Source organism: Micromonospora alfalfae, from assembly GCF_022230925.1.
GTDB lineage: Bacteria > Actinomycetota > Actinomycetes > Mycobacteriales > Micromonosporaceae > Micromonospora > Micromonospora alfalfae.
Genome location: NZ_JAKKFH010000026.1, coordinates 112,255 through 169,925 on the forward strand (window position 1 = coordinate 112,255; position 57,671 = coordinate 169,925).

The 57,671-nt window shown below is 70.9% G+C and carries 50 protein-coding genes and 1 tRNA gene (2 of these 51 only partly in view); 13 read left to right on the forward strand and 38 right to left on the reverse strand.

Going from position 1 to position 57,671, the window contains the following annotated elements; genetic code table 11:
* On the reverse strand, positions 1 to 11 hold the 5' portion of the coding sequence (gene nucS / locus MED01_RS22380; protein ID WP_124773555.1) for an endonuclease NucS. 649 nt of this gene lie to the left of the window's left edge; only the first 11 of its 660 coding nucleotides appear in the window; it begins with the start codon at positions 9 to 11; its stop codon lies off the left edge, out of view.
* A 71-nt stretch (positions 12 to 82) separates the two neighbouring features.
* Here nucS and MED01_RS22385 point away from each other — a divergent pair, with 71 nt between their 5' ends.
* Together MED01_RS22385 and MED01_RS22390 are read left to right on the forward strand one after the other, a co-directional pair.
* The gene (locus MED01_RS22385) at positions 83 to 700 is read left to right on the forward strand and encodes a DUF4126 domain-containing protein (protein WP_238670525.1); all 618 of its coding nucleotides are present in this window, start codon (positions 83 to 85) and stop codon (positions 698 to 700) included.
* Between the two features lie 85 nt (positions 701 to 785).
* On the forward strand, positions 786 to 1,082 hold the full coding sequence (locus MED01_RS22390; RefSeq protein WP_203120485.1) for a DUF1540 domain-containing protein: 297 nt from the start codon (positions 786 to 788) through the stop codon (positions 1,080 to 1,082).
* Between the two features lie 37 nt (positions 1,083 to 1,119).
* Here MED01_RS22390 and MED01_RS22395 read toward each other — a convergent pair whose 3' ends face one another.
* Complete coding sequence (locus MED01_RS22395; RefSeq protein WP_238670526.1) at positions 1,120 to 3,126, reverse strand: ethylmalonyl-CoA mutase; 2,007 nt, start codon at positions 3,124 to 3,126, stop codon at positions 1,120 to 1,122.
* A gap of 151 nt (positions 3,127 to 3,277) precedes the next feature.
* Between MED01_RS22395 and MED01_RS22400 the strand changes: the two genes are divergently transcribed.
* Positions 3,278 to 4,129 carry an ABC transporter ATP-binding protein gene (locus MED01_RS22400; protein ID WP_238670527.1) on the forward strand — a complete coding sequence of 284 codons (852 nt, stop codon included), beginning with the start codon at positions 3,278 to 3,280 and terminating at the stop codon, positions 4,127 to 4,129.
* Positions 4,126 to 4,971: an ABC transporter permease gene (locus MED01_RS22405; protein WP_238670528.1), complete on the forward strand. Its 846-nt coding sequence runs from the start codon at positions 4,126 to 4,128 to the stop codon at positions 4,969 to 4,971. Before MED01_RS22400 ends, MED01_RS22405 begins: the two co-directional genes overlap by 4 nt.
* A gap of 40 nt (positions 4,972 to 5,011) precedes the next feature.
* On the opposite strand, the gene MED01_RS22410 is transcribed toward MED01_RS22405, so the two are convergent.
* Positions 5,012 to 5,860 (reverse strand): 3-hydroxyacyl-CoA dehydrogenase family protein, encoded by an 849-nt coding sequence (locus MED01_RS22410; RefSeq protein WP_124773549.1) that lies wholly within the window; start codon positions 5,858 to 5,860, stop codon positions 5,012 to 5,014.
* 79 nt (positions 5,861 to 5,939) lie between these two features.
* The gene (murA, locus tag MED01_RS22415) at positions 5,940 to 7,382 is read right to left on the reverse strand and encodes a UDP-N-acetylglucosamine 1-carboxyvinyltransferase (protein WP_238670529.1); all 1,443 of its coding nucleotides are present in this window, start codon (positions 7,380 to 7,382) and stop codon (positions 5,940 to 5,942) included.
* Here murA and MED01_RS22420 point away from each other — a divergent pair.
* Positions 7,381 to 7,953, forward strand: coding sequence for a cob(I)yrinic acid a,c-diamide adenosyltransferase (locus tag MED01_RS22420; protein WP_238670530.1), 573 nt, complete (start codon positions 7,381 to 7,383; stop codon positions 7,951 to 7,953). The genes murA and MED01_RS22420 overlap by 2 nt on opposite strands.
* Before the next feature lie 419 nt (positions 7,954 to 8,372).
* On the opposite strand, the gene MED01_RS22425 is transcribed toward MED01_RS22420, so the two are convergent.
* From MED01_RS22425 to glyA, 13 genes are all read right to left on the reverse strand, one after another.
* Entirely contained in the window at positions 8,373 to 8,828 is a 456-nt protein-coding gene (locus MED01_RS22425) for a DUF2550 domain-containing protein (RefSeq protein WP_124857610.1), read from the reverse strand.
* A 12-nt stretch (positions 8,829 to 8,840) separates the two neighbouring features.
* The gene (locus MED01_RS22430; RefSeq protein ID WP_030333186.1) at positions 8,841 to 9,122 is read right to left on the reverse strand and encodes a F0F1 ATP synthase subunit epsilon; all 282 of its coding nucleotides are present in this window, start codon (positions 9,120 to 9,122) and stop codon (positions 8,841 to 8,843) included.
* 88 nt (positions 9,123 to 9,210) lie between these two features.
* Positions 9,211 to 10,353: an LCP family protein gene (locus MED01_RS22435; RefSeq protein WP_238670531.1), complete on the reverse strand. Its 1,143-nt coding sequence runs from the start codon at positions 10,351 to 10,353 to the stop codon at positions 9,211 to 9,213.
* A 223-nt stretch (positions 10,354 to 10,576) separates the two neighbouring features.
* Positions 10,577 to 12,013, reverse strand: coding sequence for a F0F1 ATP synthase subunit beta (atpD, locus tag MED01_RS22440; RefSeq protein WP_238670532.1), 1,437 nt, complete (start codon positions 12,011 to 12,013; stop codon positions 10,577 to 10,579).
* A complete protein-coding gene (locus tag MED01_RS22445; protein ID WP_238670533.1) occupies positions 12,013 to 12,942 on the reverse strand; it encodes a F0F1 ATP synthase subunit gamma in 930 nt (309 codons plus the stop codon). Before MED01_RS22445 ends, atpD begins: the two co-directional genes overlap by 1 nt.
* 4 nt (positions 12,943 to 12,946) lie before the next feature.
* Positions 12,947 to 14,599 carry a F0F1 ATP synthase subunit alpha gene (gene atpA / locus MED01_RS22450; RefSeq protein ID WP_238670534.1) on the reverse strand — a complete coding sequence of 551 codons (1,653 nt, stop codon included), beginning with the start codon at positions 14,597 to 14,599 and terminating at the stop codon, positions 12,947 to 12,949.
* 140 nt (positions 14,600 to 14,739) lie between these two features.
* Positions 14,740 to 15,561 carry a F0F1 ATP synthase subunit delta gene (locus tag MED01_RS22455; protein ID WP_238670535.1) on the reverse strand — a complete coding sequence of 274 codons (822 nt, stop codon included), beginning with the start codon at positions 15,559 to 15,561 and terminating at the stop codon, positions 14,740 to 14,742.
* Entirely contained in the window at positions 15,561 to 16,100 is a 540-nt protein-coding gene (locus tag MED01_RS22460; protein ID WP_091406472.1) for a F0F1 ATP synthase subunit B, read from the reverse strand. Before MED01_RS22460 ends, MED01_RS22455 begins: the two co-directional genes overlap by 1 nt.
* 32 nt (positions 16,101 to 16,132) lie before the next feature.
* Positions 16,133 to 16,360 carry an ATP synthase F0 subunit C gene (locus MED01_RS22465; RefSeq protein WP_074314047.1) on the reverse strand — a complete coding sequence of 76 codons (228 nt, stop codon included), beginning with the start codon at positions 16,358 to 16,360 and terminating at the stop codon, positions 16,133 to 16,135.
* A 63-nt stretch (positions 16,361 to 16,423) separates the two neighbouring features.
* Complete coding sequence (gene atpB, locus MED01_RS22470) at positions 16,424 to 17,221, reverse strand: F0F1 ATP synthase subunit A (protein WP_091405892.1); 798 nt, start codon at positions 17,219 to 17,221, stop codon at positions 16,424 to 16,426.
* An 11-nt stretch (positions 17,222 to 17,232) separates the two neighbouring features.
* Positions 17,233 to 17,469: an AtpZ/AtpI family protein gene (locus MED01_RS22475; RefSeq protein WP_091405894.1), complete on the reverse strand. Its 237-nt coding sequence runs from the start codon at positions 17,467 to 17,469 to the stop codon at positions 17,233 to 17,235.
* Between the two features lie 181 nt (positions 17,470 to 17,650).
* Positions 17,651 to 18,076: a hypothetical protein gene (locus MED01_RS22480; protein WP_238670536.1), complete on the reverse strand. Its 426-nt coding sequence runs from the start codon at positions 18,074 to 18,076 to the stop codon at positions 17,651 to 17,653.
* Positions 18,069 to 19,358 (reverse strand): serine hydroxymethyltransferase, encoded by a 1,290-nt coding sequence (gene glyA, locus MED01_RS22485; RefSeq protein WP_308193537.1) that lies wholly within the window; start codon positions 19,356 to 19,358, stop codon positions 18,069 to 18,071. The genes MED01_RS22480 and glyA overlap by 8 nt, the downstream gene beginning before the upstream one ends.
* 35 nt (positions 19,359 to 19,393) lie before the next feature.
* Here glyA and MED01_RS22490 point away from each other — a divergent pair, with 35 nt between their 5' ends.
* Positions 19,394 to 20,857, forward strand: a complete 1,464-nt coding sequence (locus MED01_RS22490) for an SDR family oxidoreductase (protein ID WP_238670537.1) — start codon at positions 19,394 to 19,396, stop codon at positions 20,855 to 20,857.
* Between the two features lie 138 nt (positions 20,858 to 20,995).
* Here the strand turns inward: MED01_RS22490 and MED01_RS22495 are convergent, their stop codons facing one another.
* From MED01_RS22495 to prmC, 4 genes are all read right to left on the reverse strand, one after another.
* Positions 20,996 to 23,107, reverse strand: a complete 2,112-nt coding sequence (locus MED01_RS22495) for a transglycosylase domain-containing protein (protein ID WP_238670538.1) — start codon at positions 23,105 to 23,107, stop codon at positions 20,996 to 20,998.
* A 106-nt stretch (positions 23,108 to 23,213) separates the two neighbouring features.
* Positions 23,214 to 23,825 (reverse strand): arsenate reductase/protein-tyrosine-phosphatase family protein, encoded by a 612-nt coding sequence (locus MED01_RS22500; RefSeq protein ID WP_238670539.1) that lies wholly within the window; start codon positions 23,823 to 23,825, stop codon positions 23,214 to 23,216.
* A complete protein-coding gene (locus MED01_RS22505) occupies positions 23,826 to 24,473 on the reverse strand; it encodes an L-threonylcarbamoyladenylate synthase (protein WP_091406475.1) in 648 nt (215 codons plus the stop codon).
* Positions 24,473 to 25,420, reverse strand: a complete 948-nt coding sequence (prmC, locus tag MED01_RS22510; protein WP_238670540.1) for a peptide chain release factor N(5)-glutamine methyltransferase — start codon at positions 25,418 to 25,420, stop codon at positions 24,473 to 24,475. The genes MED01_RS22505 and prmC overlap by 1 nt, the downstream gene beginning before the upstream one ends.
* A 73-nt stretch (positions 25,421 to 25,493) precedes the next feature.
* On the opposite strand from prmC, the gene MED01_RS22515 reads away from it, so the two are divergent.
* Positions 25,494 to 27,038 carry a GGDEF domain-containing protein gene (locus MED01_RS22515; RefSeq protein ID WP_238670541.1) on the forward strand — a complete coding sequence of 515 codons (1,545 nt, stop codon included), beginning with the start codon at positions 25,494 to 25,496 and terminating at the stop codon, positions 27,036 to 27,038.
* Between the two features lie 125 nt (positions 27,039 to 27,163).
* Here MED01_RS22515 and prfA read toward each other — a convergent pair whose 3' ends face one another.
* Positions 27,164 to 28,252, reverse strand: a complete 1,089-nt coding sequence (prfA, locus tag MED01_RS22520) for a peptide chain release factor 1 (protein WP_238670542.1) — start codon at positions 28,250 to 28,252, stop codon at positions 27,164 to 27,166.
* Positions 28,253 to 28,385: 133 nt separating this feature from the next.
* Positions 28,386 to 28,610 (reverse strand): 50S ribosomal protein L31, encoded by a 225-nt coding sequence (gene rpmE / locus MED01_RS22525; RefSeq protein WP_030333150.1) that lies wholly within the window; start codon positions 28,608 to 28,610, stop codon positions 28,386 to 28,388.
* Between the two features lie 275 nt (positions 28,611 to 28,885).
* Between rpmE and MED01_RS22530 the strand changes: the two genes are divergently transcribed.
* Positions 28,886 to 29,782, forward strand: coding sequence for a phosphatase domain-containing protein (locus tag MED01_RS22530; RefSeq protein ID WP_238670543.1), 897 nt, complete (start codon positions 28,886 to 28,888; stop codon positions 29,780 to 29,782).
* 43 nt (positions 29,783 to 29,825) lie between these two features.
* On the opposite strand, the gene MED01_RS22535 is transcribed toward MED01_RS22530, so the two are convergent.
* The 10 genes from MED01_RS22535 to argS all read right to left on the reverse strand — a co-directional run bounded on the left by MED01_RS22535 (position 29,826) and on the right by argS (position 48,248).
* Positions 29,826 to 33,320, reverse strand: coding sequence for a phosphodiester glycosidase family protein (locus tag MED01_RS22535; protein ID WP_238670544.1), 3,495 nt, complete (start codon positions 33,318 to 33,320; stop codon positions 29,826 to 29,828).
* A 180-nt stretch (positions 33,321 to 33,500) separates the two neighbouring features.
* Entirely contained in the window at positions 33,501 to 35,729 is a 2,229-nt protein-coding gene (gene rho, locus MED01_RS22540) for a transcription termination factor Rho (protein ID WP_238670545.1), read from the reverse strand.
* A gap of 297 nt (positions 35,730 to 36,026) precedes the next feature.
* Positions 36,027 to 36,971: a homoserine kinase gene (gene thrB / locus MED01_RS22545; RefSeq protein ID WP_238670546.1), complete on the reverse strand. Its 945-nt coding sequence runs from the start codon at positions 36,969 to 36,971 to the stop codon at positions 36,027 to 36,029.
* A 64-nt stretch (positions 36,972 to 37,035) separates the two neighbouring features.
* The gene (locus MED01_RS22550) at positions 37,036 to 38,280 is read right to left on the reverse strand and encodes an MFS transporter (RefSeq protein ID WP_238670547.1); all 1,245 of its coding nucleotides are present in this window, start codon (positions 38,278 to 38,280) and stop codon (positions 37,036 to 37,038) included.
* Positions 38,281 to 38,291: 11 nt separating this feature from the next.
* Entirely contained in the window at positions 38,292 to 39,128 is an 837-nt protein-coding gene (locus MED01_RS22555) for a polysaccharide deacetylase family protein (protein WP_238670548.1), read from the reverse strand.
* A 139-nt stretch (positions 39,129 to 39,267) separates the two neighbouring features.
* Positions 39,268 to 42,546: an efflux RND transporter permease subunit gene (locus MED01_RS22560; RefSeq protein WP_238670549.1), complete on the reverse strand. Its 3,279-nt coding sequence runs from the start codon at positions 42,544 to 42,546 to the stop codon at positions 39,268 to 39,270.
* 140 nt (positions 42,547 to 42,686) lie between these two features.
* The gene (gene thrC / locus MED01_RS22565) at positions 42,687 to 43,736 is read right to left on the reverse strand and encodes a threonine synthase (protein WP_238670550.1); all 1,050 of its coding nucleotides are present in this window, start codon (positions 43,734 to 43,736) and stop codon (positions 42,687 to 42,689) included.
* A gap of 138 nt (positions 43,737 to 43,874) precedes the next feature.
* Complete coding sequence (locus MED01_RS22570; RefSeq protein WP_238670587.1) at positions 43,875 to 45,185, reverse strand: homoserine dehydrogenase; 1,311 nt, start codon at positions 45,183 to 45,185, stop codon at positions 43,875 to 43,877.
* 8 nt (positions 45,186 to 45,193) lie between these two features.
* The gene (gene lysA, locus MED01_RS22575; protein WP_238670551.1) at positions 45,194 to 46,579 is read right to left on the reverse strand and encodes a diaminopimelate decarboxylase; all 1,386 of its coding nucleotides are present in this window, start codon (positions 46,577 to 46,579) and stop codon (positions 45,194 to 45,196) included.
* 1 nt (position 46,580) lies between these two features.
* Positions 46,581 to 48,248 (reverse strand): arginine--tRNA ligase, encoded by a 1,668-nt coding sequence (gene argS / locus MED01_RS22580; RefSeq protein ID WP_238670552.1) that lies wholly within the window; start codon positions 48,246 to 48,248, stop codon positions 46,581 to 46,583.
* 97 nt (positions 48,249 to 48,345) lie between these two features.
* On the opposite strand from argS, the gene MED01_RS22585 reads away from it, so the two are divergent.
* From MED01_RS22585 to MED01_RS22610, 5 genes are all read left to right on the forward strand, one after another.
* Positions 48,346 to 49,149, forward strand: coding sequence for a thioredoxin-like domain-containing protein (locus MED01_RS22585; RefSeq protein ID WP_238670553.1), 804 nt, complete (start codon positions 48,346 to 48,348; stop codon positions 49,147 to 49,149).
* Positions 49,150 to 49,157: 8 nt separating this feature from the next.
* Positions 49,158 to 49,826, forward strand: coding sequence for a DUF305 domain-containing protein (locus tag MED01_RS22590; RefSeq protein WP_238670554.1), 669 nt, complete (start codon positions 49,158 to 49,160; stop codon positions 49,824 to 49,826).
* 845 nt (positions 49,827 to 50,671) lie between these two features.
* Complete coding sequence (locus MED01_RS22600) at positions 50,672 to 51,364, forward strand: winged helix-turn-helix domain-containing protein (RefSeq protein WP_238670588.1); 693 nt, start codon at positions 50,672 to 50,674, stop codon at positions 51,362 to 51,364.
* 90 nt (positions 51,365 to 51,454) lie between these two features.
* A tRNA-Arg gene (locus MED01_RS22605) sits at positions 51,455 to 51,529 on the forward strand.
* Positions 51,530 to 51,616: 87 nt separating this feature from the next.
* Positions 51,617 to 52,075, forward strand: coding sequence for a hypothetical protein (locus MED01_RS22610; protein ID WP_238670555.1), 459 nt, complete (start codon positions 51,617 to 51,619; stop codon positions 52,073 to 52,075).
* 10 nt (positions 52,076 to 52,085) lie between these two features.
* Here the strand turns inward: MED01_RS22610 and MED01_RS22615 are convergent, their stop codons facing one another.
* From MED01_RS22615 to MED01_RS22635, 5 genes are all read right to left on the reverse strand, one after another.
* A complete protein-coding gene (locus MED01_RS22615) occupies positions 52,086 to 54,467 on the reverse strand; it encodes an ATP-binding cassette domain-containing protein (protein ID WP_238670556.1) in 2,382 nt (793 codons plus the stop codon).
* 29 nt (positions 54,468 to 54,496) lie between these two features.
* The gene (locus tag MED01_RS22620; RefSeq protein ID WP_238657381.1) at positions 54,497 to 54,907 is read right to left on the reverse strand and encodes a VOC family protein; all 411 of its coding nucleotides are present in this window, start codon (positions 54,905 to 54,907) and stop codon (positions 54,497 to 54,499) included.
* Positions 54,908 to 54,912: 5 nt separating this feature from the next.
* Positions 54,913 to 55,362 (reverse strand): helix-turn-helix transcriptional regulator, encoded by a 450-nt coding sequence (locus MED01_RS22625; RefSeq protein ID WP_238670557.1) that lies wholly within the window; start codon positions 55,360 to 55,362, stop codon positions 54,913 to 54,915.
* 71 nt (positions 55,363 to 55,433) lie between these two features.
* Positions 55,434 to 56,393 (reverse strand): DNA polymerase domain-containing protein, encoded by a 960-nt coding sequence (locus MED01_RS22630; protein ID WP_238670558.1) that lies wholly within the window; start codon positions 56,391 to 56,393, stop codon positions 55,434 to 55,436.
* A gap of 31 nt (positions 56,394 to 56,424) precedes the next feature.
* A protein-coding gene (locus MED01_RS22635) for an MFS transporter (RefSeq protein ID WP_238670559.1) crosses the window boundary here: on the reverse strand, positions 56,425 to 57,671 show its 3' portion. Its footprint extends 238 nt past the window's final position; 1,247 of the gene's 1,485 nt are visible here — the last part of the coding sequence; its start codon lies beyond the right edge, outside the window; it ends in the stop codon at positions 56,425 to 56,427.

Consider the following 57,671-nt stretch of genomic DNA (forward strand, 5'->3'; position numbering starts at 1 on the left):
ACCAACCGCACCCGACGAGGGTAGCCGAGCACCCACCGGTCGCCAGCGAGCGGCACTGGCGCGTCGATGCGATGCTGAGACCGTGTTCGAAGTCCTCACCGGCACCGGTCTCGCCGCCTCGGCGGGGCTGAACGCCTACATACCCCTGCTCATCCTCGGTCTACTCGGCCGTTACACCGACCTGATCGACCTGCCCAGCGGCTGGACCTGGCTCGGCAACGGCTGGGTCATCGCCATCATGGCCGTGCTGCTCGCCGTGGAGATGGTGGCGGACAAGGTGCCAGTGGTCGACCACATCAACGACGTGGTGCAGACAGTGGTCCGACCCACCGCCGGTGGCCTTGCCTTCGGCGCCGGCTCCTCGTCGGAGACGGTGACGGTCAGCGACCCGGGGAGCTTCTTCTCATCCCACCAGTGGGTGCCGGTCGTCACCGGCGTACTGCTGGCGTTGGGCGTGCACCTGCTCAAATCCGCGGCCCGCCCGGTGATCAACGCGACCACCGCCGGGATCGGCGCGCCGGTCGCCAGCACCGCCGAGGACGCCACCAGCGTGGTGGTCTCCCTGGTGGCGATCATCCTGCCGGTGCTGGTGCTCGTCGTCCTGGTCGGCCTGGCGTTCTTCGTCTTCTGGTTCTTCCGTCGTCGATCCGAACGACGCCGCGAACGGGAGGCCGCCCGCGCCGCCGGCTTCCGCGTCTGACACGGCGGATCGGCGGCCCGGCATACCGGGCTTCCCCAGGCTGACAAAAGCCTAGTATCGGGGCAAGAGCCTAGAGGAGGTCGGCATGACCGCAGCGTTGGAGATGCCCCGAGTCCAGGAATGTGTGGTCGCCGCGTGCGCGTACAACCAGTCGGGTGACTGCCACGCCTTCGCGATCACCATCGGCAGCATGGATCACGCCCACTGCCACACCTTCGTCGAGTCGCCCGTCCGGGGCGGCGTGGAGAGCCTGATCGCGCAGGTGGGCGCCTGCCAACGCGCCGACTGCCGGCACAACGAGCAGTTGGAGTGCCACGCGGCGTCGATCAGGGTCGGCCCGGACAACGACATGGCCGACTGCATGACCTACGCCGGCCGCTGACCCACACCCGCCGCCGACCTGCCGGAACAGCCTTCGATCACGGCAGGTCGTTGGCGTGACGGATGACAGTCACCAGGTCGTCGATGATGCCGGTGAGGGCGAAGTCCTTCGGGGTGAAGACCCGGGCGACCCCGGCCGCCCGGAGGGTGTCCGCGTCACTGGCCGGGATGATGCCGCCCACCACCACCGGCAGGTCCGCCCGGCCGGCGGCGCGCAGCCCGTCGAGCACCGCGGGCACGGCGGCCAGGTGCGACCCGGAGAGCACTGAGAGCCCGACCAGGTCGACGTCCTCCTCCACGGCGGCGGCGACGATCTGCCCCGCGGTCAACCGGATGCCCTGGTAGACGACCTCGAAGCCGGCGTCGCGGGCCCGTACCGCGATCTGCTCCGCGCCGTTGGAGTGCCCGTCCAGGCCGGGTTTGCCGACCAGCAGCCGCAGCCGGCCGCTGCCCAACTCCCGCGCGGTGGCGGTGACCCGCTCGCGGACCGCCGCGAGTCCCGGCTCCCCGCCGCCGCCGGTGGCACCGGCCAGGCCGGTCGGCGCCCGGTACTCGCCGAAGACCTGGCGCAGCGCGCCGGCCCACTCGCCGGTGGTCACCCCGGCCCGCACGCACTCCACTGTGGCCGGCATCAGGTTGGTGCTGGTCGCGGCGTCCGCGCGCAGCCGGGCCAGCGCCGCGTCGACGACGGCCGCGTCCCGGTCGGCCCGCCACCGGCGTACGCCGTCCACGGCGGCCGCCTCGACGGCGGGATCGACCTGCTCGACGGCGTCCGCGCCGGCGGCGGTCAGCGGGGAGGGTTCGGTCTCGGTGTACCGGTTGACCCCGACCACCACGTCGGCACCGGACTCCATCCGCCGACGGCGCTCGGCCAGCGACGCGACCAGCGCGCTCTTGAGGTAGCCGGTTTCCACCGCGGCGACGACGCCGCCCAGCTCCAGCACCTTGTCCAGCTCGACCCGCGCCCCGGTGACGACCTCGTCCACCAGCGCGGTCATCACGTGCGAGCCCGCGAACAGGTCGGGGTATTCGAGCAGGTCCGACTCGTACGCCAGGACCTGCTGCATCCGCAGCGACCACTGCTGGTCCCAGGGGCGGGGCAGGCCGAGCGCCTCGTTCCAGGCGGGCAGTTGGACCGCGCGGGCCCGGGCGTCGCGGGACATCGTCACGCCGAGCATCTCCAGCACGATGCGCTGGATGTTGTTCTCCGGCTGCGCCTCGGTGAGGCCGAGAGAGTTGACCTGTACGCCGTAGCGGAACCGCCGTTGTCTGGCGTCGGTCACCCCGTACCGGTCCCGGGTGATGTCGTCCCAGAGCACGCCGAACGCGCGCATCTTGGCGATCTCCTCGACGAAGCGCACCCCGGCGTTGACGAAGAACGAGATCCGCTGGACCACGTCGCCCATCCGTTCGGCGGGCACCTGACCGGAGTCACGGACCGCGTCGAGCACGGCGACCGCGGTGGCCAGGGCGAAGCCGACCTCCTGCACTGGCGTGGCGCCGGCCTCCTGGAGGTGGTACGAGCAGATGTTCACGGGGTTCCACCGGGGCATCTCACGCAACGTGTACGCCACCACGTCGGCGGTGAGCCGCAGCGAGGCGGCCGGCGGAAAGATGTAGGTGCCCCGGGACAGGTACTCCTTGATGATGTCGTTCTGGGTGGTGCCGGCGCAGCGGGTCAGGTCGGCGCCCTGCTCCAGCCCGACGGTGCCGTACAGGGCGAGCAGCCACATCGCCGGGGCGTTGATGGTCATCGAGGTGTTCGTGTCGGCGAGGGGGAGACCGTCGAAGAGCGCCCGCATGTCGCCGAGGTGGGTCACCGGCACGCCGACCCGTCCGACCTCACCGGCGGCGAGTTCGTGGTCCGGGTCGTACCCGGTCTGGGTGGGCAGGTCGAAGGCGACCGACAGGCCGGTCTGCCCCTTCGCCAGGTTGCGGCGGAAGAGGGCGTTGGTCGCCGCGGCCGACGAGTGGCCGGCGTAGGTGCGCATCACCCACGGGCGGTCCCGCTCGGGCAGCCGCCCCGGGAATGCCGTCTCATCCATGGCCGGAGTCTAAGTTACCGTTCAGTAAAAGGAGCTGTGGAAAACCACACAGGTCCATGTCGGGGACGTCCGGGTGTCAAGTTCCCGCAGTGGCGCGGAACGCCACACCCCGGGCACCACGCAGGGCGGGTCAGGACGCACACTGGACGGCATGGATGACGAGCTGGCCATCTCCGTCCGAGGGCTGCGCAAGGCGTACGGCGACAACGCAGCGGTGGCGGGCGTGGATCTCGACGTGCGCCGTGGCGAGGTGTTCGCGTTGCTCGGCCCGAACGGCGCCGGCAAGACCACCACGGTGGAGATCCTTGAGGGGTACCGACACCGGGATGCCGGCGAGGTCTCAGTGCTCGGCACGGACCCGGCCCACACGGACGCCGAGTGGCGTTCCCGGGTCGGCATCGTGCTCCAGGGCACCGGCGAGTTCGACGAGCTGACGGTGGCCGAGGTGGTTCGGCACTTCTCTGGCTTCTACCTCGACGCCGACGACCCGGCGAAGGTGATCGAGCGGGTCGGGCTGGCCGGCAAGGCGAAGGCCCGCACACACACCCTCTCCGGCGGGCAGAAGCGCCGCCTGGACGTGGCACTGGGCATCGTCGGCCGGCCGGAGCTGCTCTTCCTCGACGAGCCGACCACCGGCTTCGACCCGGAGGCGCGTCGCGAGTTCTGGGAGCTGATCCGCGACCTGGCCGCCGCCGGCACCACAATCGTGCTCACCACCCACTACCTGGACGAGGCGGAAGCGCTCGCCGACCGGGTCGGCGTGATCGCCGGCGGCCGGCTGGTCGAGGTGGCCGCCCCGAACCGGCTGGGCAATCGGCAGGACGCCCTCGCGACGGTCTCCTGGCGTACCCCCGAAGGGACGCTGGAAAGTGCGCAGAGCGCGACGCCAACGGCCTTCGTGGCCGACCTGGCGGCGCGCCACGGCGGCGAGGTCCCCGGGCTCACGGTGACCCGGCCGACCCTGGAGGACGTCTACCTCACCATGATCGGACACGCGCGATGACGACTACGACGAAGCCGGCGACGCCGGTCACCGCGACTCGCGGGCGGAGGCCGGGGGCCGGCGCGCTCGCCCTGCGCCAGGGCCGGCTGGAGATCACCCAGTTCCTGCGCAGCCGGGAGTCGGTGGTCTTCACCATGGGCTTCCCGATCATCATGATCCTGATCTTCGCGTCGATCTTCCATGGGACGATCGGCGGTGGGGTGAAGTTCACGCAGTACTTCATCACCGGCATGATCGCGACCGGCCTGATGACTGTGAGCTTCCAGAACCTCGGCATCTGGATCCCGGTCGAGCGGGACCGGGGCGTGCTCAAGCGCTACCGGGGCACGCCGATGCCGAAGTGGGTCTGGTTCGCCGGCAAGGTGATCATGGTGGTGGTGATCGGCATCGCCGAGACGGCGCTGCTGCTGGCCTTCGCGGTGGCGCTGTTCGACCTCGACCTGCCGGGCACCGCCGGGAAGTGGCTCACCTTCGGCTGGGTCGCCGTGCTCGGGGTGATCGCGTGCACCCTGTGCGGCATCGCCATCTCGTCGGTGGCCAGCACCGCCCGCAGCGGCTCGGCGGTGGTCACCCCGGTGTCCCTGATCCTTCAGTTCATCTCCGGGGTGTTCTTCGTCTTCACCGACCTGCCCACCTGGATGCAGCAGGTGGCGGCGCTGTTCCCGCTCAAGTGGATGTGCCAGGGGCTCCGGTCGGTCTTCCTGCCGGAGAGCTTCGGAGCCCAGGAACCGGGCGGCTCGTTCGAGCTGGGCCGGGTGGCGGTGGTGCTGGCTCTCTGGTGCGTGATCGGTGCGGTGGTCTGCCTGACCACCTTCCGCTGGACCACCAAGCGCGACGGCTGAGCGGCCGGCCGGGGCGGGTGCCCGCCCCGGCCGCCACCACTCAGTACGTGTAGAAGCCCTTGCCGGTCTTGCGGCCCAGGTCACCGGCGGTGACCATCCGCTGGAGCAGCTCCGGCGGGAAGAACTTCTCGTCGGCGGTGTCGGTGTAGATGTTCTTCGAGGCGTGCAGCAGCACGTCCACCCCGGTCAGGTCGGTGGTGGCCAGCGGGCCCATCGCGTGCCCGAAGCCCAGCCGGCAGGCGGTGTCCAGGTCCTCCGCGGACACCACGCCGGACTCGACCAGCTTGACCGCCTCCATCACCAGGGCGGAGATCAGCCGGGTGGTGACGAAGCCGGCGATGTCCCGGTTCACCACCACGACCGTCTTGCCGATCTCCTCGGCGAAGACCCGCGCGGTGTCCAGCGTGGCGTCGCTGGTCTTGTAACCGCGTACCAGCTCGCAGAGCTGCATCATCGGCACCGGGGAGAAGAAGTGCGTGCCGACGACAGCCTCGGGCCGCTCGGTCACCGCGGCGATCTGGGTGACCGGGATCGCCGACGTGTTGGTGGCGAGCACCGCGTCCGACTTGCAGATCTTGTCCAGGGCGCGGAACACCTCGTGCTTGATCTCCAGGCGCTCGAATACCGCCTCGACCACGATGTCCGCGTCCGCCGCCGCCTCCAGGTCGGTGGTCGGGGTGATCCGAGCCAGCGTCGCCTCGACCTCGGACGCCTCGATCTTGCCCTTCTCGGCGAACTTCTCCAGTGACTTCCGAATACCGCCCAGACCCCGGGTGGTGGCCGCGTCGTCCAGGTCGCGCAGCGTCACCTGCCAGCCCGCCTGCGCCGCCACCTGGGCGATGCCGGAACCCATCAACCCGGCCCCGACGACCGCGAGTCGACCCGCCATCTGCTTCTCCCTCGCTGCGATTGAGTGCCTGCCTGCACCCTAGTCGGCGAGACTGAACGATGACTAAGTGGCGGGGGCGTCAGATCTCCAGTGCCGGCTCCTCCGGCGTGGTGCCCCGCTCGACAGCCACCCCGAGCGCACGTAGGTCGGCAACGAAGTCCGGGTAGCCCCGGTCGACGTGGTGCACGTGGGAGACCTCGGTGACCCCCTGCGCGCAGAGCCCGGCAATGATCAGCCCCGCGCCGGCCCGGATGTCGGTGGCCCGCACCGGGGCACCGGAGAGCCGGCCTCGTCCCCGGACCACCGCGTGATGCCCGTCGGTCTTGATGTCCGCGCCGAGCCGCATCATCTCGTTGGCGAACATGAACCGGCCGTCGAAGATGTTCTCGGTGATCAGGGAGGCACCGTCGCTGACGGCCGCCAGCCCGATCGCCATCGGCAGCAGGTCGGTGGCGAAGCCGGGGTACGGCAGCGTCACCACGTCCACCGCCCGTGGTCGCTCGTCCATCCGTACACGGAAGCCGTCTCCCCGGGTCTCCACCAGCCCGCCTGCGGCCACCACCTTGTCCAGGGCGACCTCCAGGAAGGCCGGGTCCAGCCCGGTCACCGTCACGTCGCCCCGGGTCATCGCGGCGCCGAACGCCCAGGTGCCGGCGACGATCCGGTCCCCCACCGTCGCGTGGCGCACCGGACGCAGACCAGGCACACCGGTGATCCGCAACGTGGACGTGCCCGCGCCGACGATGCGCGCGCCCATCTGCTTGAGCATCGTGCAGATGTCGACGATCTCCGGCTCCCGGGCCGCGTTGTCGATCATCGTGGTGCCCTGGGCCAGTACCGCCGCCATCACCAGGTTCTCGGTCGCGCCGACGCTGGGGAAATCCAGCACGATGTCAGCGCCACGCAGACCGTGCGGGGCGGAGGCGATGACGAACCCGTGCTCACCGGAGATCTCCGCGCCCATCCGGGTCAGCCCGGAGATGTGCATGTCCAACCCCCGCGACCCGATCGCGTCGCCGCCGGGATGGGCCACCCGCACGTACCCTCGGCGGGCCAGCAAAGGGCCGAGCACGCAGATCGACGCGCGCAACCGTCGGACCAGGTCGTAGTCGGCCTCCGCGCCCGGCTGCTCGGGCACGTCGATCGTCACCGACCGGGACCGGGCCACGCCGCCCCTGGCGACCATCGGGTCGACCGGGTCGTCGGCGTCGAACTGGACGTCGCAGCCCAGCCGACGCAGCACCTCCCCCATGATCGCGATGTCGGTGATCCGGGGGACGTTGGTGATCACGCTGCGGCCCGGCGCGAGCAGCGCGGCGGCCATCAACTTCAACGCCGAGTTCTTGGCACCGACAACGTGCACGGTGCCGGACAGTCGGGCGTCACCGCGTACCCGGATGACGTCGACATCGTTGACCGCCGAATCGCCGGCGTCGCCGGGGCCCACCACCACCGGCCAGCCGGCGGTGCTGTCCGGCCGCGCCGGGATCGTCAGGTCGGGAATCCGTAGGCTGTGCGTCATGGCCGTCCACCTCACGCGCATCTACACAAAGGCCGGCGACGCCGGCATGACCAGGCTGAGCAACAACGAGCAGGTGCCGAAGACCGATCCACGGATCGCCGCGTACGCGGATGTCGACGAGTGCAACGCGGCGATCGGCGTCGCGCTCGCGCTGGGAGACCTCGACGAGGAGCTTCGCGGCGTGCTGGGGTCGGTGCAGAACGACCTGTTCGACGTCGGCGCCGACCTGGCCACCCCGGTCGAGCCGGAGCCGAAGTACCCGCCGCTGCGGGTGACCGAGGAGTACGTCGAGCGCCTGGAGGGCTGGTGCGACGAGTACAACGCACGCCTGAGCAAGCTCGACTCCTTCATCCTCCCCGGCGGCACCGCAGGTGCGGCGCTGCTGCACGTGGCGCGGACCGTCGCCCGGCGTGCCGAACGGGCAGCGTGGGCGCTGGTGAGCCACGATCCGGAACGAACCAGCACGCTCCCGGCAAAGTATCTCAACCGGCTCTCCGATCTGCTGTTTATCCTGTCAAGAACGGCAAATCCGGCAGGGGACGTGCTATGGGTGCCGGGCGGCAAGCGCTGAACGTCGGGCGCTCCGCACCACGTCAAGGTCTGGGTTCCCACTCTGCCGGCCACCACGCGTAGCCAGGGCCGACTCGTCGGCGAGCCACGCCGACCAGCGCCTAGATCGACTCCGGTTTCTTGATGTCGGGGCATCCCAGCCACCAGAACACCCCGACATCAAGAAAGCCGAGTCGATCAGCCCACCCGACGCGCTCGCCGAGCAGGCCGGCTCGCGGCGCGCACTGCGGAGGCGGGACTCAGCCGCACCGGTACGGCAGGTGATCAAGGCCGCGTCGGACCGACGCACAGCGACAACGAGGGGTTTCCGGGGAAGCCCGCCCGGCGCAGGGATCAAGCCTGACCGCCCGGAGCCGGGCGGGCTCCCCCGGAAACCACAAGAGCGACCACGAACGCCACCAGCAACCACCGAAGAGCCGATCAGGCAGCAGGCCAGTCCTGGGAGGCCATACGCGGCGAGACCGCCCCCGGAGGGGCGGCCTCGAGCCAGGAGAGAAAACCGGTGACCGTCGATCGCGCCATGGCGATCTCCACCGGTGCGTGGTGACTGGTACAGCGGAGAATCACCCAGTCGGCCGGCATGGAGAACCGCTCCTGACCTTCGGGCAACCGGCGGCGCTCCACTGCCAACCCCTTGCGGGAGAGCACCCGCTTGGGCCGGATCGCGAAGCTGAACATCCGGTACCAGCGCAGCTCGTCACCGGCGAACCGGCCGAAGCCGGGCGACCAGCCGCGGCCGTCGAGCATGGTGGAGACCCGGACGCTGAGCCGGATGATGCCACCGCTGCGGGTGACCAGAGCTCGCCGGACGAAGAGGATCAGTAGCGCGCCGAGGATGACGACAACGCCGATTCCGAATCCTTCGACGATCTCCATCCCCGGTGTGGCTCAGCGGCTCTGCGCGGAGACCGGGGTTGCGCTCTCGGCCAGCACTGTGACACCGTCGGCGCTCACCGAGAGGAAGCCGCCGGCCACCTCGTAGGCGACCTGCTCACCGCCGGCGAGCTTGATGCGTACCTGGCCGGGCTCGGCGAGCTGGCCGAGTAGCGGCGCGTGCCCCGGCAGGACACCGAGCTCGCCTTCGGTCGTCCGGGCGACGACCATCTCGGCGTCACCGGACCAGACCTTCTCCTCGACGGCGACGAGCTCGACGTGAAGCTGCTGTGCCACGCTGTCTCCTTGCTGCGGCTACGGATTGCCGAAAGTCTAGCCTGACGACGCGGCGCGCCCAACGCGGGTGGGGACAACGCCGCCCTGACTACTTGGCCTTGTTCACGAATTCCGGGTGCTCCAGCAGGAACGGGTCCAGTTGTTCGTTGTGCAGGGCGGTGAAAAAGTCCGGGACCCCCTCCTGGAACTGTTCGCCCAGGTATTTCTTGCCGTCGAAGACCCCACCACCGGGCAGCTTGATCATCTCGATGGTGTTCGGACGGATGTCCTTCAGGGCGAGCCCGAAGTCGACAACACTGTTGCCCCGACCGCTGAAGATCAGCGACTGACCGGCGGCGCGGAGCACCTTGTCCAGCTTGATCGGGTTGGACACCACATCGGCGCTGAAGGCCTGGCCGACCATGGCCTTGACGAACTGCTGCTGGTGGCGTTGCCGGCCGTAGTCGGAATCCGGAACGCCGTTCTTCGGGTAGCGCTGCCGGACGTAGTCCAACGCCTGCCACCCACTCAGGTGCTGGTTGCCCTTCTTGTAGAGCGCCTGCGGGCCGACGTAGCCCTCACCGCGGGTGTTGCCCGGCCGCGGCTTGCCGTCCGGCTGCTTGTGCTCTGACTTCACGTCGCGCTCGATGTACATGTCGACTCCACCCATGGCGTCGACGATCTTCTGGAAGCCGGTGAAGTTGATGATCGCGCCCGCGTCGAAGCGCTTGATGCCGGTCACCTTCTGCACGGTGGTGGCCAGCAGCTCGAACCCGCTTGCCGCGTCGGGGTTGGCCCCCGGCACCCTGCTGCCGAACGACATGGCGGCGTTGATCTTCGTGGTCTCGCCCGGGAAGTTGGCCCTCTTGAACTCCGGAATGTGCACGTAGAGGTCACGTGGCAGCGAGAACAGGTAGGCCCGGTCCATCGAGGCGGGCACGTGCAGCACCATGATCGAGTCGGCCAGCGGCGCGGCCGTCGGCGTACGCGGGTCGATGCCGACGAGCAGGATGTTGAGCGGGCCCTTGATGTCGCTCTTCTTCGCCTGGGCGCCCGCGGCCTGGTCGCCGAAGAGGTCTGCCTTGCCGACGGACCCCTCGTAGCGGGCCATCAGCACCTCGGTGCCGACCAGCACGGCGCCGCTGAGCACGGCCAGCACGGTGCCGAACACAGTGCAGATCCTGGCCCACCGCGGCACACCTCGCCAGATGGACCGCTTGCGGCCACGCTTGCCGGCCTCACCCACGAGCATCTCCGTTCGTTACGCCCACGACGAGGAAGACGGGCGCACGTCGCCGAAAGGTTGCAAAGATCAACGCTCGTTCAGGTGAGCGCGGAACGAACCGTAGCTCGGGAGCCTCCAAAGTGACGACCACGAGTAACGGACCGCGACGATGGTAGGACGCGAACATGAACAAAAGACTGCCCCGGCATTGCCGGGGCAGTCTTTTTGCTACAGATCGGACGAGGGCTGGTCAGCCCTTCATCAGCTCCTCAGCCTTCTTCTCAAGGTCCTCGAGGCCGCCGCACATGAAGAACGCCTGCTCGGGGAAGTGATCGTACTCACCCTCGCTGATCTTCCGGAACGCCTCGATGGTCTCCTTGATCGGGACCGTCGAGCCCGGTACGCCGGTGAACTGCTCCGCCGCGTAGGTGTTCTGCGACAGGAAGCGCTCGATCCGCCGGGCGCGAGCCACGGTGATCTTGTCTTCCTCGGAGAGCTCCTCGATACCGAGGATGGCGATGATGTCCTGCAGGTCCTTGTAGCGCTGCAGGATCCGCTTCACCTCGGTGGCCACCTGGAAGTGCTCGGCGCCGACGAACTCCGGGGCGAGGATCCGGGACGAGGACGCCAGCGGGTCCACGGCCGGGTAGATGCCCTTGTCGGAGATCGACCGCTCCAGGTTGGTGGTCGCGTCCAGGTGGGCGAACGTGGTGGCCGGGGCGGGGTCGGTGTAGTCGTCCGCCGGCACGTAGATCGCCTGCATGGAGGTGATGGCCTGGCCCCGGACGGAGGTGATCCGCTCCTGGAGCTCGCCCATCTCGTCGGCCAGGGTCGGCTGGTAACCCACGGCGCTCGGCATACGGCCGAGCAGGGTGGAGACCTCCGAGCCGGCCTGCGTGAAGCGGAAGATGTTGTCGATGAAGAGCAGCACCTCCTGCTTCTTCACGTCCCGGAAGTACTCCGCCATGGTCAGCGCGGAGAGCGCCACCCGCAGCCGGGTGCCCGGCGGCTCGTCCATCTGGCCGTAGACCAGCGCGGTCTTGTCGATGACGCCGGACTCGGTCATCTCGGCGATGAGGTCGTTGCCCTCACGGGTGCGCTCACCCACGCCGGCGAAGACCGAGGTACCACCGAAGTTGCGGGCAACCCGGGTGATCATCTCCTGGATGAGCACCGTCTTGCCCACACCCGCGCCGCCGAACAGGCCGATCTTGCCGCCCTTGACGTACGGGGCGAGCAGGTCGATGACCTTGATGCCGGTCTCCAGCATCTCGGTCTTCGGCTCCAGGTCCGCGAAGGCCGGGGCCTTGCGGTGGATACCCCAGTGGTCGTCCGGGGTCAGGGTCTCGCCCTCTTTGAGGTTGAGCACCTCGCCGATCGCGTTGAACACGTGGCCCTTGACGGCGTCGCCCACCGGAACGGTGATCGGCTTACCGCGGTCGCGCACCTCCGCGCCGCGGACCAGGCCGTCCGTCGGCTGCATCGAGATGGCACGGACCAGGTTGTCACCCAGGTGCTGGGCAACCTCCAGGGTCAGCGTCTTCTCACCGCCGGACAGGTTCACCGTCACGTTCAGGGCGTTGAACAGGGCCGGCATGGCGTCGCGCGGGAACTCGGCGTCGACGACCGGGCCGATGACCCGGACCACGCGACCCGTGGCCGTCTTGGTCTCTACTGGTGCAGTCATCACACTTCACTTCCCGACGCGGCCAGCGCGTTGGCGCCGCCGACGATCTCGCTGATCTCCTGGGTGATCCCGGCCTGGCGAGCCGAGTTCATCTCACGCGTGTACTTCTCGATCATGTCTTCGGCGTTGTCGGTGGCGCTCTTCATCGCCCGCCGCCGTGCCGCCGACTCACTCGCCGCCGACTCGATCAACGCCGCGTAGATCCGCGTGTTGATGTACCTCGGCAGGAGCGCGTCGAGCAGCGCCTCCGCCTCCGGCTCGAACTCGTACGCCGGCAGCAGCCCCTCGGAGCGCGGCCGGTCCTCCACCTGCATCGGACCAATGATCTTGGTGACCGGGTTCTGCGTCATCAGCGAGTGGAACTCGGTGTAGACGATGTGCAACTCGTCGACGCCGAGCACCCCGTCCGCGCCTGCACCGCCGTCGACATCGTCCGCGCCGGCCGTGAACGCCTTGATCAGCGTCTCACCCACAGTGCGGGCGTCCTCGAACGAGGGCTGCTCGCTGAAGCCCGTCCAGTTGGCCTCGATCGGCCGGTTGCGGAACCGGTAGAACCCGACGCCCTTACGCCCGATGACGTAGAGCACCGGCTCCTTGCCGTCCGCCTTGAGCCGCGCGATCAGCGACTCCGCCATCTTGATCGCGTTGGCGCTGTAGCCGCCGGCCAGGCCACGGTCGCTGGTGACCAACAGGACGCCCGCCCGGCGCACCCGCTCGCGCGGGGTGAGCAGCGGGTGGTCGATCCGCGCGTTGGACGCCAGCGCCGTGAGCACGCCGGTGATGGCCTGGGCGTACGGCAGGGACGCCTGCACCCGGGCCTGGGCCTTGGCGATCCGGCTCGTCGCCACGAGCTCCATCGCCTTGGTGATCTTCTTCATCGACTTCGCCGAGCGGATCCGTTGACGAAGAACGCGTACCTGGGCCGCCATGGGATCAGCTCTCGGCCGGGCGGTCGGTCGCGCCGTCGCGGAAGCGGGTCACCGTCTCGCGGTTCTCCTCGCCCTCCAGCGGCGCGGCCGGCGCGTCGTTGACCTTGCGCTCGTCGTCCTTGCCGAGGAAGACCTGCTTGAACTCGCTGATCGCGTTGTCCAGCGAGCCGACGATGTCGTCGCCCCACTGGTTGTCGGCGATCCCGGCCAGCACACCCGCGTGCTTGTGCCGCAGGTACTGGAGGAACTCCGACTCGAAGCGCCGGACCTCACCCACCGGGATGTCGTCCAGCTTGCCCTCGGTGCCGGCCCAGACCGAGACGACCTCTTCCTGCACCGGGTACGGCGAGTAGTTCGGCTGCTTGAGCAGCTCGACCAGCCGGACACCGCGGTCCAGCTGTGCCCGGGAGGCCTTGTCCAGGTCGGAGGCGAAGGCGGCGAACGCCTCCAGCTCGCGGTACTGGGCCAGGTTGAGACGCAGCGAACCGGCGACCTTACGCATCGGCTTCACCTGCGCGGCGCCACCGACCCGGGAGACCGAGGTACCGACGTTGATCGCCGGACGGACGCCCTGGTTGAACAGGTCGGTCTCCAGGAAGATCTGGCCGTCGGTGATCGAGATGACGTTGGTCGGGATGAAGGCCGAGATGTCGTTGGCCTTCGTCTCGATGATCGGCAGACCGGTCATCGAGCCGCCACCCAGCTCGTCGGAGAGCTTCGCGCAACGCTCCAGCAGACGCGAGTGCAGGTAGAAGACGTCGCCCGGGTACGCCTCACGGCCCGGCGGGCGACGCAGCAGCAGCGACACGGCCCGGTACGCCTCGGCCTGCTTGCTCAGGTCGTCGAAGACGATCAGGACGTGCTTGCCGCCGTACATCCAGTGCTGCCCGATGGACGAGCCGGTGTACGGGGCGATGTACTTGAAGCCGGCCGGGTCGGACGCCGGGGAGGCCACGATGGTGGTGTACTCCATCGCGCCCGCCTCCTCCAACTGCCCCTTGATGGAGGCGATGGTGGAGGCCTTCTGGCCGATGGCGACGTAGATGCAGCGAACCTGCTTCTTCGGGTCGCCGGTGCGCCAGTTGTCCCGCTGGTTGAGGATGGCGTCCAGGGCGACAGTGGTCTTGCCGGTCTTCCGGTCGCCGATGATCAGCTGCCGCTGGCCCCGACCGATCGGGGTCATCGCGTCGATCGCCTTGATGCCGGTCTGCAGCGGCTCGAACACCGACTGCCGGGACATCACGTTCGGAGCCTGCAGCTCCAGCTCGCGGTAGCCCTCGTCGGCGATGTCGCCGAGGCCGTCGATCGGTTGGCCGAGCGCGTTGACCACGCGGCCGAGGAAGGCATCGCCGACGGGCACGGAGAGCACCCGGTCGGTGCGCTTGACCCGCTGCCCCTCCTCCAGCTTGGCGGAGTCACCGAGGACGACGACGCCGATCTCCCGGACGTCGAGGTTCAACGCCACGCCGAGCGTGCCGTCCTCGAACTCCAGGAGCTCGTTGGTCTTGGTCGAGGGCAGGCCCTCGACGTGGGCGATACCGTCGCCGGTGTCGGCGACGGTGCCGACCTCCTCGCGGGAGACGTCGGACGAGTAAGAGGAGACGTAGCGCTCCAGGGCGCCGCGAATCTCCTCCGTCGAGATGGTCAGCTCGGCCATCCTCTGCTTCCTTAAAATTCAGGGGCCCGGGATACCTAGTACCAACCGGTCCGAATGGCGTCTGTCAATCCGGGCGCTGGGCGGCGGATCCGCCCCGATGCTGGGCGACACACCGCCCCAACACGGGGCGGTGCAGCCGATCAGCGCTTCGCGAGCGCGTTGCGGGTCTCGTTGAGGCGGCGCAGGATGGTGCCGTCGTACAGGTCGGAACCGACCCGGACGCTCACGCCACCGAGGACGGCGGGGTCGACCGTCTGCTTGACGGAGACCTCCCGACCGTATATCGCGGTGAGGCTCGCACCCAGCCGACGCTCGTCCTCGTCACTCAACGGGGCCGCGACGGTCACGTACGCCACCTGCCGGTCACGCCGTTCGGCGGCGAGCTCGACCAGCCGGGTGAGCGCCCCGGTGAAGGAACGTCCCCCGAACCCGCCGAGCGCGACCTCGACGAGGCGGACGGTGACCGGAAGGGCCTTGTCGGCGAGCAGCTCGCGGGCCAGGGTGGTCCGCTGCTCGACCGGGGCGACCGGGTCGGCGAGCGCGTTGCTCAGCGCCGACTGACCGGTCACGACCTGGCCGAAGCGGAACAGCTCGTCCTCGACCTCGCCCAGCTCGCCGGCGGAGTCGGCGCTGGCCAGCAGCGCCTCCACGCCGAGGCGCTCGGTGCCGTCGAGTAGCTCCGACGGTGCCGACCACCGGCCGGAGACCAGCGACACGAGCAGGTCGAGCGCGTCAGCGCCGATCCGCCCGCCCAGCATGTCGCCGAGCAGAGCGCCGCGATCCGCACCGGACCGGGCCGGGTCGGAGAGCGCCCGGCGCAGCCGCGGCTCGCGCCGCAGCAGGGTCGCCACGGAGAGGATGGCGTCGGCGGTGGAGGCCACCGCCGACGGCTCCGCGCCGCGGACGTACGCGTCGAGGCGCTCGGCCCCGGCCTTGTACGACTCCCGGCTGGCGGCCTGCATCAGCGGGCCCCCGTGCTCTCGAGACCGCTCAGGAACCGGTCGACGGTGCCCTTGCGCCGCGCCTCGTCGGCCAGCGACTCGCCAACGATCTTGCTGGCCAGGTCCACCGCGATCGTGCCGACCTCCGCGCGCAGCTCGCGCACGATGGTGGCCCGCTCGGCGGCGAGCGCGTCCTTGCCCGCCTGGATGACCCGGTCGGACTCTTCCCGCGCCTTGGCGAGGATGTCCTGCCGGATGCCCTCGGCGTCGGCCCGCGCGTCGTCACGGATCTTGGCGGCGTCGGTCCGGGCCTCAGCGAGCTGGGCACGGTACTGCTCGAGCAGCTGGTTCGCCTCGGCCTGGGCGGCCTCGGCGCGCTTGATGCCGCCCTCGATCGCGTCGACCCGAGCCTGGAACGTCTGCTCCATACGCGGGAAGACGAACTTCATCAGCACGAAGCAGAGCACGGCGAAGGCGACCGTGCCGACCACGATCTCTTGCCAGATCGGAATGATCGGGTTGTGCTCTGACTCACCACCCTCGGCGGCGAGGAGGAACAACATGGGTGACCTCCCGGTCGGAAGGGGCGGAATCAGCCGGCCCAGATGAAGCCGAAGGCGATGCCGAACAGCGCGAGCGCCTCGATGACGGCGAAGCCGATCCAGACGTACGGCAGGGTCATGCGCGACGACTCGGGCTGCCGGGCGGTCGACTGGATGTAGGCGGCGAAGACCAGGCCAACGCCGATGCCCGGGCCGATGGCCGCGAGGCCGTAGCCGATGGCGGCGGTGCTGCCCTCTACCGCGGCGACGTAATCCATTAGTGGTTCCTCCTGGTTATCACGCGTGACTCTCACGCGGGACGACAACGGTTGGTGCGTGGATCAGTGCTCTTCGGCGAGCGCACCCTGGATGTAGCTGGCGCTCAGCACGGTGAAGACGTAGGCCTGCAGGACGATGACCAGCGCCTCGAGGAGGGTCAGCGCCACGGTCATCACCCAGGAGACCACCGAGATCGGCGCCAGCCAGGCGTTGGCGTTGAGCATCGCGAAGCCGCCGAGCGTGAAGACCAGCAGGAGCATGTGGCCGGCGAACATGTTGGCGAAGAGACGAACGGCCAGCGAGAACGGCCGGATGATGAAGGTCGAGAACGCCTCGATCGGGATCAGCAGCGGCAGGATGTACCACGGTGCCGGCGGGATCAGGGCGTGCTTGAAGTATTTGCCGAAGCCGTGGTGCCGGATGCCGATGTAGTTGAACAGCACGTAGCTGATAACCGCGAGGATCGCCGGGAAGGCGATGTGCGAGTTCGGCGAGATCTGGAACAACGGAATGATCGCGAACGCGTTCGTCAGCAACACGAAGCAGAACAGCGTCGTGAAGTAGGGAGCGAACCGCACGCCCTGGTGACCGATCATGTCGACCGAGATGTTGTTCCGGACGAAGCCGTAGATCGACTCGGCGAACCACTGCTTCTTGGTCGGCACCAACTTCGGGTTCCGGTACGTCGCCAGGAAGAAGATGATCAGAACGCCGACCGCGATCCAGATCATCAGCGTGAACTTGGTGAACCACGGAGCGTTCTCCACACCCCAGGGCGCGATCGCGGGCAGGTAGAAGTCGTCCACACTGGGTGGGAATGCCGCCTGGCCCGCTGCCAGAACGTTCGCCTGTCCGAACACCGTGTCCCTTCCTAAGTAGGCGTGCCGAGCCGACGGACGACGAGGATGATCCCCCCGGTCACGCCGAGCACGACGCCGATGCCGGTGGCGACGCCACCGGTATCGAGCCACTGGTCGACCAGCCAGCCGATGAAACCCCACACGAGCATTCCTCCGATGAGGTAGCTGAGCGCGGTCCAACCCTGACCGGCGCCGGACGGATAATCGTCCGGTTCACCGGCGGGACGGGGGGTTTGGTCACCAGCCATGACGGGGCGAACGATATCAGCCGGGAAGACGAGGCTGTGCCTCACCCCCCGCACAACCGTCGTTGTGTGGGCTTCTCGTGGGCGCCGTCGTCTGTGGGCACGCTACTCCCCTTCCGCCCGTCGGAAAATGACCGGAGGCCGACACATTGCGGCGCGTCCGCTGGTTGGGACGACCGCCAGGTCAGCCGCGGGGCCGGCGAGCGTGCACCGCGGTCAGCCACCAGAGGTGTACCGCTGTCCACACTGCCACCCCGGCGACGATGCCAAGGCAGAGAGGGATCAAACCGGGCCAACCGGTCGACGCCACAGCCACCAGCACCACACCCAGCAGGCTGAACTTCAGCACGTACAGGCCCACCCCGAGCGGCAGCAGCAACTGCGGGTTGACCTGGTCGGCCCGGGCCAGCACCACAGTGGTGAGGGTGTAGCTGAGCACCGTGACGCCCACGCCGGCCGCCGCGCCGAGCGCGGCCGTGACGCCGCCGGTCACACCGCCCACCACCGCGGCGACAACGGCGAGCGCCGCCGACGCCCCGAGCAACACCGGCAGGTGCCGCAGCCGCCACCGCCGGTCGGTGCCCGGCTCGACCACCCCGGGCTCAGCCACGGGGGTACGCCGGGAACGCCGCTACCAGCTCGGACACCTCGGCACCCAGCCGGATCAGCTCGTCGGCCCCGCCCGGGGCGCCGGGATCGGTGCGCACCGCACGGGCGATCAGGGTCGCCACCTGGCGCAGCTCCCCCTCGCGCATCCCCTGAGTGGTGACGCTCGGGGTGCCCACCCGGATGCCGGAGGCCACCATCGGCGGCTGCGGATCGTACGGAATGGCGTTCTTGTTCAGGGTGATCGACGCGGCGTCGCAGCGTCGCTCGGCCTCGATGCCGGTCACCCCCAGCTCCCGCAGGTCGATCAGTGCGAGATGGGTGTCGGTGCCACCGGACACCGGGCGCATCCCCTCGTCGGCCAGCCCGGCGGCGAGCGCCTGGGCGTTGCTGACTACCTGCCGGGCGTACGTCTGGAACTCCGGCTGGGCGGCCTCGCGCAACGCCACCGCCTTGGCCGCGACAGCGTGCATCAGCGGTCCGCCCTGGGTGAACGGGAAGACCGCCTTGTCGATCCGCTGGGCCAGCGACTCACGGCACAGGATCATGCCGCCGCGCGGACCGCGCAGCACCTTGTGGGTGGTGGCGCAGACGACATCGGCGTACGGCACCGGGGACGGGATCGCCCGGCCGGCGACCAAGCCGATGAAGTGCGCCGCGTCCACCATCAGGTACGCGCCGACCTCGTCGGCGATCTCCCGGAACCGCGCGAAGTCGATCAGACGCGGGTACGCGGTGGCCCCACAGATGATCAGCTTGGGTCGGTGCGCCCGCGCCAGGTCCCGTACCTCGTCGTAGTCGATCTGCTCGGTGTCCGGCCGGACCGGGTAGCCGACCGGGTGGAACCACTTGCCGGAGAAGTTCACCCGGCTGCCGTGGGTGAGGTGCCCGCCGTGCGGCAGGTCCATCGCCAGCACCGTGTCCCCCGGCTGCACCAACGCGGCGTACGCGGCCAGGTTGGCGCTCGCCCCGGAGTGCGGCTGGAGGTTGGCGTGCTCGGCCCCGAACAGCTCCTTGGCCCGGGCGATGCCGATCTCCTCGGCCCGGTCCACCTCGGCGCAGCCGCCGTAGTAGCGCCGGCCCGGGTAACCCTCGGCGTACTTGTTGGTCAGCGTCGAGCCGAGCGCGGCCAGCACCGCCGGCGAGGTCAGGTTCTCGCTGGCGATGAGTTGCAAGCCGCCGCGCAACCGGTCCAGCTCGCCGAGGACCACAGCGGCGATCTCCGGATCAGTGGCCCTGAGCTGCGCGAAATCCGGCCCCCAGAAGGTGCTCGTCTCGGTCTCCACAGCGAACGAGTCTAGGGGGCCGCAGACTGGGACCTGTGAGATGCCTCGTCACCGGAGCGACCGGCTACATCGGCGGGCGGCTGACGCCGCTGCTGCTCGCCGACGGACACACCGTGCGTTGCCTCGCCCGCAAGGCGGTGCGGCTGCGCGACGTGCCCTGGGCCTCGGCGGCCGAAATCGTCGAAGGGGACCTGAGTCGACCGGAGACGCTGGCCGCCGCGTTCGCCGACGTGGACGTCGCGTACTTCCTGGTGCACTCGTTGGGCCGGTCCGACTTCGAGGCGGCCGACCGAACGGCGGCGACCAACTTCGCGGCGGCGGCGCGCGCGGCCGGCGTACGGCGGATCGTCTACCTGGGCGGCCCGGAGCCGGCGTCCGACGCGGAGGTGCCCTCCCCGCACCTGCGGTCCCGTGCCGAGGTCGGTCGGATCCTGCTGGAGAGCGGGGTGCCCACGGCGGTGCTCCGCGCCGCCGTGATCATCGGGTCCGGCTCGGCGTCGTTCGAGATGCTGCGCTACCTGACCGAGCGGCTGCCCGCCATGGTCACCCCACGCTGGGTCGGCAACCGGATCCAACCGATCGCGGTCCGCGACGTGCTGCACTACCTGGCCGGCTGTGCCGACCTGCCGGCCGAGGTCAACCGGGGCTTCGACGTCGGCGGGCCGGACGTGCTGACCTTCCGCGAGATGATGCAGCGCTACGCCCGGGTTGCCGGGCTGCGCCAGCGGATCATCGTGCCGGTCCGCCCGCTCACCCCGTCGCTCTCCTCGCACTGGGTCGGTCTGATCACCCCGGTGCCGAACAAGATCGCCCGCCCGCTGGTGGAGAGCCTGATCCACGAGGCGGTCGCCCACGAACACGACATCGCCCGCTACGTCCCGGACCCGTCCGACGGGCTGACCGGCTTCGACGAGGCGGTGGCGCTGGCGCTGGCCAAGGTGCGCGATGCCCAGGTGGAGACCCGCTGGTCGAACGCGAGCGGCCCGGACGCGCCCGCCGAGCCACTGCCCACCGACCCGGTGTGGTCCGGTGGCACCGCCTACACCGACGTCCGGGAACGGGTCGTGGATGCGCCGCCCGCGGCGCTCTGGCGGGTCGTCGAGGGCGTCGGCGGCGAACACGGCTGGTACTCGTTCCCCCTCGCCTGGTCGATCCGCGGCTGGCTGGACCGGCTGGTCGGCGGGGTCGGGCTGCGCCGCGGTCGACGCGACCCACACCGCCTCCAGGTCGGTGAGGCGCTGGACTTCTGGCGGGTCGAGGAGATCGTCCCGGGCGAGTTGCTGCGACTGCGCGCCGAGATGCGGCTACCCGGCCGGGCCTGGCTGGAGATGCGGGTACTACCGGCCGACGACGGCCGCAGCCGCTACCAGCAACGCGCCGTCTTCCTGCCACGTGGCCTGCCGGGGCACGCCTACTGGAAGTCGGTGGCCCCGTTCCACGCTGTGGTCTTCGGCGGAATGGCCCGCAACATAGCCCGCAACGCCGAACAACCCCGCTAACCCGCTCCCCGCTCCCCGCTCCCCGCTCCCCGCTCCCCGCTCCCCGAGATCTTGCACTTTGTGTTGCCGATTTGCAGACCTAGGCACCTTTTGTCACGACAGGAAGTGCAAGATCGGCGAGCCGGGTGGGGTGGGGGGTTAGTTGCCGGCTTGGGGTTGGGTTTGGAAGGCGGTTCGTTCGCTCGGCGGGACGAAGTCGCGGACCGGTTGGTCGCGCAGGGCGAAGGCGAGCACCTCACCGACCGCGTTCACCATCTGGGCCTGCACCGTCTGACCGACAGCGTCCCGGGGATCGTCCGGGTTCGCGGCCATCGAGGCGACCGCGAGCTGCGGGGTGAACGCCACCACCGTCTCCGTCTCGTACCGTTCCGAACTGCCGGTCTTTCCCGCCACCGGACGGCCGAGCTTCGCCCGCAACCCGGGTGCTGTGGCACCGTCGCAGCGTCCGTACATCGACTGGTCGCCGACCGGGCAGCGGGCCGCATCGGTAGCCGCCCGCGCCACATCGGGGTCGAGCACCTGTCGGCAGTCCGGCTTGGCGGCGTCGACCGGCCGGCCGCCCGAGTCGGTGATCGAGACCACCGGCAGCGGCGCGCACCAGGTTCCCTCGGCCGCCACGGTGGCGTACGCGCTGGCCAGGTCCAACGGGGTGGTCGCGGCCACGCCCAGGGTGAACGGACCCCAGTCCTTCGCGCCGTAGCGGGCCAGCTTGGCGTCGGACTCGGCCCGCAACACGATGCCGAGCCGCTCGGCCATCTCCACCACCCGGTCGGCGCCGACCTTCTCGGTGAGCCAGGCGAAGTACGTGTTCACCGAGCGGCCGAACGCGCTCCACATGGTGCGGGGGCCGTCCATCGACGACGGGCTGGCGTTCGCCGGACACCACCGTCCGTCGCAGCTCGCCTCCCCGGTCACCGGGAAGCGGGTGAGCAACTGCGTCGGCGCCACGAAGCTGGTCGACAGCGGCAGGCCGGACTCCAGCGCGGCCAGCAGGGTGAAGAGCTTGAACGTCGAACCGCCCTGGTACCCCTCGATCGCGCCGCCGCCAGCGACCAACTGGTTGACGGTGTTCGGGCGGTTCTTCTGCCCGACCGGGTTGTCCGCCACGCTGTAGGCACGGTTCACCGACATCGCCAGCACCCGCCCGGTGCCCGGTTGCACCACCGCGGTGGGCACCGCCTCGGCCCTGGTCGTCGGATAGATCTTCAGCACCTGCTCGGTGGTGGCCCGCTGCACCCCCGGGTCCAGCGACGAGACGATGGAGAAGCCGCCCCGGCGCAGTGCGCGCTGCCGGTCGTCGGCGGTCGCCCCGAACGCGGACTGGCTGCTCCACCAGCGGGTGAACCAGTCGCAGAAGAAGCCCCAGTCGTTGTGCCCGTCGGGCACTCCCGTGCAGTCGTTCGGGGTCTCGCTGGGCCGCAGTTGCAGCGGTTCGGCGCGGGCAGCCGCCGCCGCGTCCGCCGGCACCTGCCCCGTCTCCACCAGCCGCTCCAACACGTACGACCGTCGGGCGACGGCGCTGTCGGCGTCGCCGTTGATCGGATCGTCGCTGTCCGGCGAACGCACCAGACCGGCGAGCAGTGCCGCCTGGGCCAGTGTCAACTCGGCCGGGGACCGGGAGAAGTACCGCTTGCTGGCCGCCGCGATGCCGTACGCCCCGGCACCGAAGTAGGCGATGTTGAGGTAGCGGGTCAGGATCTCGTCCTTGTCGAGTTCCCGCTCCAACGCGAGCGCGTACCGCATCTCCTGGAGCTTGCGGACTGTGGTGAGTTCGGTGGCGGCGTCCCGTTGCGCCTCGGTCAGCCGAGGGTCGTTGCTGAGCACGTTGCGGACGTACTGCATGGTCAGCGTGGAGGCGCCCTGCCGGGTCTGGCCGTCGCGCTTGTTGACTGTGAACGCGCGCACCACGCCCCGCAGGTCGACCCCGCTGTGCTGGTAGAACCGGACGTCCTCGGCGGCCACGATGGCCCGGCGCATCACCGGAGCCACCTCGTGCAGCGGCACGTCCACCCGGTCCTCCTGGTAGAAGGAGGTGATCAGGGTGGTGCCGTCGTTGGCGTAGAGGTTGGAGCGCTGCGCGGTGGGCGGCGTCCGGAGTGTGTTCGGCAGCTCCGAGTACGGCGTCGACAGGGCGCTGAAGCCGATCCCGAAGACCAGGGCTGCTGGCAGTGCGGCGGCGGCCAGCACCAACCCGGCCAGCACTCCGGCGATCACCACGGTCAGCAGTTTGTCGAATTGGGCCCGGATCATCAGCTCTCCCCGCAGGAGCCGGTCACGCTAGGACCCGTTCAGAATGACCCGGAACGCCCCTTTAGCCCTGGGTTTTCCCCAAACCCGGAGGAAACTCGCACCACGCTCAGGGCAGCAGCGCGCCGGCCAGCGGGTGGACCGTCTCCTCGATCTCGTCGGCGACCCGGCTGAAGCACTGGTCGCCACGACCCCACGGGTCATCAAGATCATCTGTGGTCAGCGCCGAGGCGCCGAGGCGCGCGTCGTGAGCCGCCGCCACCAGTGCCACCCCGCGGGCGTACACGGCCTCCGGAGTGGCGTCACCCGGCGGCAGCGCGGCGGCGTCCACAGCAGCCAGCAGCCGACCGAACTCGCCCAGCACGAATGTGCGGGCCGCCGCGTCCGGACGAAGCGCCACCACGTACTCCTGCTGATCGGCGGTGGCGGTCAGGACCAGGTCGGCGGCGTCGATGTGGTCCGACCGCAGCTTGCGCGCGGCGAACCCTTCCACGTCCCCACCACGGCCGGTGACCTGCCGTGCCGCCGGTGGGTTCATCTCCTCGCCCGCGTGCCAGCCACCCGTGCCGGCGCTGTGGCTGTGCACCAGCTCCTCGGCCTGGGCAGGATCCTGCGAACGCCGGGTCAGCCGCTCCCGCACCGCCAGGGCCAGCAGCCGCTCCGCCATCGGCGAGCGGCAGATGTTGCCCATGCAGACGTGCAGAACAGTGAACGGGGGCACTCAGACCGCCCGACCGTCGACGAGATCCGGAACCACGTCGCGCAGCTTCTCCAGCGGGATCGCCCCGGCCCGCAGGAGCTGCGGCACCTCACCGGTCAGATCCACGATCGTGCTCGGCACCGGATCCGGACAGGGACCGGCCTCCAGGTAGGCCCGCACCGAGTAGCTGAGTTGGTCACGCGCCTCGTCGGCGGTGACAGCGGCCGGCTGGCCGGTCTTGTTGGCCGACGAGACCGCCATCGGACCGGTCTCGCGCAGCACCTCCAACGCGACCGGGTGCAGCGGCATCCGCACCGCCACCGTGCCGGTCTTGTCGCCCAGGTCCCACTGCAGGCTCGGCGAGTGCTCGACCACGATCGTCAGGGCACCCGGCCAGAACGCCTCCACGAGGTCCCGTGCGGCAGTGGGCAGCGAGAAGACCAACCCGTCCAGGGTGTGCCGCGAGCCGATCAGCACCGGCGGCGGCATCTGCCGACCCCGGCCCTTGGCATCGAGCAGCGCCTTCACCGCGTACGGGGTGAACGCGTCCGCGCCGATCCCATACACGGTGTCCGTCGGAAGAACGACCAGCTCGCCGTTCTTGACCGCCTCGATCGCCGCAGCGATGCCGCGGTCCCGATCGGCGGGCGACCGGCAGTCGTAGAGCATCACGAGGAGTCAGTCTGCCACGCCGCCCCGATCGGGGCGTGCTGGCCGTCCGCCCGTCGGGACGCCGTCGCGTAGCGGGGACGCCCGGCGAGGTCCAGATGCTCCGCGACAGCGGTGAAGCCGTCGCCCTGGGCGAGCAGCTCAGGCACCGCCGCACCGTGGGTGTCGTCGTGCTCGACGCCGAACACGCCCCCCGGGCGCAACAGCACCGCCGCCCGGGCGACGACCGGCCGGATCACCACCAGACCGTCCGCGCCGCCGAAGACCGCCTCCGCCGGGTCGTGCCCGGCCACCTCCGGCGGGACCACCACGTCGTCCGGCACGTACGGCGGGTTGCAGAGCAGCACGTCCACCCGGCCCACCAGCTCGGCCAGCAGGTCCGGCGCTGTCACGTCGGCCTCTACCACCTCGATCGGGCGGTCCCCCGCCGCGGCGCGCTCCGCCGCGTTGCGGCGCAGCCAGGCCAGCGCCGCCGGGGACCGCTCCACCGCGATCACCCGCGCTCCCGGCAGCTCCTGAGCCACCGCCAACGCGATCGCGCCCGAGCCGCTGCACAGGTCCACCACCACCGGGTCGGGTCGGCCCTGGGCCTGCTCGACACCCCAGCCGGCCAACAGCTCGGTCTCCGGCCGGGGCACGAAGACACCCGGGCCGACCGACAACTCCAGGTGCCGGAACCCGGCCCGACCGGTCAGGTACTGCAACGGCTCGCGCGCGGCACGGCGGCGCGTCAACCCGTCGAGCCGCACCAACTGGTCGTCGCTCAGGTCGTCGGCGAGAGCCAACCGACCCCGGGGAACCCCGAGCACGTACGCCGTCAGCAACTCGGCCTCCACCCGGGCGGACCCGACCCCGGCGGCGGCGAGCGCGCGGGCCACTCGGGCCACCGCGGCGGACGGCCGGATGGGGCCTGTCCCTTCGGGGGGGTGTTGCGGCAAAGTACTCACGACATAATCATGAAGCGTCGCGGGCGACGTGACGAACAGGTGCGCCCGGGCGCGCACGACAGGAGGTTGACGGGTGGGCTGGCTCGACCGGGTCGATGACCAGGTTGACGCCCTGACGCACGCCCGGGCGTTGCAGGAGGCCAGCCGCTCCGCGGAGGCGTACGTCCTGCTGGAGCGTGTGATCCGCACCACCAACGACCCGGCGGCGCGAGCGGACGCGATGGTGCAGCGCCTCTCCGCGCTGATCAATCTCGGTCGGACCGCGGAGTTCACCCGGGCCATCGAAGAGGCGTCGGCGGCGGTCCGCGACCTCGCCGAGCCCTATCTGCACGGTCACCTCAATGCTCTCGCTGCGCTCGCCGCGCACCACCAGGGCGCACTGGACCGCTGCGTCATGCACCTCGTCCGAGCGGCCCGGGCGCTGGGCGCCGTCGCCGACCCGGACCGGGACACCGCCTGGGGTTGGCACGACCTGGCCATGGCCTACAGCTACCTCAGCTTCCACGGGTACGCCCTGGGCGCCATCGAACGGGCCCGGCAGCTCGGGCTGACCGCCGGGATCCCGGAGGAGACGTTCGCCGCGCCGGGCATCCGGCTGCGCAACGCCGTGGCCCTTGACCACAACGGCGACAGCGATGGGTGTCTGCGGGTGCTCCGGGACGTGGCCGCCGACCTGACTCGCTTCGTCCGTGCCGGCCGGGCCGGCCAGCTACGCCCGAGCAGCCTCGCCGCGTACGGCTACGCGGCGGCCCGACAGGCAGCGCTCGGCGACCAGGTGGCGACCGAGGGCCCCGAGCCGGCCCGGTTGATCACCCACGGCGGGGACAGCGCCCGCGCCCGCGACCTGCGTCAGCTCGGGCAGGTGTGCCTCGCCGTCGCCGACGGTCGGCCGATCGAGGCGGTCGCGCGACTGGACACCGTCCAGGTCTCCAACGAGACACTCGGGGCGGCCGAGCCGGCCCGGCTGCGCAGCATCGCGTTGACCCGCGCCGGGGACCACCTGGCGGCGCACCGGGCCGACCGACTGGCGTTCCGGCTCGCCGCGCAGCGCAACGACAGACTGCGCGACGTCTACATCGACGGCATCGCCGCCCGCATCGACCACGAGGAGATGCGCCGCGAGGCGGCCCGCTTCGAGGGTGAGGCGTTGACCGACCCGCTCACCGGGCTGCCGAACCGCCGCCGGCTGGAGCGATACATCACAGCCGTGGTCACCCGCGGCGATCGGGTGGTGATCGGCGTCTGCGACCTGGACGGCTTCAAGGCGGTGAACACCCGGCACGGGCACCACTCGGGCGACCTGGTGCTGCAACGCATCGCCGGCGTGATCAACCGGGTGATGCGCCGGGGCGACTTCGTGGCCCGCTACGGCGGTGACGAGTTCGTTGTGGTGCTGCCGGACACCGGCATGACCGAGGCCACCGAGGTGGCCCGCCGGATCGAGGCGGCGGTCCGCCTGGAGGACTGGGAGTCGTTGGTCCCGGGCACCCCGGTCGGGGTCAGCATCGGCTTCGCCGAGGTCTCCGGTGGCAGCGGGCTGCGCGACGCGCTCAGCGTCGCGTTCGAGCAGGCCGACCGCGAGATGCTCCGCGCCAAGACCCGCCCCCGCGCGAGCTGATCGCCCCCCACCCGGCGGGGTCGATCAAGGAGTTGTGGTGCCTCAGAAAAGCCCCACGACACCACAACCGACCCACCACGACTCCATGATCGACTGGGCGTGCCGGGGTCAGCTCCGTGTCGCGGTCAGCGGCGGGTCAGCTCGGTGTCGCCGGCGAGCCGGGCGGCCCGGTCGGCCTCGGTGAGGGCGTCCAGCACCCCGTCCAGCTCGCCGCCGAGCGCCAGGTCCAGGTTGTACGCGGTGTAGCCGATCCGGTGATCGGTGATCCGGTTCTGCGGGAAGTTGTAGGTGCGGATCCGCTCCGAGCGGTCCACGGTGCGCACCTGGGCCTTGCGCGCGTCCGAGGCGGCGGCGTCGGCCTGCTCCTGGGCAGCGGCGAGCAGCCGGGCCCGCAGGATCCGCATCGCCTGCTCCCGGTTCTGCAACTGGGACTTCTCGTTCTGGCAGGAGACGACGATGCCGGTCGGCAGGTGGGTGATCCGCACCGCCGAGTCGGTGGTGTTCACCGACTGGCCACCCGGGCCGGACGAGCGGAACACGTCGATGCGCAGTTCGTTCTGGTCGATCGTGACGTCGACGTCCTCGGCCTCCGGCAGCACCAGCACTCCGGCGGCGCTGGTGTGGATCCGGCCCTGCGACTCGGTCACCGGGACACGCTGCACCCGGTGCACGCCGCCCTCCCACTTGAGCCGCGACCAGACGCCGTTGCCGCCGTCCGGCACACCCTTGGTCTTGATCGCCAGGGAGACGTCCTTGACCCCGCCGAGGTCGGAATCCTGCGCGTCGATCACCTCGGTGACCCAGCCGTGCCGTTCGGCGTACCGGGTGTACATCCGCAGCAGGTCACCGGCGAACAGCGCCGACTCCTCGCCACCCTCACCGGCCTTGATCTCGACGATCACGTCCTTGGCGTCGTGCGGGTCGCGCGGAATGAGCAGCTCGGCGAGCCGCTCCTCCAGCACCGGCAGGGACCCGGCGATGGCGTCCGCCTCACCCGCGAAGGACGGGTCCTCGGCGGCCAACTCGCGAGCCGCGGCCAGATCGGCGCGGGCCTGCTCCAACTCGTCGGCGGCCTTGTGCAGCGGCACCAGCTCGGCGTACCGGCGGCCGACCCTGCGCGCGGTCGCCTGGTCGGCGTGGATGGCCGGATCGGCCAACCGCTTCTCCAGCTCCGCGTACTCGTCGAGAAGGCCGGCCAGACGCTCGCTGCTCATGCTGCGGATGCTCCTTCGACGGTGCGCGACGACCGGGCCGGGGCCGGGGGGCCAGCGGCCGGGCGGAAGTGGAGGAAAACGCGGACGGCGCCCGCGTCCGGTGGAAAACCGGACGCGGGCGCCGAACGAGGAGTTACTTGGCCTTCTTGGCCTGAACCTTGGCGTACTTCTGCTGGAACTTCGCGACCCGGCCGGCGGTGTCGAGAACGCGCTGCTTACCGGTGTAGAACGGGTGGCAGGCGCTGCAGGTCTCGGCGTGGATCGCCCCGCCCTTGGCGGTGCTGCGGGTCGTGAACGTGTTGCCACAGGAGCAGCTGACCTCGGTGGTCACGTACTCCGGGTGGATGTTTGCCTTCATGTCGCCTCGGTCCTCTCGTTGGTGGTCGCCGGGTCGCCGTCATCGCTCGTCGCGCCGTACGCGACGGGCTCGGGCGTGAACCGGAACCGGTGGCCGATTGACCAGTGTGCCATGGGCCTGAGCCCACCCGGTAATCGGGCCGCACACCTCGTCCGGCATCGTCAACACGTGCCTACCCGTCCGCATTCCCGCCGGCTGGTGGGGCATTCGCGCGTCCGGCGGACCGCCGCCAGGTACCCCGACCGGGGTACGCCCGCCGAGCCGGAGGTGCGTCGATGACACGCCTGATCGCCACCCGGGGACTGCCCGCCTCCGGCAAGACGACGTTCGCCCGCACGCTCCAGCCGTCGGTGCTCCGGGTCAACCGGGACGATCTGCGCCGGATGCTGCACGGCGAGCGGTTGTTCACGCAGTGGGCCGAGGCGCAGGTGACCGCCGTACAGCAGGCTCAGGTCGAGGCGCTGCTGCGGGCCCGAGCGGACGTCTGCGTGGACGACACCAACCTGCGCGCGCGAACTTTGCGGGGCTGGGCCGAGCTGGCCGCCCGCCACGGCGCGGACTTCGAGGTGCACGACTTCACCGACGTGCCGCTGGACGAGTGCCTGCGCCGCGACGCCGCCCGTCCGGCCGCCGACCAGGTCGGCGCGGACGCGATCCGCCGGCTGCACGAGCGGTACCTGCAGGGGCGGGAGTTGCCGTTGCCGGTGCCGCAGGCCCGCACCGGACGCCCCGCCGTGGTGCACCCGCCGTCGACCGAGCCACCGGAGATCGTCCTGGTGGACATCGACGGCACCGTCGCGCTGGCCGTCTCCCGCAGCCCGTACGACATGACCCGGGTGGGCCAGGACGCGCCGAACCCGGCGGTGATCGCGGCGGTCCGGGCGATGCACGCGGCCGGGTACGGGGTGGTCTTCTGCTCGGGGCGGGACGCCTCCGCCCGCGCGGCCACCGAGGCGTGGCTGGCCCGGCACGTACGAGTGCCCTACCTGGGCCTGCACCTGCGGGCCGTCGGCGACTCCCGGAAGGACTCGATCGTCAAGCGGGAGATCTACGACCGGGAGATCCGGGACACCTACCGGGTGGCCGGCGTCTTCGACGACCGTGTCCAGGTGGTCCAGATGTGGCGATCTCTCGGTCTCACCGTCTTCCAGGTGGCCGACGGCGACTTCTGAGGTGTCCGGACGGGCCCCGCGCGTGGGGGCCCGTCCGGACAGGTCACCCGGTGACGGTGGTGGTGGCCTCGGCGCGGACGCCGTTGACCTCGACCGTCAGACGGATCGGCGCGCCGGGCCGCAGCGCCGTCAGGGTGCCGGTGGCCGGGTCGAATCGGGCCGTGTGCCACTGGCGCACCCCGGCCGCCGAGCCGACGTGCACTCCCGGCGAGGCCGACCAGTCGGCGCTGACCGGGGCGGCCACCGGGACCGTACGCCCACCGGGTTGGGTCAGCGTGGCGGTCACCGACGCCGGGGTGCCGACCGCGACGCTGGCCGGGGCGGTCAGCGCGAGCCGATCGGTGTGCGGGTGGAACTCCGCGTCCACCCAGCGCGGGCCCTCGGCGAGCGGGTCACGACGGGCCCGGTCGGCCTCGGCCGGGGTCACCGGGTCCACGCCGAACTCCGTCCAACCGGTGAAGCCGCCCTGGTCGGCAGGGGTGGACGGCGTCTTGCCCGCATTACCGTTGATCACGTACGGCACCCCGTCCACGCGGTCGGCGTGGAAGGTGCCGACGTGCCCGCCCACGAACAGCGCGCCCTTGCCGGTGTGGTGCTGGAAGTCGGCCAGCCACTGCTCCAGCAGCGCCGCCTCCTTGCGGTCGCCGAGCTGGCTGGCCTGCGCCGGGCTGGGGTCACGCGGCGGGTGGTGGTGCAGGACGACGACCGAACCCACGCGCCGGTCGGTGGCCGCCGCGTCCAGCGTCTCGCGGAGCATCCGTACCTGGTCGAAGCCTCCGCCGCGCAGCGTCCCGGTGGACGAGTTCAGCGTGACGAACCGGGTGCCGTTGTGGTCGAACACCCGGGAGGTGGCGCCGAACGCGGCAGCGAAGTTGCTGATCGGGGCGCCCATGATCTCGTGGTTGCCGGGCACGTAGTACCAGGGCAGCGCGTCGCCCAACTCCTCGTCGAGGATCCGCCGGGCCAGCGCGAAGTCGGCCGGGTAGGCGGTGTCCACGAAGTCGCCGTTGATCAGGAGGAGGTCCGGCCGGGCCGCCCGCACCTCGCGCAACGTCCGCCGGGCCTGGGCGACCAGGTCGCTGTCCGGGTCGGCGGCGACGAACTGGGCGTCGGAGAGCACCGCGAACCGCCACGGCGCGCCGTCCACCGTGCCGTCGCGGACCACCACCCGATCGGTACGCGGGGCCACCTCCGGGACGTCGACAGTCGGTGGCACCTTCGCCACCAGGTCATCGATGATCACCTCGCTGGTGTACTGCGCCGCGGCGTTCGTCTCGGCCACGTAGAAGCGGCGTACCCGCACCGGGTACTGCACCCCGGCCGGCACCGCGAACTCCACGTACCGCCAGCCCGTCCAGGTGATCAGTGGGCCACGCAGCACGTGCTGGGTGTCCTGGGCGTCGTGCAGGTGCAGGCTGGGCCACTCCCCGGTGCCGTTGCCGTGGATCCACATCCCGAATGCCTGCGGCTGACCGGGCACCTCGATCCAGGCGGGCGGGTCGGCGTACGCGGCCCGCGTGCCGGTGGACTGGCTGAAGTCGTACGACATTCGCAGGCCGGTGCCGCTGTGCCCGGGGGCCGGAGCCACCGAACCGCTGGCCCGGGCCTGGCTGAACCGCCAGGACGCGGCGTCGTCGAAACCGGCGACCGGCACGTCGGTCAGCCCGACGGTGACCGGCAGGACAGCGCTCGTGCCTCCGACGTGAATGGTCACCAGGCCCGAGCCGGTGTCCCGTAACGCGGCGATGGACAGGTTGCCGTCCCCGGTGGGGGTGATCCGCAGCAGGTCCCTGTCGTAGTCGAGGGTGAGGTCGGCCGGCTCGATCGGCGCGGTGTTGCCTTCGGCGTCGTACCCGACCACGCCGACCAGGGCGTCACCGTCCCGGCCGGTCAGCCCGACCCGCGGCGTGGTGGTGCCGATCCGGGCCAGCGGGCCGAGGACTGTGAGGTTCAGCGAGCCGGTGACCCGCCCCCGTGCGGCGGTGACAGTGCTGGCCCCTGGCGCGCCGGCGTGGAACACGCCGTCACTGTCGATGCGGCCGCGTACTGCCGGGGTCGCCCGCCAGCTGGGGGCGCCGGCCGCCGGGCCGTACGTCTCGTCGTAGCCGGATGCGGTGATGGTGCGGGTCAGCCCGGGGAAGACCCGGTCGGGCCGCCCGCCTCGCACCGGTGAGACGCCCGGGGCGGCGGTGGGGTCGCTGGCCGTCTCGACCCAGTAGCCGGTGAGTCGACCGCTGCCCTTCGGCGCGTAGATGGCCAGGCCGTTGGGCACGGCCCGCTCGCTGCCGTCGGAGGGGCCGTTCTCCAGTTGCACGGCGGGTGCGCCCGGCTCCCGGGCCAGCAGCGTGGACGATCCGCCACCGTCCAGGTTGAGCGCGTGGTGGGCACCCAGTTCGGCCATCATCCGGCCCATCTCGGTCTGCGTCACGCCACGGCTGTCGACCTGACGCCCGTCCACCGTCAGCATGATCATCTTTCGACCGTCGGCGCTGAACCCGACGGCGGTGCGGGGGGCGAGGGTCGGATCGGCGATGCTCTGCACGACGCCGTCGCGGACCAGGACGTTGCCGCCCCCGACCGCCGCGTGCAGGGTGCTGCCGTCGGAGGGCTTCGGCCGCCAGGCCACCGCCACCGGGTCACCGGCGCGCAGGCCGGCCAGCGCGTCCGCGCCGAGGTCACGGCCGAGCAGCACGGTGCTGCCTGCGACGATCGGGCCGCTACCGGCCACGTTTCCCACCGAGGCCACCCGCCCGTTGGTCACTGTGACCTCGACCACCCGGTCCGCGCCCTCGACGGCACGCTGCCGGGAGTACGTCCCCCACAGCTCGGTGAAGGCGCCGATGCCGTCGGCCTGCACCATGTTGTTGAACTGGGTCAGCGGGACCGGCCCGGTGGGCAGTGTCGCGCTGCCGTCGAAGTTCACCTCGACCACCCGCCCGAGCCCGTTCGTGGTGACCGCCACCGCGTTGCGGTGACCGCTGACCCCCGACTGGATCAGCTCGCCGTCACGGACGCCGACGCCCTGGGCGGCGCCGGAGTTGTTGATGTCGAAGAAGTCGCCGTTGACAGCGGCGACGGCGTGCGTCTGGTCCACCGCCTTTCGCAGCGGCTCGGCCCGGCTGACAGCGCCGGAGTTGACGTAGTCGATGGTGGAGCCGCCGGCCAGGTCGGTGGTGAGCGCGTCGGCGCGCAGCCAGCCCTCGGCGTCGTACCGGTCGAAGGACGTCAGCTGCACGCCGGGCGCCACCGGCCGGGTGGCCTTCGTGGTCTCCAGCCCGCCGGCCGGCTCCAGACCACCAGCGCCGGCGGTCAGGGCGGTCGCGACTGTCGGGGCGGCGGCCAGGCTGACCGAGCCGGCCGGGCGGGAGGACGCGGGCGGCGCGTCCTCGGCGATGGTGGGTGAGGCCACTGACGACGAGGCCACTGTGGGCGGGTCGATGGTGGGTGCGGCGGTGGCCGGCGGCGACAGGGCCAGGGCGAGCAGCGGCGTCAGCAGCAGGACGCCGGTGCGGCGGGCGGATCGTCTGCGGGTACGCATGGACGACAGTCAACCCGGCAATGAATAGAAGTTTCAATACCTGTCGACTTAACCGAAGGAAAATTCCATCACCTCGCGCCGCGGGCGCCATCTCCCGCCGACTGCGGATGTCGGCCGGGGGGACATGACGAAGGGGCACGGCCGCGATGGCCGTGCCCCTTCGTCGTCACGCGGGGATGGTTACTCCCCCGGCGTCGACTTCGCGATCTGCATCAGGAACTCGATGTTCGTGCGGGACTGCTTGAGCCGGTCCAGCAGGAGATCCATCGCGGCCTGCGAGTCCAGCGAGTGCAGCACCTTCCGGAGCTTGTGGATGATGGCCAGCTCTTCCGGTGCGAGCAGGACCTCTTCCTTACGCGTACCGGACGGGTTGATGTCGATGGCCGGGAAGGTCCGCTTGTCGGCGATCTTCCGGTCCAGCTTCAACTCGGCGTTGCCGGTGCCCTTGAACTCCTCGAAGATGACCGTGTCCGCCATGGAACCGGTCTCCACCAGCGCCGTGGCGATGATGGTCAGCGACCCACCGTTCTCGATGTTGCGGGCCGCGCCGAGGAAGCGCTTCGGCGGGTAGAGCGCTGTGGAGTCGATACCACCCGACATGATCCGGCCGCTGGCCGGCGCCGCCAGGTTGTACGACCGACCGAGCCGGGTCACCGAGTCGAGCAGCACGACGACGTCGTGTCCAAGCTCGACGAGGCGCTTGGCCCGCTCGATGGCCAGCTCCGCCACTGTGGTGTGGTCCTGCGGCGGACGGTCGAACGTGGCCGCGATGACCTCGCCCTTGATCGACCGCTGCATGTCGGTGACCTCTTCAGGCCGCTCGTCCACCAGCACCACCATCAGGTGGCACTCCGGGTTGTTGCGGGTGATCGCGTTCGCGATCGCCTGCAGCACCATCGTCTTACCCGCCTTGGGCGGAGACTGGATGAGTGCCCGCTGGCCCTTGCCGATCGGCATGACCAGGTCGATGACCCGGGTGGTCAGGATGTGCGGCTCGGTCTCCAGCCGCAGGCGCTCCTGCGGGTAGAGCGGGGTGAGCTTGTAGAACTCCGGACGACGCCGCGCCTCCTCCGGCTCCATCCCGTTGATCGTGTCCAGCCGCATCAGCGGGTTGTACTTGTCGCGCCGCTGGTCGCCGCTGTTGCCGCCCTCTCGGGCCGCCCGCACCGCACCGGTGATCGCGTCACCGCGGCGCAGTCCGTACTTCTTGATCTGGGACATCGAGACGTACACGTCGTTCGGGCCGGCCAGGTAACCGGTCGTCCGCACGAAGGCGTAGTTGTCGAGCACGTCGATGATGCCGGCCACCGGGACGAGCACGTCGTCGTCGTTGACCTGCGGCTCACGTCCGCCGGTGTCGGCACCGGTCTCGGTGCGCTCGCCACGCCCGCGGCGACGGTCCCGGAAGCGGCTGCGCCGGCCGCGCCGGCCACCACCCTCGTCATCGTCGTCGCTGTCCCGCTCGGCACGCTGACCACGGTCGTTGCGGTCACCGCGGTCGGGTCGGTCGTTGCGCTCGGCCCGCTCGCCCCGATCGGCACGCTCGCCCCGGTCGTTGCGCTCGGCCCGCTCGCCCCGATCGGCACGCTCGGTCCGGTCGTTGCGCTCGCCCCGGTCGGCACGCTCGCCCCGGTCGGCACGGTCGCCCCGGTCGGCCCGCTCGGCCCGCTCGCCCCGATCGGCACGGTCGGTCCGGTCGTTGCGCTCGCCCCGCTCGGCACGCTCGCCCCGCTCGGCACGATCGCCCCGCTCGGCACGATCGCCCCGCTCGGCACGATCGCCCCGCTCGGCACGGTCGCCCCGCTCGGCACGCTCCGGACGCTCGGCCCGGTCGCGGCGGTTCTCGCCACGGTCGGCCCGCTCACCGGCTTCCGCCTCGTCGGTACGCGTCTCGGTCGCCCGCGCCTCAGTCGCCCGCGGCTCGGTCGCCCGTGCTTCGGTCGCCCGCGGCTCGGTCGCCCGCGCCTCAGCGGGGCGAGCCTCGGTGGTACGGGCCTCCGCCGTTGCGGTCCGGCTCCGCCGGGTGCGGCTACGGCCCTCGGTCTCGGCGGCCGGCTCGGCCGGCGCCTGCTCGGCACCGCGTCCTTCGGCTGCCGGCCGGTCGGCGGTCTCCCGCACCTCGGCGCGCACTCCCTCACGGGTCGGGGCGGCCGCGGCCGCGACCTCGGCCCGTGGTCGAGGGGTCCCGGCGGCGTTGCCGCCCTGCCGCTCGGAAATCGCGGCGATCAGCTCGCCCTTGCGCATGCGAGCCGTGCCGGAGATGCCGAGCGACGCAGCCAGGCTCTGCAGCTCCGGCAGCAGCATCGCCGACAGACCGGTGCCGCTACGCCGACGACGGGCGGGAGCGGCTGCGGTGGCATCGCCAGCGACGTTGGAAACATCCGACGTCACGTCGGTGGTGTCGCTCAATGGATTCCTTCCCTCGATAAGGCCGGGACTGCCCGGAGTCGGAACTCAGGTGGCCGGGCGGCCTCGGTGCACCCGCCTCGCAAGGACGCGTCGCGGGAGTCTGTGACACAGCAGCCGGTCGGTATCCCGACTCACCAACGTCGGTGAGCAGGTCTCGCCGTCTGCGGCGACCTGTGGAAACTGCGGTGCGGCGTGGGCCTTTGGCAGGGGTAGACGGGCTGACCGCCGAGAGCTTCGGGGGTGCGCCGCCCCGCAGGAGATCGCGTGCTTCGCGGCTGTGCTAGGTCTAGAGCGTAATCAACTCTTCCGACCTGCGGCAACAGGGTCCCGCTCGGCGTGTCCAAGTCTACCCCGAGCGACCCGCGCGCCGCTGACGTCTATCGGTAACTGCCAGATCTCCCAGTCTGTTCCCACCGGGAAGCCCGCTGGAGGCTGGCTGAGCGCCAGCACAGTCGGCCCCGCCCCACTGACCACAGCTGCCACATCGGCCGCACGTAACGCGCTGACCAGGGCAGACGTGCCTGGCATCCCGGCGGCGCGGTAATCCTGGTGGAGTCGGTCGACGGTGGCCGGCAGCAGCAGGGACGGGTCCGTGGTGAGCGCGTGCACCAGCAGCGCCGCCCGCCCGGCGGTCAACGCGGCGTCACCATGCGGCACTGTCGCCGGCAGAGCCGCCCGCGCGGTCGCTGTCAAACCGCGTTCCGCCGGGACGAAAACAGTGGGCCGCACCGCCTCGGCGACCGGCAGGGAGACCGCCCGGGCGCCGCCCGGCTCGGACCAGGCCAGCGTGAAACCGCCGAGCAGGCACGGCGCCACATTGTCGGGGTGGCCCTCGATCTCGGCGCACAGCCGCAGCGCACCCGCGTCGTCGAGGCGGTCCTCCCCATCGACGACGAGGGCACGGGCCAGCAGCACCCCAGCGACGATCGCAGCGGACGAGGAGCCCAGCCCACGTGCCTGGGGGATCCGGTTGACGCACTCCACGCTCAGCCCCGCGGGGTGGGCCCCGAGCACGTCGAACGCGGCGCGCATGGCGCTCACCACCAGGTGCCGGTCGTCGTCTGGCAGCTCACCGGCGCCCTGCCCGGTCACTGCCACCCGGACACCACCCGAGGCGATCTCGGCGGCCACGTCGTCGTAGAGCCCGAGCGCGAGACCCAGCGCGTCGAAGCCCGGGCCCAGGTTGGCGCTGGTCGCCGGGACGCGGACCCGGACCGGCTCGGCGGTGAAGTTCGTCGGCACGCGCTCATGCTATGGCCCGGGACCGACGAACTGGTCCCGCGCCCGCTGCCTGGGACCGCCGAGTTCAGCCGGCCGGGTCCGGGACCGGCTCGACGGCCGGATCGGTGAGCGACAGCCGGCGGGTGGCGATCCGCCAGCCGACCGCGTACACGAGAGTGATCAGACCGCAGCCGGCGAGCACCACCCGTTCGTCGACCGAGTCCACCACCAGGGCCACCGCCAGTTGACTCACCGAGATCGCCAGCGTCGCCAGCATCATGTCGGTGGCGAAGACGCGGCCCCGCAACCGGTCCGGAACTTCACCCTGAAGGGCGAAGTTCGACATCACCCAGTTGCTGCCACCCGCGAAGTGCGCCACGAAGACCAGCAGCAGCACCAGCGGAAACCATCGCACCACCGAGGTGCCCAGGTAGGACAGGCCGTAGAGCGACATGGACAGCGCGAGCCCGGGCAGCAGCCAGGCCCGGTTGGTCAACACCCGGCGCATCAGGATCGGCCCCACCAACGCTCCCGCGCCGCGTACGGCGAAGAGCAGGCCGGCGCCGAGCGGGCCCACACCGTACACGCCGGCCAGCAGCGGAAACACTGTCAGCACGCCGTTTCCCAGGCCCACCGCGGACTTGACGGTGACCAGCGCGAGCACCCGGGGGCGGTGGCCGATGTAGCCGAGCGCCTCGCGGACCGCCGACCACGTCCGCTGGGCCGGTTGGTCGGCGTCCCGGGGCGCCTGCAACGGCCGGCGGATCCGGGTGGCGAGGGTCGCGGCCACCGCGAGGCTCGCCGCCGCCACCCAGAAGCAGACGTACGGGCCGGCAGCGGTGCTGAGCACGCCGCCGAGCGAGGCACCGACCACTGTCATGGTGCCCCAGGCCGAACCGGCGACGGCGTTGCCCGCAGCGAGTTCGTGCGGCTCCAGCACGTTGGGCAGCGCGGCCTGGGCGGCCGGCGAGTAGAACGCCTTGGCGACCGCCACCACACCGATCGCCACCAGCGCCAGCCACGCCGTTCCGGCGTTGCGCACGCCGAGCAGCAGCAACACGCCCGCGAGCGCGGCCACGTTCGCGGCGATCATGATCTTCCGGCGGTCGAAGCGGTCGGCGATCGTGCCCGTGTACGGCAGCAGCAACGCCACGATGCCGGTGTCCACCGCCAACACCAGTGCGCCCCAGACGCCGCTGCCGGTCAGTTGCGGCAGCAGCACCAGCAGCGGCACCATGACGAACCAGTCGGCGCCGAAGACCACCAGCTCGGCGAGGAACAGGTTGCGGAAGCTCCGATTGCCGGTCAGAACCGAGAGGGTGGACGCCACGGAGCGCGACCCTACCTGGTCGGTGTCGCAGCCACACCTGCTCCCAGCAGCGCCGAAACCGTGACGAAGGTGTAACCGCGCGACCGTAACCCGTTGATCATGTCGGTCAGACCCCGCAGTGCGACCAGCCGCCGGCGGGCCCCCACATCGTGGCCGAGCACTATCGTTCCCGGCCGAACCTCGTTCACCATCCGTTGGGCGTGACCGGCCGGATCGTCGGGGAACTGGCGCTCCACCATCTGCAACGACCAGAGCACCAGCCGATAGTCCAGCCGGGCTGCCGCGTGCAGTACCGCCCCGCCCAGGTGGCCGTACGGCGGGCGCAGGAGCGCCGGCGGCACCCCGGTCAGGTCGGTGATCGCGTCGTGGCTGCGGCGCAGGTCGTCGTACGCCTCGGCGGCGTCCAGTTCGGCCAGGTCCCGGTGTTCCCAGCTGTGGTTGCCCACCTCGTGCCCGGCCAGCCGGTCGCGGACGACGTCGGCGTGCCGACGGACCTGCGCCCCGACCATGAAGAAGGTGGCCGGAACCCGATGCTGGGCCAGGGTGTCGAGCACCATGGGTGTCCACTGTGGTGCTGGGCCGTCGTCGAAGGTGAGGGCCACCAGGCGTTGGTTGGTCCGCACGGACCAGACGACCTCCAGCGCGCCGGAGCCGACATCCTGTTGGCCGCTACCGAGGGTGGTGCTGGCGGGGCCGCCGGCGATCGGCATCCGGCGATGAGTGATCCACCACGCCTCGGACGTCCCCGCACCGATACCCACACCGCCCACCACCAGGAGGCCACGGCGCAGCAGGTCGCGTCGCCCCCACCCACGCGCGCCCTCGGCCATCTGCCCGCCCCGCTTCACCCACACTCCCCACCCGTCTACGAGGAGTATGCAAGAAGTTACACAAAGTATGGGTGGTCGAGTCGGAGTGTTTTCGGTCGAATGACCTGGAACGCCCCCGACGAAAATCCGCCGGGGGCGTTCCGAAGCGCGCTGCGACCTACTCGGTCGGCTCCGCCGGAGGCAACGGCGAGGTACGGCTACGCGGCAACCGCAGCACCTCGAACTGGTCCGTGCCCTCCACCAACGCGGCCGACGGCGCGGGTCGCCCGGCCGGCTGCACACCCTCGGCAGCGACCGGGGCGGGCGCGCCGCTCGGCACCGCGACCTGGTTCGGCGCCGGCACCTCGTCGGTCTCCGTCGTGGTCACCGCCGACCCTCCGGAACGACGCCGTGCACGCCGAGCCCGCAGCGACTCCTTGGTGTGCTCCACCATCGTGTAGAGCGTCGGCACCAGGATCAACGTGAGCAGCGTCGAGCTGAGCAGACCACCGATCACCACGACCGCCAGCGGCTGAGAGATGAAGCCGCCCTCACCAGTCAGCCCGAACGCCATCGGCAGCAGCGCGAAGATGGTCGCCACCGCCGTCATCAGGATCGGGCGCAGCCGGCGACGGCCACCTTCGACCACCGCCTCCCGGACCCCCATGCCCTGCGCCCGGTACTGGTTGATCAGGTCGAGCAACACGATCGCGTTGGTCACCACGATGCCGACCAGCATCAGCACACCGATCAGTGCCGGAACACCGAGCGGCGTCCCGGTGACCAACAGCAGACCGATGGCACCGGTCGCCGCGAACGGGATGGAGATCAGCAGGATCAACGCCTGGGTGAGGCTGCGGAACGTGGCCACCATGATCAGGAAGACGATGGCGATCGCGGCCAGCACCGCCAGACCCAGGTCCGCGAAGGCATCCGCCTGATCCGCGCTGACACCACCGATGGTGAAACTCGCACCCGGCACGTTGATGCCGTCCAGCCGCTTCTGCAACTCCTGGCTGGTCGCGCCCAGGTTCGACCCGGTCGCCGCGCCGGTCACCGACACACTGCGCTCACCGTCGATCCGGGTGACCTGCTGCGGGCCTTCGCCCTGGGTGACCTGCGCGATGTCGCCCAGCTTGACCGGACCAACAGGCAGCGCGCGCAGCTCCTCCACTGTCATCGGCGGCTGCGTGCCCAACCGCAGCACCACGTTCTGCTGCTGGCCGTCGAGCGCTACCTGACCCAGCGGCGCTCCCCGGAACGCCTGCGACACGAGCTGCCCCACGGCGGCCTCGGTGAGCCCGACCCGACCGGCCGCGACCCGGTCGACCGCCACGTCGACCCGCGGTACCCGCGCTGCCAGGCTGGTGGAGACGTCCTCGACGTCCGGGACGCCGTCCATCGCGGCCCGCACCTCCTCGGCGGCCCGGGTCAGCGTCTCCGGGTCGCTGGCCTGGACGATCACCTCCAGCTGGCTGGTCGACGCCTCCTGCCCGCCACCGAAGCTGATCTCACCCACACCGGCGCCGAGCTTGTCGAACTCCTTGCGCAGCACCTCACGCATCTGCTTCGCGTCGGTGTCACCGTCGAGCGCCAGCGACCAGCTGGCGACGTTGTTGCCGCCGCCGCCCGCCCACGGGTTGTCCCCACCGCCGGCTGTCACCTGGTACGTCTCGACACCGTCGGTGCGGGACAGCACCGACTCGACCTGCTTGGCCGCCGCGTCGGTGGCCGCCAGGCCGCTGCCGGCCGGCAGTTCCTGGCTCATGTTGAGGGTGTCCTGGCCGGAGTCGTCCAGGAAGTTGGTCTCCAACTTCTGTGCCAGACCGAACGTGCCGAAGAGCACCAGCAGGCCGAGCCCGACGGTGATCCAACGGGTCGACCGCTTGCGGGTGGCGAACCCGATCACGGGCAGGTACGCCCGCTGCAACGGGCTGCGCAGCTCCTTCTCCTCCGCGGCGTGCCGTACCGCCTCGTCGTCAGCGGTGCCGCCGCGCGGCTTGAGGAACCAGTACGCGAGGACCGGGATCACTGTCAGCGACACCAGCAGCGAGGCGAGCAGAGCCACCGTCACGGTGATCGCGAACGGCGCGAAGAGTTGGCCCACGAACCCGCCGACCAGCGCGATCGGCGCGAACACCGCCACCGTGGTGAGCGTGGACGCGGTCACCGCACCGGCGACCTCCCGGACGCCGGTGATGATGGCGTGCCGTTTCTCCTCGCCGTACTCCAGATGTCGTTTGATGTTCTCCAACACCACGATCGAGTCGTCGACCACCCGACCGACCGCGATGGTCAACGCGCCGAGGGTGAGCAGGTTGAGCGAGTAGTCACCGATCCACAGGGCGATCAGCGCCACCAGCACGGAGAGCGGGATGGAGACCGCGGTGACCACCGTCGAGCGCACCGACAGCAGGAAGACCAGGATGACGATGACCGCCATCACCAGGCCCAGCAGGCCCTCCGTGGTCAACGACTCGATCGACTTCTCGACGAACGGCGCCTGGTCGAAGACCACTGTCAGCTCCGCGCCGGAGGCGTCCTTCAGGTCGTCGAGCCGGTCCCTGATCTCGTGCGAGATCTCCACGGCGTTGCCGTCCGGCGAGGCCGTGACCGCGATGCCGAGGCTGTCCTTGCCGTTGGTCCGGGTGATCGCCGTGGCCGGTGCGAGCTGCTGCTCGACCGTCGCCACGTCACCGAGGCGAACCGGTGCCGCGGCCGGGGCGACAACGATGCCGCGCAGCTCCTCCAGGGTGGCGATCGGCGTTCCGACCTGCACCGGGAGGGCCAAGGCGCCGTCGGTCACCGCGCCGGCCGGAACCGCCACGCCGTTGGTCTTCAGCGCCGCGCCGATCGCCGTCGGCTGGATCTTCGCGGCGGCCAGCTTCGCCGGGTCCGGGGTGATCACCACGACGTTGTCGCGGGTGCCGGTCACCTCGACAGTGCGTACCCCCTCGATGCCCTCCAGCTCCGGCACCACGGTCGCGCGCAGCTTCTCGGCGAGCGCCCGCTCGTCCGCCGCGCCGGCCGCGGCCAGCACCACCGCCGGCAGGTCGTCGGTGCTACCCGCGATGACCTGCGGGTCGACGCCCTCCGGCAGTTGGGCGTCGATCCGGCTCAACGCGGTCTGCATCTTGTTGACCACGTCGTCGAGGTCGGTGCCGAACTCGTACGTCACCTGGACGGTGGCCGCCCCCTCGCGGGAGGTGGAGGTGACCTGGTCCAGCCCCGGGATGCCCTGGAGGGCGTTCTCGATCGGCTCGGTCACCTGCGACTCGACGATCTCGGGGCCGGCGCCGGGGTAGGGAGCCACGATGAACGCGGCCGGGAACTCGAGCGACGGCAGCAGTTGCTGCTTCAGCGACGGCACGGCGAACACTCCGAACACCGTGGTCACCACCGCGATGAGGGCAATCAGCCCTCGGTTGGCGAGGCTGAATCTGGCGAGCAGCGACATCGGCCTGGCTCACTCCTGAACGAGAATGCGGGCGGGGATACCCGAAAGTGTGCCGGACTCGCATACCTCGGCCCCCGCCGCCCCCGGACCGTCGCGCCGTCCAGTCACCCGCCGCCGATCACCACCCGGAGGTGGCGCGCTCAGGCCAGGTCGAGGGCGCGCGCCGCAGCCAGCGGGTCGTTCGCGATGGTCACCGGCGCCGGCGCAGTGGAGATCGCCCATTCCGGGTCCTTCAGCCCGTGGCCGGTCACAGTGCAGACCACAGTGGAACCGGGCGGCACCGCGCCCGCCGCGGCCTGCTGCAGCAGGCCGGCCACGCTGGCCGCGCTGCCCAGCTCGACGAAGACCCCCACCTCACGGGCGAGCAGACGGTACGCGGAGAGGATCTCCCGGTCGGTCACCGACGCGATCAGGCCACCGGAGGCGTCCCGGGCGTCCAACGCCTTCGTCCAGCTGGCCGGGTTGCCGATCCGGATCGCGGTGGCGATGGTGGACGGCTCCGGCACCACCTGGCCGGTCACGATCGGGGCCGCCCCGGCGGCCTGGAAGCCGTACATCTTCGGGGCGCGGGTGGTGGCGCCGGCGGCCAACTCCTCCGCGTATCCCATCCAGTACGCGGAGATGTTGCCGGCGTTGCCGACCGGCAGGCAGTGGATGTCGGGCGCGTCACCGAGCGCCTCGACGATCTCGAAGGCGGCGGTCTTCTGGCCGTGCAGCCGGTCGATGTTCACCGAGTTGACCAACGCGACCGGGTAGTCCTGGGCGAGCTTGGCGGCCGTCGCGAGGCAGTCGTCGAAGTTGCCGTTCACCTGCAGCAGCTTCGCGCCGTGCACCAGCGCCTGGGCCAGCTTGCCCAGCGCGATCTTGCCCTGCGGCACCAGCACGGCGCAGGTCAACCCGGCGCGGGCCGCGTACGCCGCGGCGGAGGCGCTGGTGTTGCCGGTAGAGGCGCAGATGATGGCCTTGTTGCCGGCCTCGACCGCCTTGGACACCGCGAGGGTCATCCCCCGGTCCTTGAAGGAGCCGGTCGGGTTGGCGCCCTCCACCTTGAGGTGCACGTCGCAACCGAGCCGGGCGGACAGCACCGGCGCCGGCAACAGCGGGGTGTTGCCCTCGTGCAGCGTGACGACCGGCGTGGCCGCAGTGACCGGCAGCCGATCCCGGTACGCCTCGATCAGACCCCGCCACATGTCGCTCTCCTCGCTTCTACCGCTGCGCCCACCCGATATCAGGGCCACCTTGGACCAGCCCGCTGGAGTGGTCAATGGCACACCCCCGCCTACCCACCTGGCGGGACGCGCGAGCCGTTCCGTCGATGATGCAACGACTCAGGCGTCGCCCTCGACCCGCAGCACACTGGTCACCGACCGGACAATGTCCAGACCGCGCAGCTCGCCGACTGTCGCGGCGAGCGCGGCGTCCGGTGCCACATGCGTGACGATGACCAGCTCGGCGTCGCCGTCGCGGCCCGCTGGCCCGCCCGCCGAGCCCTGCCGCACCGTCGCGATCGACACGTCGTGCCGGGCGAAGACGCCCGCCACCGAGGCCAGCACACCCGGGCGGTCGGCCACGTCGAGGCTCACGTGGTAGCGGGTCAACGCCTCACCCATCGGCCGTACCGCGAGGGCCGCGTACGCGCTCTCGCTGGCCGCGCGGACCCCGGCGAGCCGGTTGCGGGACACCGCGACCACGTCACCGAGCACCGCGCTGGCGGTGGGTGCGCCACCGGCGCCCCGACCGTAGAACATCAACTGCCCGGCCGCGTCCGCCTCCACGAAGACCGCGTTGAACGCGTCCCCGACGCTGGCCAGCGGGTGGCTGCGCGGGATCATCGCCGGGTGCACCCGGACGCTGACCGTCTCCCGGCCGGTGGGGTCGACACCCCGGGCCGCGATGCAGAGCAGTTTGATCGTGCAGCCCATCGCCTGGGCGCTGGCCATGTCCGCGGCGGTCACCTCGGTGATGCCCTCGCGGTGCACGTCGGCGGCGCCGACCCGGGTGTGGAACGCCAGCGAGGCGAGGATCGCCGCCTTGGCCGCCGCGTCGAAGCCCTCCACGTCGGCGGTCGGATCGGCCTCCGCGTACCCCAGGGCTGTGGCCTCTTCGAGGGCCTCGGCGAAGCCGGCGCCGGTCGCGTCCATCGCGGAGAGGATGAAGTTGGTGGTGCCGTTGACGATGCCGGTGACCCGGTTGATCCGGTCGCCGTGCAGCGACTCCCGTAGCGGGCGCAGCAGCGGGATGGCCCCGGCCACTGACGCCTCGTAGTAGAGGTCGCCGCCGCCCTCGGCCGCCGCCTCGTGCAGGGCCACGCCGTCCTCGGCGAGCAGCGCCTTGTTGGCGGTGACCACGCTCTTGCCGGCGCGCAGCGCCTCGACCAGCCAACTCCGGGCCGGTTCGATGCCACCGACCACCTCGATCACCACGTCCACGTCGTCGCGCTTGATCAGGCCAAGCGCGTCGGTGGTGAAGAGGTCCTCGTCGACCGGCAGGTCACCCCGGTCGCGGCCGAGCCGACGGACGGCGATGCCGGCGATCTCCAGCGGGGCGCCGATCCGCGCGGTGAGGTCGGCCGACTGCTCGTGCAGCAGCCGGACCACCTCCTGGCCGACAGTGCCACAGCCGAGCAGCGCCAAGCGCACAGGTGACGTCATCCAACATCCAATGCGAGCAGGTCCTCTTCGGTTTCCCGCCGGACGATCAGGCGCGCCTGGCCGTCGCGCACCGCGACCACCGGTGGCCGGGGCACATGGTTGTAGTTGCTGGCCATGCTTCGGCAGTACGCACCGGTGCCGGGCACTGCTACAAGATCTCCGGGCTGCACGTCGGCGGGCAGGAATTCATCCTTCACCACGATGTCCCCGGACTCACAGTGCTTTCCCACCACGCGGGCGAGCAACGGCTGCGCGGTCGACGCCCGCGAGGCCAGCGTCGCCGAATAGGTCGCGTCGTAGAGGGCGGTGCGGATGTTGTCGCTCATCCCGCCGTCGACGCTGACGTACGTCCGGAGGCCGTCGAGGTCCTTCACCGTGCCGACCTCGTAGAGGGTGAACACGGCCGGCCCGACGATGGCCCGGCCCGGCTCGATCGACAGGCGCGGCACTGCCAGGTTCTCCGCGGCGCACTCCGAATCGACGATCCTCCGAAGCCGCTTGGCCAGATCCTGCGGGGTCGCCGGGTCGTCCTGGGTGGTGTACGCGATGCCGAAGCCGCCGCCCAGGTCCAGCTCGGGCAGCTCCACCCCGCGCGCGTCGCGGATCTGCGCCTGCAGGGCGAGCACCCGCCGGGCCGAGACCTCGAAGCCGCTGGCGTCGAAGATCTGCGAGCCGATGTGCGAGTGCAGCCCGCGCAGTTCCAGCACACCCTCGTCGAGGATCTTGAACGCGGCGTTCGCGGCGGCGCCGCCGGCCAGCGAGAAGCCGAACTTCTGGTCCTCGTGGGCGGTGGCGATGAACTCGTGGGTGTGCGCCTCGACGCCCACAGTGACCCGGACCAGCACCCGGGGCCGGACCCCGCGCTCGCGGGCCAGCGCGGTGAGCCGGTCGATCTCGGTGAACGAGTCGACGATGATCCGGCCCACGCCCGCGTCCAGCGCCCGGCCCAGCTCGGCGACCGACTTGTTGTTGCCGTGGAAGCCGATCCGCTCCGGCGGCATCCCGGCCGACAGTGCGGTGGCCAGCTCGCCACCGGTGCAGACGTCCAGGTGCAGCCCCTCCTCGGCGATCATCCGGACCACCGCCCGGCAGAGGAACGCCTTGCCCGCGTAGAACACGTCCTCGGTCGGGAAGGCCGCCCGGAAGTCGCGGCAGCGCGAGCGCAGGTCGGCCTCGTCGAGGACGTACACCGGGGTGCCGAACTCGGCTGCGATGTCGCTGACGCTCAGGCCCGCCACAGCGACCGCGCCGTCGGCGCCGCGGGTCACCGACCGCGGCCACAGCGCCGGCACGAGGGCGTTGACGTCGGCCGGGGTACGCAGCCAGGCGGGCCCCTGGTTGCTGATGTCCGCGTGCAGCGCACCAGCCTCGTGAGCCCTCATGTCACATCCTCTCGGGTGCGGAGACGCCGAGCAGGAACAGGCCGTTGGCGACGACCGTGCGGGTGGCGTCGTTGAGCCAGAGCCGGGCCCGGTGCAGGTCGGTGATCTCCTCGTCGCCGCGCGGCAGGACCCGGCAGTCGTCATAGAACCGGTGGTAGGACGGCGCGATGTCCTCCTCCAGGTAGCGGGCCACCCGGTGCGGCTCGCGCAGCTCGGCGGCCGTCGCTACCACCGCCGGGAACTGGGCGAGCGCCTTGAGTAGCGTGTTCTCCTTCTCGTGGTCGAGCAGCTCGGGGCGGAACGCGTCGGCGTCCCCCCGAACCAGCCCCACCTCGGCGGCGTTGCGGGCCACACCCGCCGTCCGGGCGGCCACGTACTGCACCTTGTAGACCGGGTTGTCGTTCTTGGCCTTGGTCCACAGCTCGATGTCGATGTCGATCGGCGAGTCGCTGGAGTACCGGGCCAACGCGTACCGGGAGGCGTCCACGCCGATCGCCTCGACAAGGTCCTCCAGGGTGATCACGGTGCCGGCCCGCTTGCTCATCCGCATCGGGGCGCCGTCGCGCAGCAGGTTGACCAGCTGCCCGATGAGGATCTCCAGATTGCGCTCCGGGTCGTCGCCGAAGCAGGCGGACATCGCCTTCATCCGGCCGATGTAGCCGTGGTGGTCGGCACCCAGCATGATCACGACCCGCTCGAAGCCGCGCTCGCGCTTGTCCAGGTAGTAGGCGCAGTCAGCGGCGAAGTACGTCCACTCGCCGTTGGACTTGCGCAGCACCCGGTCCTTGTCGTCGCCGAAGTCGGTGGTGCGCAGCCAGGTGGCGCCCTCGGACTCGTAGAGGTGCCCCTGCTGGCGCAGCCGGGCCAGGGCGAGGTCCAGCTCACCCCGGTCGTGCAGGTCCTTCTCGTTGAAGTAGGTGTCGAACTCCACCCCGAAGTCGCGCAACGAGGTGCGGATCTCGTCGAACATCAGCGCGACGCCCTCGACCCGGAAGACCTCCTGGGCGGCGTCGTCGTCGAGCGAGCGCACCTCCGGCCGGCGGGCCTGCACCTCGGCGGCGATCTCGGCGATGTACGCCCCGCCGTAGCCGTCCTCCGGCGCCGCCTCGCCCTTGGCGGCGGCGAGCAGCGACCGGGCGAACCTGTCGATCTGCGAACCGGCGTCGTTGAAGTAGTACTCAGTGCCGACGTCGGCGCCGGTGGCCCGCAGCAGCCGGCTCAGCGCGTCACCGACGGCAGCCCAGCGGACCCCGCCGATGTGCACCGGCCCGGTCGGGTTGGCCGAGACGAACTCCAGGTTGATCTTCTCGCCGGCGAGCCGGTCGCTGCGGCCGTACTCCGCGCCGGTCTCGACGATCACCCGCGCGAGCTGACCGGCCGCGGCGGCGTCGAGCCGAATGTTCAGGAAGCCCGGCCCGGCGATATCCACCGATTTGACCCCCGCCGCCCGACCCAGCTCATCGGCCAGGGCCGTCGCCAGCTCCCGGGGCGGGACGCCCACCTTCTTGCTCAACTGCAGCGCGAGCGTCGAGGCGTAGTCGCCGTGCTCGGGGTTGCGCGGTCGCTCCACCACCGTGCTCGCCGGCAGCGCGGCGCGGTCCAGCCCACGCTGCTCGAAGACGGCGTGGGCGGCGGCAAGGACGACCGAGGCTAGTTCTGCAGGAGTCACCCAACCATGTTATCGGGGGTAGACTCGGGCACTCGGCGGCTCCCCTGCGCGTCATCCGGCCCGCCACTCCCCTGACCGACCGACTTGACGAGGCACGATGAGCATCAGCACCCCGGGTGGCCCTGAGCGCCGCCCGACCGTGGTCAGCACCGGCAAGAAGCCGGCTGCGGGCCGGCCGGCGTCCGGCGCCAAGGCCGGTTCCGGCAAGCCGACGGGCTCCCCCCGGGCCGGGGGCAAGGGCCCGCGCAAGCCGGTCACCCCGGTCAAGGTGAGCCAGGGCCGCGCGTGGGGGCCGATCGCGCTCTTCGTCGCGGTCGGCGTGCTCGCGGCCGGCATCATCGGCTATGGCGCCTGGGCGTCGTTCCAGGGCTCCAAGCCGTGGGACAAGCGGGCCAACGCCATCGACGGCATCGCCAACATCCGCAAGTCCGACCCGGACAGCCTCAAGTACGAGTCGCACAAGTCGGGCCCGCTGACCTACAAGTACTCGCCGCCGGTGGGCGGGGTGCACAACGCCGCCTGGCAGAACTGCATGGGCGACGTGTACGACGCCCCGATCGCCAGCGAGCACGCGGTGCACAGCCTGGAGCACGGCGCGGTGTGGATCACCTACCGCCCGGACCTGCCCAAGGACCAGGTCGACAAGCTCGCCGGCAAGGTGCGCGGCGTCGAGAAGATGCTGATGAGCCCGTACGAGGGCCTGGACAAGCCGATCTCGCTGCAGGCCTGGGGCTACCAGCTCAAGGTCGACAACGCCGACGACTCGCGGGTCGACGAGTTCATCAAGGACCTGCGGGTGAACGCCTCCGTCGAGGGCCCGACGGCGCTCTGCAACACCGGCATCACCGCCACCGGCACCACGCCACGTGAACTCCAGCAACAGCAGCAGCCCACCCAGTAAGGACGGCAATGACCGCTCCGGCAACCACCGACAGCGAGTACGACGAGATCCCGGCCGCCCCGGACGAGGGCGGCCGGGCCCCGGCGTCGCGCTACGGCGTGCTGGCGCTCGCCATCATGCTGGTGGTGGGGCTCCTCCTCGGGTACGCGGGCGGTCTGCTCACCCCGCGGCTCACCCGACCCGGTGACGCCTCGGTCGAGGCGGGCTTCGCCCGGGACATGACGACCCACCACGCGCAGGCGGTGGAGATGAGCCTGATCGCGTACCGGTCGGCGACCCTCCCCGAGGTGCGGCAGATCGCCGTGGACATCGCCACCGGGCAGCAGGGCGAGATCGGCGCCATGCAGACCTGGCTGCGCGAGTGGGGTCTCAGCCCGACCGGGTCGAACCCGCCGATGTCGTGGATGTCCGACGGGGCCACCGTCAAGGACGGCCTGATGCCGGGCATGGCCACGCCGCAACAGATGACCGCCCTGCGCGACGCCCAGGGCATCGAGGTCGACAGGCAGTTCCTGACCCTGATGTACAACCACCACCTCGGCGGCATCCACATGATCGACGCGGCGCTCGGCGCGACAGACAACGCCGAGGTGGTGCGGGTGGCGAACACCATGAAAGCCACTCAGCAGACCGAACTGAACAACCTCCGGCAGCTCCAGGCGCAGGCCAAGGGCTGACCGACCGGACGGGCACCCGGCCCGCGTCCCCGCCGAACCGTGGCGGCGACGCGGGCCGCACCATGTCACCACCAGTGCCCCCAACCCGCGTCCCCACCAACCCGCCCCCGGCTCGCCCTCAGCCCAGCCCAGCCCTGTTCCCGGCCTGGCCCCTGCCCGGCCCGCCCAGCCCTGGCTCGACCCCCGACCTGGCCTGGCCCCGACCTGGCCTGGCCCCGACCCGGCCTGGCCCCGACCTGGCTCGACCCTCGGCCTGGCGCGGCCCTGGTCCGGCCCGGCTCGGCTCGGCCCCGGCTCGGCTCGGCCCCGGCTCGGCCCCCAGGCCTTGATCGACTCGGCTTTCAGAAAACCGCGCCATCCCCGCAACCGGGACACCCCGACCTTCAGGAACCCGAGTCGATCAAGGCCGGCGGACCGCCACTGCGTGACCGAACTCAACCCGCCTCGGCCCGACCCGACTCGACCCCGGCCCGACCCGACTCGACCCCGGCCCGACCCCCGCCCGACCCCCACCCAGCCCGGCCCGACCCCCACCCAGCCCGGCTCGATCCCGCCCACCCCGGCTCGATCCCGCCCAGCCCGGCTCGATCCCGCCCAAACCCGCGCTGGGCCAACCCCCAGGCCTTGATCGACTCGGCTTTCAGAAAACCGCGCCGTCCGCCCGACCGGGACACCCCGACCTTCAGGAACCCGAGTCGATCAGGGCGACTACACACGTCGTGTATGACCTGAACGCCCCTCTCGTCCCTTGTGGGCGTTTTGCGTGGCACAGGCGATTACGTTGCTTAGAGAGTTTTCTCCCCACATATCGTGACCAGTTGCGATTCGGGCTCGTTGCCCAAGACGTGGGGGTTGCACTGAGAGACGCACGGCGTTCGGTCACCAGTTGGTGCCGACGCCACACCATCGGTGGTGACGGGGCGGTGGCAGCCGTCCGTCGCGGACAGCGGCAGGGCGAGCCGGGAATGCTCAGCCGCGAACAGGAACTCGAATTGATCGACACGCTGCGGGGCGTCCATCCCGACGAGTTCGGCCTGGACGAGGAGTTGTGGACGCGGCAGAGCCTCACCACGCTCATCCAACGGCGCTTCGAGCTGCCGCTGGACACTGGCGCGGTCGGGGCGTACCTGCGGGCCTGGGGGTTGGGTCCGCGGGAGCCGCGCGAGCGGGCCTGCGGGCTCTGCGTCAGCGCGGTCGAGCGTTGGGTCCGCAGCGAGTACCCGGGGATCACCCGGGCCGCCCAGGAGCACCTCGCGGAGGTCTACTGGATCGGGCGGGTCCGGCTGCGCGGCACGATGCCGGCCGCCGACGTGATCTCCGCTGTCTCGTCCCGCGGTCGGGTGCGCTTCATGATCACTACGCCGACGGTGGACCCGCCGCTCCCCCGCGACTTCGTGCTGCGGCTCAGTGGCGAGGAGCAGCGCACCGTCCACCTGATCGTGGACGGGTCCTGGCCGCGCAACGAGTGGCCGCGCCGGCTCCCTCGGCGAATCGTCCTGCACCCGCTGCCCAGTTGCGGGCGGGCGGTAGCCGCCTGAGCGCCGGGTGGGCCGGTCCGACACGATCGGCCCACCCGATACCGATTCGGCGTACGCAGGGGAGGTTTGCTAGTCTTCTCCAGTCGCTGAGCCCCCGTAGCTCAGGGGATAGAGCACCGCCCTCCGGAGGCGGGGGCGCAGGTTCGAATCCTGCCGGGGGCACCAAGATTGACCAGCACGACAGGCTCCTGACCCAGAAATTCGGTCAGGGGCCTTCATCGTTTTGGCGGAGCACAGGCCAGAATGTCGATCATGCTGTTTCTCGGTCTGCTCCTCGCCGCGCTGGGTGGGGCGGTCATGGCGACACTCCTCACCGTCCGTGGGTTCCGCGCGACGTTCAGGAAGAGCGAACGGTCGGGTCGCTTGCGCACTGCGGCGCTGCTCCTCGGTGCGGGTGCCGTCGCCCTGTACGCATGGGGTCTGCTCCACCTCGGTTACGCGGTGATGCAGGCCGAGGACGGTGGCGCCGGATCCGCCCCGGTCGGGCCCTGTCGCCGGGCCGGGCCACAGGTGGCGAGCCTGGTCGTCGGTTACGACGTCAGCTTCCTACCGCTGCACTTCGAGTGCCGCCTCAGCGGTGGCGGCGCCTACGTGACCTCGTCCGTGCCCGGGTACGTCACCCCGGCCACTGTCGGCCTCGGTCTGGTCGCCGCCACCTGCGGAGTCCTCGCCAACACGACGGCACGCCGCGTCCAACCACCGGTGGCGTGAATGGCGGCCGTCAGGTGCCGACGTACGCCGCCAGGTGCTCGCCGGTGAGGGTGGAGCGGGCGGTGACGAGGTCTGTGGGCGTGCCCTCGAAGACGATCCGCCCACCGTCGTGGCCTGCGCCGGGGCCGATATCGATGATCCAGTCGGCGTGCGCCATGACCGCCTGGTGGTGCTCGATGACGATCACCGACTTGCCGGAGTCGACAAGGCGGTCGAGCAGGCCGAGCAGTTGCTCGACGTCGGCAAGGTGCAGGCCGGTGGTCGGCTCGTCGAGGACGTAGACGCCGCCCTTCTCAGCCATGTGGGTGGCCAGCTTGAGCCGTTGCCGCTCCCCGCCGGAGAGCGTCGTGAGCGGCTGCCCGAGGCTCAGATAGCCGAGCCCGACGTCGGCGAGCCGGTCGAGGATGGCGTGCGCCGCCGGCGTACGGGCCTCGCCTGCGCCGAAGAACTTCTCGGCCTCCGTCACCGACATGGCGAGCACCTCGCTGATGTCGCGACCACCGAAGCGGTATTCCAGCACCGATGCCTGGAACCGCTTGCCCTCGCAGTCCTCGCAGGGGGCGGCGACGCCCGCCATCATCCCCAGGTCGGTGTAGATGACGCCAGCGCCGTTGCAGCTCGGGCAGGCACCCTCGGAGTTGGCGCTGAACAGCGCCGGCTTCACCCCGTTGGCCTTCGCGAACGCCTTGCGGATCGGGTCGAGCAACCCGGTGTACGTGGCCGGGTTGCTGCGCCGTGAGCCACGGATCGCGCCCTGGTCGATGGAGACCACGCCCGCGCCGGCCGGTATCGAGGAGTGCACGAGCGAACTCTTGCCGGAGCCGGCGACGCCGGTCACGACGACGAGCACCCCGAGGGGTACGTCGACGTTGACGTCCTGGAGGTTGTTGGCAGTGGCGCCCCGGATCTCCAGTTTGCCGGTGGGTGTCCGGACCGTCTCCTTGAGGGCCGCCCGGTCGTCGAGGTGGCGGCCGGTGATGGTGCCGCTGGCCCGCAGACCTTCCACTGTGCCCTCGTAGCAGACGGTCCCGCCCTCGGTGCCGGCGCCGGGGCCGAGGTCGACGACGTGGTCGGCGATGGCGATGGCCTCCGGCTTGTGCTCCACGACCAGGACGGTGTTGCCCTTGTCGCGCAACTGGAGCAGCAGCTCGTTCATTCGTTGGATATCGTGCGGGTGCAGCCCGATCGTCGGCTCGTCGAAGACGTAGGTGACGTCGGTGAGCGAGGAGCCGAGGTGGCGGATCATCTTGGTGCGCTGCGCCTCACCGCCGGAGAGGGTGCCCGACGGTCGATCGAGCGACAGGTAGCCCAGCCCGATCTCCTCGAACGAGTCGAGGAGGTGTTGCAGGCCGGCCAGCAACGGGGCCACCGACGGGTCTTCGATCCCGCGTACCCAGGCGGCCAGGTCGCTGATCTGCATCGCGCACACGTCGGCGATGTTCAGGCCCTTGATCTTCGACGACAGGGCCTCCTTGCTGAGCCGGGTGCCGGCACAGTCGGGGCAGGTCGTGAAGGTCACCGCGCGCTCCACGAAGGCGCGGATGTGCGGCTGCAACGCGTCGATGTCCTTGGCGAGGAAGGACTTCTGGATCGACGGGATCAGGCCCGCGTACGTCAGGTTGATCCCATCGACCTTGATCTTGGTCGGCTCCCGGTGGAGCAGGTCGTGCAGCTCCCGCTTGGTGAACTTGGCGATCGGCTTGTCCGGGTCGAAGTAGCCGCAGCCCCGGAAGATCCGGCCGAACCAGCCCTCCATGCTGTAACCCGGGATGGTGATCGCGCCCTCGTTCAGCGAGAGGTTGTCGTCGTAGAGCGCCGACAGGTCGATGTCGGTCACGGCACCCCTGCCCTCGCACCGCGGGCACATGCCACCGAGTCGGTTGAAGGTCGCCTTCTCGGTCTTCGTCTTGCCGACGCCGCGATCGACCGTGATCGCCCCGGTCGCCTTCACCGAGGGAACATTGAAGGAGTACGCGTTGGGCGGGCCGATGTGCGGCTGCCCGAGCCGGCTGAACAGGATGCGCAGCATCGCGTTGGCGTCGGTGGCGGTGCCGACGGTGGAGCGGGAGTTGGCGCCCATCCGCTCCTGGTCCACGATGATCGCCGTGGTCAGGCCATCCAGCAGGTCAACCTCGGGTCGCGCCAACGTCGGCATGAAACCCTGCACGAAGGTGCTGTAGGTCTCGTTGATCATCCGCTGGGACTCGGCAGCGATGGTGCCGAACACCAGCGAGCTCTTGCCGGAGCCGGAGACACCTGTGAACACCGTCAGCCGCCGCTTCGGGATCTCGACGCTGACGTCCTTGAGATTGTTCACCCGCGCGCCCTGCACCCGGATCAGGTCGTGGCTGTCGGCGACGTGCGGCGCGGACGGCTGGATGGCCGTGCTCATCGTCTCTCCATCTGTCGGGCGCGCGGGACTCAGCGCACTTCCTGAATGCGGACCATATTGCCGGCCGGGTCCCGGAAGGCACAGTCGCGCACGCCGTACGGCTGCTCGGTCGGCTCCTGGACGACCTCGGCGTCGCTGGCCTCCAACTTGGCGAAGGTGGCGTCGAGGTCGGTGGTGGCGAGGTTGACGCCGAAGTAGCTGCCCTTGGCCATCAACTCGAGGATGGTCTGCCGCTCGTCGTCGGTGATGCCGGGGTTGGCGGCCGGCGGGTGCAGGACGATGGCGGTGCTGGGTTGGCCGACCGGCCCGACCGTGATCCACCGCATTCCCTCGTACCCGACGTCGAGGCGGACCTCGAAACCGAGGATGTCGCGGTAGAAGACCAGCGAGGCCTCCGGGTCGGTGTGCGGCAGGAAACTCGAATGAATGGTGATGTCCATGCTGGTCACGCTAGTTGCGCCTCGGTGACCTGCGCTTCTCGATTCCTGACCGGTCTGGTCACCTGCTTCGCCACGCACGACGGCATCCCCGCCGTGGCCTGCGCCGCCTGCCGCCGGTAGACGCTGGGTGGCACACCCACCAGCTCGGTGAAGCGGGTGCTGAAGGTGCCCAACGACGAACAACCGACAGCGAAACAGACATCGGTGACGCTCAGGTCACCACGGCGCAGCAGGGCCATCGCCCGCTCGATCCGTCGGGTCATCAGGTAGCTGTACGGAGATTCGCCATAGGCGAGCCGGAACTCGCGGCTGAGGTGCCCGGCCGACATGTGCGCGCCGCGGGCGAGCGCCTCGACGTCCAGCGGAGACGCGTACTCCCTGTCGATCCGGTCGCGGACCCGGCGCAGCCGCGCCAGGTCGGCCAGTCGCTGGGTCGCGTCGGATTTGCTGCTCACCTGCGAAATCGTGCCACAACCCACCGACAATCGACCGCTCGCCGGGCGCGAGCGGAGGCCGACGAGCCTGGTCAGCCGGCCTCGCGGCGGGCGCGGGCCCGGCGCTTCCCCTCGTGCATGGCCTGCACCCGGGCCACCGGGATGGTCCGGCCCTCGGCGACCAGATCGGCGGGGAGCTGTTGCGGTGCCGGCATCAGCGCGGCCCACGGGTCGCCGTCGGCGAGCAGTGCTGGCGCGGTCCGGATGGTGAAGTCGGCGGGGGTCACCTCGGTCAGCTCCGCCCAGTCGACAGGGAACGAGACCGGCATCCCTGGCCGCAGCCGGGGGCTGTACGCGGCGGCCACTGTCGCTCCACCCGCCCGGGTGGCGTCCACGAAGACCCGGCCACCCCGGTCCTCCTTGATGTAGGCAGTGGTGGCCAGCGCCGGGTCGAGCCGCTCGGCGCGGACGGCGAGTGCCCGGGTGGCGGCGGCCAGCTCCTCGGCCGTTGGTTCGTCGGTCACCGGTACGAAGACGTGCACGCCCTTGGCGCCGCTGGTCTTGACGGCACCGGCCAGGCCGGCGTCGGCGAGCGCCTGACGGACCAGCAGTGCGGCGTCGACAGCCGCGCGGAACCCGTCGCCGTCCGGCGGGTCCAGATCGAGGATCAGGTGGGTCGGGCGGTACAGATCCGCCACGGTGGCCAACGTCGGGTGGTACTCCACGGCCCGCTGGTTGGCGAACCAGAGCAGGGTGCGGCGGTCGTCGCAGAGGGCGTACGAGATCTCCCGGTGTGACGCCTCCGCCCAGACCGGCGCCCGGCGGACCCAGTCCGGGGTGTAGCGGGGCAGGTTCTTCTGCATGAACGGCGGCTGGCCGGGGCGGACCCTGATCACCGACAGCGGCCGGCCCCGCAGTTGCGGGAGGATCCGGTCCCGGACCGCGTCGAGGTAGTCGACCAGGTCACGCTTTGTCGCGCCGTCGCGGTCGGACAGCGGCTGGTCCAGGTTGGTCAGGGCCACGCCGTCCCGGGTCTCGTCAGCCTCGCTCACCCGACCACCCTCCCGGCCTGGATGCCGTCGGTCAACCGGACGCGGCGCTTCGGTACGGATCGATTCCGACGCCCACCCCGGGCGGGCCTGACGGGTCGGTGGCCGACGACGGCCGGGCCGGGCGTCGGGGCACCGTGGTCAGCGCCACCAGCCACGCGGCGACCACCAGACCGGCGGCCACGGCGAACGCGGTCCGGTAGCCGCCGGCGAGCGCGGCGGTCTCGGCCCAGCCGGCGGCCCTCAGCGCGTCGCTGCGGGTGGCCGCCAGGGTGGCCAGCGCGGCCAGGCCGACCGCTCCGCCGACCTGTTGGGTGGTGTTGGCAAGGCCGGAGGCGAGCCCGGCGTCGGTGTCGGTCGCGCCGGCCATGGCCACCGTGGTGACCGCCGGCAGGGTCAGGCCGCCGGCCACCCCGAAGATCAACATCGCGGGGAGTACGTCAGCGACGTAGGCGCCGTCGGAGGGCAGCCGGGCGAGCAGGAGGAAGCCGACGGTCGCCACGCCGAGCCCGACCAGCAGAACCATGCGGGCACCGAAGCGGGCGACCAGCCGACCGGCCAGGCCGAGCGAGACCACGGCGATCACGACAGGGGTGGGCAGGAAGGCCCAGCCGGTCGCGGCGGCGTCCAGCCCCAGCACCAGTTGCAGCTCCACGGCGAGCAGGAACTGGAATCCGAAGTACGCGCAGACCATGAGGAACTGCACGGCGTTCGCCGCCACCAGGCCCGGGACGCGCAGCACCCGGGGCGGCACCAGCGGGGTCGCCGCCACCCGCTGGCGCAGCGCGAACCCGCCGAGCAGCAGCGCCGCGAGGGCCACCGCGCCGAGCGTCCGGGGGTTGGTCCAGCCGTGCTCGCCGGTGCCGACGATGCCCAGCACGGCGGCCATCAGACCGGCGGTGGCGAGCAGCGCGCCGGGCAGGTCCAGGCCGGCCCGCAGGCCGATCCCTCGTTCGGCCGGGATTCGGCGGAGGGCCGCGATGAGGATGGCCGCCCCGATCGGCACGTTGACCAGGAAGATCGTCCGCCACCCGGCGGCCTGGGTGAGCACCCCTCCGGCGACAGTCCCGACCGACGCGCCGGCCGCGCCGGTGAAGCTGAAGACGGCGATGGCGCGGGCCCGCTCGGCCGCTTCCGGGTAGAGCCGGACGATCATGCCGAGGCTGACCGCCATGGCCAGCGCACCGCCGACGCCCTGCCCGAACCGCGCGCCCACCAGCACTGCCGGCCCGCTGGCGACCGCGCAGGCCAGCGAGGCCGCTGTGAACAGCGTGACCCCGG

Bases quoted from the DNA above. Each gene is read 5' to 3' on its own strand.
- MED01_RS22390 (WP_203120485.1), top strand. From the start codon at position 786: ATGACCGCAGCGTTGGAGATGCCCCGAGTCCAGGAATGTGTGGTCGCC.
- MED01_RS22395 (WP_238670526.1), bottom strand. From the start codon at position 3,126: ATGGATGAGACGGCATTCCCGGGGCGGCTGCCCGAGCGGGACCGCCCG.
- MED01_RS22400 (WP_238670527.1), top strand. From the start codon at position 3,278: ATGGATGACGAGCTGGCCATCTCCGTCCGAGGGCTGCGCAAGGCGTAC.
- MED01_RS22405 (WP_238670528.1), top strand. From the start codon at position 4,126: ATGACGACTACGACGAAGCCGGCGACGCCGGTCACCGCGACTCGCGGG.
- MED01_RS22410 (WP_124773549.1), bottom strand. From the start codon at position 5,860: ATGGCGGGTCGACTCGCGGTCGTCGGGGCCGGGTTGATGGGTTCCGGC.
- MED01_RS22420 (WP_238670530.1), top strand. From the start codon at position 7,381: ATGGCCGTCCACCTCACGCGCATCTACACAAAGGCCGGCGACGCCGGC.
- murA (WP_238670529.1), bottom strand. From the start codon at position 7,382: ATGACGCACAGCCTACGGATTCCCGACCTGACGATCCCGGCGCGGCCG.
- MED01_RS22425 (WP_124857610.1), bottom strand. From the start codon at position 8,828: ATGGAGATCGTCGAAGGATTCGGAATCGGCGTTGTCGTCATCCTCGGC.
- MED01_RS22435 (WP_238670531.1), bottom strand. From the start codon at position 10,353: ATGCTCGTGGGTGAGGCCGGCAAGCGTGGCCGCAAGCGGTCCATCTGG.
- atpD (WP_238670532.1), bottom strand. From the start codon at position 12,013: ATGACTGCACCAGTAGAGACCAAGACGGCCACGGGTCGCGTGGTCCGG.
- MED01_RS22445 (WP_238670533.1), bottom strand. From the start codon at position 12,942: ATGGCGGCCCAGGTACGCGTTCTTCGTCAACGGATCCGCTCGGCGAAG.
- atpA (WP_238670534.1), bottom strand. From the start codon at position 14,599: ATGGCCGAGCTGACCATCTCGACGGAGGAGATTCGCGGCGCCCTGGAG.
- MED01_RS22455 (WP_238670535.1), bottom strand. From the start codon at position 15,561: ATGCAGGCCGCCAGCCGGGAGTCGTACAAGGCCGGGGCCGAGCGCCTC.
- MED01_RS22465 (WP_074314047.1), bottom strand. From the start codon at position 16,360: ATGGATTACGTCGCCGCGGTAGAGGGCAGCACCGCCGCCATCGGCTAC.
- MED01_RS22475 (WP_091405894.1), bottom strand. From the start codon at position 17,469: ATGGCTGGTGACCAAACCCCCCGTCCCGCCGGTGAACCGGACGATTAT.
- MED01_RS22495 (WP_238670538.1), bottom strand. From the start codon at position 23,107: ATGATCCGGGCCCAATTCGACAAACTGCTGACCGTGGTGATCGCCGGA.
- MED01_RS22505 (WP_091406475.1), bottom strand. From the start codon at position 24,473: ATGCTCTACGACTGCCGGTCGCCCGCCGATCGGGACCGCGGCATCGCT.
- prfA (WP_238670542.1), bottom strand. From the start codon at position 28,252: ATGAGCAGCGAGCGTCTGGCCGGCCTTCTCGACGAGTACGCGGAGCTG.
- rpmE (WP_030333150.1), bottom strand. From the start codon at position 28,610: ATGAAGGCAAACATCCACCCGGAGTACGTGACCACCGAGGTCAGCTGC.
- MED01_RS22530 (WP_238670543.1), top strand. From the start codon at position 28,886: ATGACACGCCTGATCGCCACCCGGGGACTGCCCGCCTCCGGCAAGACG.
- MED01_RS22535 (WP_238670544.1), bottom strand. From the start codon at position 33,320: ATGCGTACCCGCAGACGATCCGCCCGCCGCACCGGCGTCCTGCTGCTG.
- MED01_RS22560 (WP_238670549.1), bottom strand. From the start codon at position 42,546: ATGTCGCTGCTCGCCAGATTCAGCCTCGCCAACCGAGGGCTGATTGCC.
- thrC (WP_238670550.1), bottom strand. From the start codon at position 43,736: ATGTGGCGGGGTCTGATCGAGGCGTACCGGGATCGGCTGCCGGTCACT.
- lysA (WP_238670551.1), bottom strand. From the start codon at position 46,579: ATGAGGGCTCACGAGGCTGGTGCGCTGCACGCGGACATCAGCAACCAG.
- MED01_RS22585 (WP_238670553.1), top strand. From the start codon at position 48,346: ATGAGCATCAGCACCCCGGGTGGCCCTGAGCGCCGCCCGACCGTGGTC.
- MED01_RS22590 (WP_238670554.1), top strand. From the start codon at position 49,158: ATGACCGCTCCGGCAACCACCGACAGCGAGTACGACGAGATCCCGGCC.
- MED01_RS22610 (WP_238670555.1), top strand. From the start codon at position 51,617: ATGCTGTTTCTCGGTCTGCTCCTCGCCGCGCTGGGTGGGGCGGTCATG.
- MED01_RS22615 (WP_238670556.1), bottom strand. From the start codon at position 54,467: ATGAGCACGGCCATCCAGCCGTCCGCGCCGCACGTCGCCGACAGCCAC.
- MED01_RS22620 (WP_238657381.1), bottom strand. From the start codon at position 54,907: ATGGACATCACCATTCATTCGAGTTTCCTGCCGCACACCGACCCGGAG.